Raw genomic sequence first — 47,475 nt, forward strand, 5'->3', positions numbered from 1 at the left:
TCACTACGGTGTGCGTGAATTCGGTATGACGGCTATCATGAACGGTATTGCGCTACACGGTGGTTTCGTGCCATACGGTGCAACATTCCTAATGTTCATGGAATACGCGCGTAACGCAATGCGTATGGCTGCTCTGATGAAAGTTCAGAACATCCAAGTTTACACGCACGACTCTATCGGTCTAGGCGAAGATGGTCCAACTCACCAACCGGTTGAGCAAATGGCTTCTCTACGTCTAACGCCAAACATGAGCACATGGCGTCCATGTGACCAAGTTGAGTCAGCCGTTGCTTGGAAACTGGCAATCGAGCGTAAAGATGGCCCTACATCTCTTATCTTCTCTCGTCAAAACCTTGCACAACAAGAGCGTGACGCTGAACAACTCGCCAACATCGCTAAAGGTGCTTACATCCTGAAAGAGTGTGCAGGTAAGCCAGAGCTTATCCTTATCGCAACAGGTTCTGAAGTAGAGCTAGCGGTAGAAGCAGCAGCACAGCTAACAGCAGAAGGTAAGAATGTTCGCGTTGTTTCTATGCCATCAACCGATGCTTTCGACAAACAAGATGCAGCATACCGCGAAGCAGTACTACCATCAGACGTCACAGCACGTATCGCTATCGAAGCGGGTATTGCGGACTTCTGGTACAAGTATGTTGGTTTCGGTGGCAAGATCATCGGCATGACGACATTTGGTGAATCAGCGCCAGCTGACCAACTGTTCAAGATGTTTGGTTTCACTACTGAAAACGTAGTAAACACAGCAAAAGAATTGCTAGCGTAAGCATACAGTTGCAACAAATAACAAAAACCGAGCCATTGGCTCGGTTTTTTTCTATCACGAATGCTTGTGCCTATTCAAACTCTTTACCCCAGTTGTCTAGCTGCTTGTGACCACACTCTTTACACGTTACGTATCTGTCCATGTCGTAGTAGTGTCCACCATTGATGAAGCTATGAAGGAGAAGTTTGACTTTGCCTAGTAAAGAAGGGTCATTATCGTAACGGCTTGGCTTCCTCACCAAAACTTCGCTATGAGGTGTCTCTTTTGAACATTGTTGGCAAAAGTGTTTCGCTGGGTAACCAGACATAATCATTTCCTTTGGTTGATGAAAGTTGAAGAAAAACAGCCAATAGGAATAATTTATCCATCTCCATGATATAAAATGCTGAGATATAATGCCATGTGAATATGTGGAAAAGTTCGCTCCATATCACTAACTTAATGCGCTTTTGATAGCTATCGGTTACTATTTGTGACACGAAAATCATGTAAGGCGAAGGAATCATGCTTAGAGTTGCGATCAATGGATTTGGACGTATCGGTCGTAATGTACTGCGAGCAGTATATGAAAGTGGCAAAAGCCAGCAGATTAAAGTCGTCGCTGTGAATGAGTTGGCACAACCTGATGCTATGGCACACCTACTGCAGTACGATACAAGTCATGGTCGTTTTGGCAAAAAAGTAACCAATGACCAAGAGCATATCTATATTCACCATGAAAGTGGCGAGTTTGACTCTATTCGTATCCTTCATCTAAGTGAGATTGAGCTATTACCTTGGCGTGATTTAGAGGTTGATCTGGTTTTAGACTGTACCGGTGTGTTTGGTTCTCAAGCTGACGGTCAAGAGCATTTAAAAGCAGGGGCGAAGAAAGTTCTTTTCTCTCATCCTGGTGCTAATGATCTCGACAATACCATTATTTATGGGGTGAACCACCAAACTCTCAAAGCTGACGACAAGATAGTGTCGAATGGCTCTTGTACCACAAACTGTATTGTGCCGATTATCAAAGCGCTCGATGATGCATTTGAGATAGAATCCGGAACCATCACCACCATTCATTCCTCAATGAACGATCAGCAAGTTATCGATGCTTACCACTCGGATCTGCGTCGCACGCGTGCTGCAAGTCAATCGATCATTCCAGTGGACACTAAGTTGCATAAAGGAATTGAAAGAATATTCCCGAAATTTTCTAACAAATTCGAGGCAATTTCAGTACGAGTACCGACAGTTAACGTTACTGCAATGGATTTAAGTGTCACAATTAATACAAATGTGAAAGTTAATGACGTAAATCAAACCATTGTTAACGCATCTCAGTGTACATTACAGGGCATTGTTGACTATACTGAAGCGCCGCTCGTTTCTATCGACTTTAATCATGATCCCCATAGCGCGATTGTCGATGGTACACAGACTCGAGTTAGTAACGGCCATCTAGTTAAGATGCTTGTTTGGTGTGACAACGAATGGGGCTTTGCGAATCGTATGCTGGATACTGCGCTCGCAATGCAAGCCGCTCCCCGTCATATTTGACGCTGCAACGCCAACTATCTAGGGGATAAATGTAGTTTGCGGCAAGGAGAAATATTTATTTTTACCCTTGAAATAAATATGAAGTATCTCCATATCAAAACCAGTTTGAAGAATTATTGAGCTTGGCAGGGTTGCCGGGTGACTGAAAAACTTTACTTATTTAATATTTGAGAGGACACATCATGTCTGTAATCAAGATGACTGACCTGGATCTAGCAGGTAAACGTGTATTTATCCGTGCGGACCTAAACGTACCAGTAAAAGAAGGCAAAGTGACTTCTGATGCACGTATCCTAGCATCTCTACCAACTATCAAGCACTGTCTAGAAGCAGGCGCTAAAGTTATGGTTACTTCTCACTTAGGTCGTCCAACTGAAGGTGAATACGCAGAAGAGTTCTCTCTACAACCTGTAGTTAACTACCTAAACGACGCTCTAGATTGCGAAGTTAAACTAGCAAAAGATTACCTTGATGGCCTAGAGCTAAACACTGGTGAGCTTGTTGTTCTTGAAAACGTTCGTTTTAACAAAGGCGAGAAGAAGAACGAAGAAGAGCTATCTAAGAAATACGCTGCACTTTGTGACATCTTCGTAATGGACGCATTTGGTACTGCTCACCGTGCTCAAGCTTCTACACACGGTGTAGGTATGAACGCTCCAGTAGCATGTGCTGGTCCTCTTTTAGCTGCTGAACTTGAAGCTCTAGGTAAAGCAATGGACAACCCAGAGCGTCCACTTGTTGCTATCGTTGGTGGTTCTAAAGTTTCTACTAAACTAACCGTTCTTGAATCTCTATCTAAAGTTGCTGACCAACTTGTTGTTGGTGGTGGTATTGCAAACACATTTATTGCAGCAGCTGGCTACAATGTTGGTAAGTCTCTATACGAAGCTGACCTAGTTGAAACGGCTCAAAAACTAATGAAAGAGTGTTCTATTCCAGTTGCAACTGATGTTGCATGTGCGAAAGCATTTGATGAAAACGCAGAAGCTGAAATCAAGCACGTATCTGAAGTTTCTGATGACGACATGATTTTCGACCTTGGTCCTGATTCAACAGCTGCTCTAGCTGAAATCATCGCTAACGCAAAAACGATTCTATGGAATGGTCCTGTAGGCGTATTCGAGTTCAAGAACTTCGAAGCGGGTACTAAAGGTATCTCTGAAGCAATCGCTCAGTCTGCAGGTTTCTCTGTAGCAGGTGGTGGTGACACGCTAGCAGCTATCGACAAGTTCGGTATCAAGGCTGACGTTTCTTACATCTCTACCGGCGGCGGCGCATTCCTTGAATTCGTTGAAGGTAAAGTACTACCAGCTGTAGCGATGCTTGAAGAGCGTGCTAAGTAATTAAGTGAAAGCGGGGGAGTTAATCTCCCGCTTTCTTGTTTGCTGCACATCACACTTCTTTGCTAGAATAGCGCGAGTTGTGAGCAAACGTTTGCAAGAATTTAAACTTAACAAGTTTTATTTTTAAAACGACAGATAAATAGGATTAAATCCATGTCTAAGATCTTCGATTTCGTAAAACCAGGTGTAATCTCTGGCGATGACGTACAGAAAGTTTTTGAAGTTGCAAAAGAAAACAACTTCGCTCTACCAGCAGTAAACGTTGTTGGTACTGACTCTGTAAACGCAGTACTAGAAGCGGCAGCTAAAGTGAAAGCTCCAGTTGTTGTTCAGTTCTCTAACGGCGGTGCAGCTTTCTTCGCTGGTAAAGGCGTTAAACTTGAAGGTCAAGGTGCTCAAATCCTTGGTGCTGTAGCTGGCGCGAAATACGTACACGCTGTAGCTGAAGCTTACGGTGTGCCAGTGATTCTACACACTGACCACGCTGCTAAGAAACTTCTTCCATGGATTGACGGTCTACTAGACGCTGGTGAAGAGTACTTCGCTCAAACTGGTAAGCCTCTATTCTCTTCTCACATGCTAGACCTTTCTGAAGAGTCTCTAGAAGAGAACATCGAAACATGTGCTAAGTACCTAGAGCGCATGGCTAAAATGGGTATGACAATCGAGATCGAACTTGGTTGTACTGGTGGTGAAGAAGACGGTGTTGATAACTCTCACATGGACGCTTCTGAGCTTTACACTTCACCAGAAGACGTTGCTTACGCGTACGAGAAACTAAGCGCAGTTAGCCACCGTTTCACTATCGCAGCATCTTTCGGTAACGTACACGGCGTATACAAGCCAGGTAACGTTGTTCTAACTCCAACTATCCTACGTGATTCTCAAGCATACTGTGCAGAGAAGTTCGGTATTGCACCAAACGCTCTAAACTTCGTATTCCACGGTGGTTCTGGTTCTACTGAAGCTGAGATCCAAGAATCTATCGGCTACGGTGTTATCAAAATGAACATCGATACTGATACACAGTGGGCAACTTGGGATGGCATCCGTAAGTATGAAGCTGAAAACCGTGAATACCTACAAGGTCAAATCGGTAACCCAACTGGCGAAGATGCACCAAACAAGAAGTACTACGATCCACGCGTATGGCTACGTGCAGGTCAGGCTTCAATGGTCGCTCGTCTAGAAAAAGCTTTTGCTGACCTAAACGCAGTAGACGTACTATAATTCGTCTAACAAGCTTATGTTGAAAAAGCCGCTCAATGAGCGGCTTTTTTATTTATGCATAACTTCAAAGCATAAGTAGGGTTGTCTCAATAAAAATTCTGGCGAAAGTTGATCTCTTTGCGTAACCTTGTAAAGGCTTGTCAGATTTTTCTGGTAAGCCTTTGTTTTCGCTCTCTTTGCAAAAACTTGACTTTTTACATAGTCAAAAGTGATATCGTGCCGAAAAACTGACATTGCTTCAGCAAATGTATTAGAGATGTCATTGTTGATTAATAATCTATAGCAGTTTGGTTCATAGAATCATAAATTTTTTGAGGATACATATATGGCAGGTGAATCAGCGGGGATCGAAACTCCCCTAGTTGATGGTTTAAGCCAAGCAGAAAAGTGGCTAACAAGTAATTCTGATTTATTGGTTCAGTACGGTGTGAATATCATTTCAGCGGTTCTGATCCTGTTTATCGGTAATATCATCGTTAAAGCAGTAGCGAACAGCGTTTCTAAAGTATTAGAAAAGAAAGATATGGACAAAGCGGTTGTTGAGTTTGTCCACGGTTTAGTTCGTTACCTGCTATTTGTTATTGTACTTATTGCAGCGTTAGGCCGAGTTGGTGTTCAAACCGCATCTGTCGTTGCTGTTATCGGTGCTGCCGGTCTTGCTGTTGGTCTTGCTCTACAAGGTTCACTGTCTAACTTTGCGGCAGGTGTACTTATCGTTGCATTCCGTCCATTTAAGTCTGGTGACTATGTGGAAATTGGTGGTGTTGCGGGTAGCGTAGAAGCGATTCAGATCTTCCAAACAGTGTTAAAAACGCCTGACAACAAAATGGTCGTTGTTCCTAACTCTGGCGTTATCGGTAGCCCAATTACCAACTATTCACGCCATGAGACACGTCGTGTGGATTTGGTTATCGGTGTTTCTTACAAATCAGATCTTAAACAAACTAAGCAAGTGATCCGTGATGTACTAGAGAAAGACACACGTATTCTTAAAGATCCTGATATCCAGATCGGTGTTCTGGCACTTGCTGATTCTTCAGTGAACTTTGTGGTTCGTCCATGGTGTAAAACTGCGGATTACTGGGACGTGTACTTCGATTCTACTCAGGCAATCAAGGAAGCGTTGGATGAAGCGGGTATTGAAATCCCATTCCCACAAATGGATGTTCACTTGAACAAAGTAGACGCTTAATCGAGTCATCAAAAAATCAACAGAAAGCGAGGCAGTAGCCTCGCTTTTTTATGCCTTCATAGGTTTGATGTGGTGAGTTCGAAGATGGGGTTGTTTAGTTCTGCGAGTATTTTATGCAGTGATGAGCTAGAGAAGCCAATTGTAAACTCAGGGTCTGCGGGGGTGTATAGGATCTCTTCTGTTTGATATAAGCCTGTGTCTACGATAATCGGGATCTCTTCGGGGATACCAAATGGACACACCGCACCTGGCACACAACCTAATTGTTGAGTCATCTCTTGGTCACTGCATATTGATGGACGTTTACCAAGTAGTGACTTGATTGCTTTAGTATCAAGCCTTTGATCTTTGTGAGTAAGATACAGAGCAAAACCGCTTCCTTTCAGTTTCAGAAACAGGCTTTTACTGTGCGTACCTGTCCAACCCAGTCTTTCAGCCACAATGAGGTCGGTGGCAAAGTATAGGATAGGTTCATGTTGCCATTGGCGATACTCAATCTCTAAGCCTTTAAGTAGCGAAATGTTGAACTGATAGATCTGATCCAGCTTGTTCATGGTGGCTTCCTAATTCCTTAAATAGTTAAATGCTTGAAAAGCATCACTGCAATAGTAAACATCATTAGCGCTACCCCGATATCAATTGCTTTTCTGACTTTGAGTTGCGACAAGGTTGGAGCGAGCTTTGCTGCGCCTAACGAAAGCGAGTAGAACCAGACAAAGGAAGCCAAAATCGTTCCGGCAGCAAATGCCAGCCTGTCATGACCTTCGAACTGTCCGCCGATCGAACCTAAAATAACCACAGTATCTAAATAGAGATGCGGATTAAGTACCGTAACGGCTAGGGCGCCGATTATGACTGCTTTTCTACCTCTCGATCTGATACGGCCAGGATTAACACTCTCGTCAGCAACCCCAGAAAATGCACTTCTAAGCGAAATAATACCATAGACGGTTAAGAATATAATGCCGCCAATGGTAACCATTGTGAGTAAGGTCGTATTGCTGGCAAGTAGCGCACCGCCACCGAAGATTCCCAGTGAAATAAACAGTGCATCGAGCAAGCTACATATGGTTGCTGTCGTGAGGTGGTGATGGCGCTTTATTCCTTGATTAAGAACATAAGCATTTTGAGCGCCTATCGGAATGATCATACTTGCGCCCAAGCCAAACCCTTGTAATACCAGCCAGAAATTCACCGTTTTTACTCCTTCGTTCCTATGATGGTGAGAGTGAATAAAATAGGAGAGATAGAGATATAAGTGAAATTAATGATTTTAATGAATGATAAGTTTTGCTAATTTTTATGGGTTTAGATACCTAAATATAAGGATTCACATGCGTGGCTTAGATTATAAATGGATTGAAGCTCTTGAAGCTGTGGTCAACCAAGGAAGTTTCGAACGCGCCGCGCAGCAGCTATGTATTTCTCAATCGGCTGTTTCGCAAAGGGTTAAGCAACTGGAAAAGTTTCTCGCCAAGTCGGTGCTGATTCGAGAGCAACCACCGAGGCTGACGACGGCGGGTAAAAAACTGATGGGTCTTTATCACAGAGTACAGTTGCTTGAGAGTGAGGTGCTTCCAGAGCTGACGAACCAAGAGAGTTTACGTCCTGTTCAGATCTTTATTGCCACTAACGCAGACAGCTTAGCAACTTGGTTGTTACCAGCCCTCACTCCGATCATGACGACACGCCATGTCGAGTTTGACTTAGCCGTTCATGGTGAGGATCGAACGCTGGACAAACTAAAGAAAGGCGAGGTGACAGGCGCGATTAGCTGGGAGTCTGAACCTATATCTGGCTGCTATGCCGAGTATTTAGGGCGTATGGACTATGTCTGCGTAGCTAACCCGGAGTTTGCTCAGCGCTACTTCGCCAATGGGGTGACGCGGGAGGCGTTAAAACGCGCACCTGCGGTTGCATTTGACCAATATGATGAAATGCATCAGATGTTTTTGAAGCAGCACTTCAACCTCTCTCCGGAGGTGATTACTCATCATCGAGTCGCCAGTTCAGAAGCGTTTGTCAAATTGGCACTGCTTGGTTCTGCCTACTGTTTGATACCGCGCTTACAGATTAGTCAAGAGCTGGAGCAGGGGACTCTGGTTGATCTCATGCCGGGTTTCTTACTCAGCTTTAAGATTTATTGGCACCATTGGCAGTTAGAGACCGGATTGTTGAAGGAGATCACCCAGGCGATCGTGGAGTACAGTCGCCAAGAATTGCCTAAATAGTGCTGGGTTAATTCTTTGTCAGAACAGCGTACAACGCTTGGTCAAAATGCGTTCGTTACCTATGATGTATGCAGTTAAGTCCACATGGTAATTAAGTATGAAAGCTGTTTCTTATGTTATTGCATCATTGTCCGTCGCCATGCTGAGCTTTGGTGCAGCAGCCAATTCCCCTGACTTCCCACATCTTGAAACAACCGGATATGGCGAAGTGATTGCGACGCCAGACATGGCTCAGTTTTCAGTTAAGGTTGTTGAATCAACCATGACCGCGGAACAAGCTAAGCAGTCAGTAGACAAAGTCGTGTCAGATTTCCTGAGCGCATTAGCTAAGGAAGGGGTGGAGAGCCAAAACATCACCAGCTCAAACCTCTACATTACGCCTCAATACCACTATCCTAAAAAAGGTAAACCAGAATTGGTTGGCTACCGTGCGTCGCGCAGCATTACCGTTACTGTTGATCAACTGGCGGATCTTAATCGATATCTGGATCTTGCTTTGAACTCTGGTATTAATCAGGTCGATAATATTCAGCTTCAGGTGAAGGATCAGGAGCAGTACCAGCAGAAAGCGCGCTTAGCAGCGATCAAAGATGCCAATAGCAAAGCGGAATCCCTGGCAGAAGGTTTTGGTAAGGATCTGAATGGTGTCTGGCAAATTAACTATAACATGTCTGGACAACAACCAATCCTGATGAGATCGATGGCGATGGATGCCAAAGTAGAATCGAACAGTTATCAAGACTCACGAATCGTGATTCGCGATCGCGTTGATGTTATCTACAAGCTGGATTAATAACTCACAACGCTGGATTTAGAGCAGCGTGTTTTGAATATTAAAAAAGAGGGCCGAGGCCCTCTTTTTTGTCTGTAGCGCTTCTATTATAGAACGTGTACAGAAGCAGTGTTAGTTGTGCCTGAAGCTACTAGAGCACCAGAAACCATCACAACGATATCACCTTTGTTACCTAGTCCTGATTCTAGAGCAAGCTCTTTACCCGCTACGTAGAATGCGTCAGTGCTATCGATTGAATCAACAACAACTGGAGTAACACCTTTAGTTAGAACTAGCTGAGCAGCTGTCTTAGTGTTAGTTGTTAGAGCTAGGATGTTTGCAGTTGGGAAGTACTTACGTACTGAACGTGCAGACTTACCACCTTCAGTTGCAACAACGATTAGTGGTGCAGCTAGTTTTTCAGCTGTATCTACAGCACCTTTACATACCGCTTCAGTGATACGTAGACGTGGGCTGTCTAGACGAGAACCTAGCTCAGCTTTTAGAGCTGAATCAGTGCGGTTCGCGATTTGAGCCATGATAGTTACCGCTTCAACTGGGTACTTACCTTTCGCTGTTTCACCAGAAAGCATTACTGCATCTGTGCCGTCCATAACTGCGTTAGCTACGTCGCCAGCTTCTGCACGAGTAGGACGTGGGTTGTTGATCATTGAATCAAGCATTTGAGTCGCAGTGATAACCATCTTACGAGCACGGTTACACTTCTCGATCATCATCTTCTGAGCGAAGATTACTTCTTCAGCTGGGATTTCAACACCTAGGTCACCACGAGCAACCATGATACCGTCAGAAAGCTCTAGGATCTCGTCGAAGTTATCAACACCTTCTTGGTTTTCGATCTTAGAGATGATGTGGATGTTTTCACCGCCATTTGCAGCGAGTACTTCACGGATCTCTTGAACGTCAGACGCTTTACGGATGAATGATGCAGCAACGAAATCAACGCCTTGCTCACAACCGAATTTCAGGTCGTTTTTATCTTTTTCAGATAGAGCTGGTAGGTTTACAGATACGCCTGGAAGGTTAACACCTTTGTTTTCACCTAGTGCACCGTTGTTAAGAACTTTACACTTAACTTCAGTGTCAGTCGTTGCAACAACTTCCATTTCGATTAGACCGTCGTCTACTAGGATAGTGTTGCCAACATTTAGGTCTGCTGCAAAACCAGCGTAAGTTACTGCTACTTTGTCTTTGTTACCAACAACTGAAGTGTCAGTTGTGAAAGTGAACTCTTGACCAGCTACTAGATCAACGTCGTCGCCGTTTTCTAGTTTGATAGTACGGATTTCAGGACCTTTAGTGTCTAGAAGGATAGCAAGTGGTTTGCCAGTCTCTTCCATTACTTTACGGAAGTTCGCGATACGAGTGCCGTGCTCTTCGTAGTCACCGTGAGAGAAGTTAAGACGCATAACGTTCATGCCTGCATTTACTAGTTCAGTTAGCTTCTCTACAGATTCAGTTTTAGGGCCAATCGTACATACGATTTTGGTCTTTTTCATGGAAGATTCTCTCCGGTCGATAGATTTACAATTTGAAAGTCGGTTATTGGTCTGAAGCAACTACAGGTGTTGAGGCATTTTGTGCCTGCCAACTTATCAACACGGTAGTGGTTTATGTCGGCTCCAGAACTGAAAGTCTTTCACCAAGTTTAGTCATTTTATGACCAACTGGTTGGGATTTTAGGCCGTATTTCTGTGACAACACTAGGATATATTCGTTAGGTTGCAAAAAAATAACGGTCATTTCTGTAATTTATTTTCTTTTCGGGTGCGAATTCTACCACCGAATCATTTCAATATCACTGGTTAAGAATTGTCTTAGGACAAGGTTTTTGCGCTATTTATTAATTTTTTGGATCGAAATAAATGGACTTAAATCTTTCGACTTGACTATAATCTCTTTCACTTCGAAACTTAAAGGCAAAGATTAAATGTCGAAACGAAACACGCAGCTAAGAAGGCATGCGATTTCTAACCTTGTAAATGAAAAAGGAGAAGTCAGTGTCGAAGCTCTATCCATTCAGTTTGAAACATCTGAGGTAACGATCAGAAAGGATCTGGCTTCTTTGGAAAAGAATGGGCAGCTACTTCGTCGCTATGGTGGTGCGATAGCATTACCGAAAGAAGTCGTTAGCGATGAAATGAGTGAAAATGTTTCGGTTCGAAAGAATGAGTTGGCTCAAGCCGCCGCAAAGTTGATTCGAGAGCATAACCGTATTGTCATCGATAGTGGTAGCACTACAGGGGCGTTAATCAAGCAGCTTGATGGGATGAGAGGGCTGATCGTGATGACCAACTCACTCAATGTTGCGAATGCACTTAATGAACTTGAAAGTGAGCCGACTTTGCTAATGACGGGGGGCACTTGGGATGCACATTCAGAGTCGTTTCAGGGGCAGGTGGCAGAATCTGTTCTACGATCATATGACTTTGACCAATTGTTTATTGGAGCGGATGGTGTCGATCTCGAGCGTGGTACAACTACGTTCAATGAGTTGGTTGGCCTGAGTAAAGTTATGGCTGAAGTATCGCGGGAAGTCATTGTTATGGTGGAATCAGAAAAGATTGGTCGCAAGATCCCTAACCTAGAACTGGCTTGGGATGTGATTGACATATTGATTACAAACAAAGACTTAAACCCAGAGTTTAAAGAAAAAATTGAATCTCATGGCGTGAAAGTGGTTTGCGCCTAACCAAAATACCAACTTTATAAAACTTAACTCTCCGAATATGGCCTTTGCTTGCTGCCAATCGGAACAAACACAAGGGAGTTGAACTATGTGTGGAATCGTCGGTGCGGTAGCACAGCGAGATGTTGCAGAAATCTTAGTCGAAGGCTTACGTCGCTTAGAGTACCGTGGCTACGATTCAGCGGGGGTTGCGATTGTTGATAGCAATTCTAATCTGACTCGTCTGCGCCGTTTAGGTAAAGTACAAGAACTTGCTGATGCTGTAGATGCAGCGCAAGTTATTGGTGGTACAGGGATTGCCCATACACGTTGGGCAACTCATGGCGAGCCTTCAGAGATCAATGCACACCCTCATATGTCAGGTGATATTGCCGTTGTGCACAATGGTATTATTGAAAACCATGAAGAGTTACGTGAATTATTGAAATCACGTGGTTACGTATTTGAGTCTCAAACAGATACAGAAGTTATTGCTCATCTAGTCGAATGGGAGCTACGTACCTCGCAATCGTTACTCGAAGCGTTTCAAAAAACGGCTCAGCAGCTGCATGGTGCATACGGTACCGTGGCTTTGGATCGTAAAGATCCTTCTCGTATTGTGGTTGCGCGTTCAGGCAGCCCAATCGTCATTGGTTTTGGTGTAGGCGAAAATTTCCTAGCTTCAGACCAACTGGCACTGCTTAACGTAACTCGTCGCTTTATGTACCTTGAGGAAGGTGACGTAGCTGAAATTACCCGCCGTGAGGTGACTGTGTTTGATGAGAGTGGTGAACGTGTTGAGCGTGAAATCATTGAGTCCAATGCAGAGCATGATGCGGGTGATAAAGGTCAGTATCGTCACTTTATGCAAAAAGAGATCTACGAACAGCCGACCGCTTTAATCAACACCATGGAAGGGCGTATCACTTCAGATTCGGTCGTAACGGAATCTATTGGGGTCAATGCGGCAGAGATCTTAAGCAAAGTCGAGCATATCCAAATTGTAGCCTGTGGTACGTCATACAATGCTGGTATGACTGCTCGTTACTGGTTTGAAGATATTGCTGGCGTAAGCTGCGATGTAGAAATTGCATCAGAGTTCCGTTACCGTAAGTTTGTCACTCGTCCAAACAGCTTGCTGATTACCTTGTCTCAATCTGGTGAAACGGCGGATACCCTTGCTGCTCTTCGCCTAGCAAAAGAGAAAGGTTACATGGCGGCAATGACCATTTGTAACGTAGCGGGTTCATCGCTAGTACGTGAATCAGATTTTGCGTTTATGACTCGCGCAGGGGTAGAAATTGGTGTCGCTTCAACGAAAGCGTTCACTACTCAGCTATCTGCGTTACTTATGCTAGTCACTGCTTTGGGCAAGCAACAAGGCCGTATCACTAAAGAAAAAGAGAAAGAGATCGTAGAAGCATTGCATGCGTTACCAAAACAAATCAACGCAGCGCTTTCCTTTGAAAAAGACATTGAGGAATTGGCGACCGACTTCGCTGACAAGCACCATACTCTGTTCCTTGGCCGAGGTGAGTTCTACCCAATTGCGATGGAAGCCTCTCTAAAACTAAAAGAGATCTCTTATATTCACGCGGAAGCCTACGCGGCGGGTGAATTGAAACATGGTCCTCTTGCGTTGATTGATGCGGATATGCCAGTTGTGGTTGTTGCGCCAAGCAATGAGCTGTTAGAGAAGCTTAAATCGAATATCGAAGAAGTGCGTGCGCGTGGTGGTTTGCTGTACGTCTTTGCTGATGAAGAAGCTGGCTTTGAAGCGGATGAAACGATGAAAATCATCACTATGCCCCATGTCAGCGATATTACAGCGCCTATCTACTACACGATCCCAATGCAGTTGTTGTCGTACTATGTGGCGTTAATCAAAGGTACCGATGTTGACCAACCACGTAATCTTGCCAAAGCGGTAACGGTGGAATAACCGTTTTTCGAACCACAGAAATGGTTGTGTGAGTAGAATAAAGATTCATACTATGTATTAAAGTGTCATACTAAAATGGCAGCGATCAGAGTACGCTGCCATTTCTAAAACGTTTCTGCCCAAAAGCGTGCCAACCTAAGCTCTAGGACACATTTATTTTGTCATTAATTGACCTATTTTAACTAATGATTAATTATGCAATTTCTTAACTAGTAGTTTTAGAAGGCAAGAACATATTTAGCTTTAGTGTGTAAAATACTTTTAAAGAAAGATTTATGATAAAAAATTGGAAGAATATATTTCTTCCTCTTTGTATTATATGATCGTAGATTTAAAGAGCTTATTCATGATGCTACCTATACAACTCTCGACTCAAGAGATACTATAAATATGAAATACATGTTTTCACTTTTAGTAGCGAGTTTAATCACCGCTGCCAGTATTTACCTCTTTTGGAGCTTTAAGCTTTTACCTGATAACATCACGCTAACTAACGGTTATGCCTATGCTGGTATTGCTTCAATCGCATTTGGTGGCCTGATTTTTAATGGTAATAAATCCTCTACTAGTTCATCTGACCAAACTAATAGTTTGAGAGTAACTATCATTTTCATTACTGTTGGCGTATTTAACCTTGCGATCAGTTACTTAATAACGCTTCGATAGATATACTTTGAAAAGATTGCTAAAAAAAGAATCGCAACGATTTGGGGGATGCTCGGTATATATGGTGAACTATCCAAAGAAGGTAATGCATAGTTACCCTCGATCTCAAAATAGAGAACATTAACGACGAGTAGAACTAAATTGTGTATGCAGTGGGTAACAATGGATACTCGCAAGCCAAATTTATAAAATATCCATCCTAAAACGCCACCCATAATGAATGCATGCAAAATGTCTTGATGCAACATACCAAAGCAAAGCGATGAAATAAAAATAGAGATGATTAAGCCAAACCTACTTAGGCACTGCTTTAACAGATATCCACGAAAAATCACTTCTTCTAACACAGGAACAAGAATACAAAATAACAAGGCAGACTCAATTACGCTTAGCCAGTTTATTAACCCCCCATCATTTTTAAACATGGGCTGATAACGGTTGAGCTGATTTAAGATATAGTTTGAATCAATGGTGTAACATAGAGCAGTCGAAAAATAAAACACAGCTATTGAAAGAGGAAAATATAGAGTCGCGACTGTCATCAATTTTTTAAAAGGTGGGGCAGTAGGAACACCATCATTCAAAAGTGGCCCGAATAGTGCCATAGCGAAAGTAACACGGCTTAAATGAACAATAATCACCCAGTAAGATGAAAGAACACTAACGTCAAACTGTCTAAGTATTTCAATAGAGTCATAGAGACTAAAAAACAAGTGCCCTGCGAGGGGCGAGGCACTTGCAGCTATAAAAATAATTAATATAGCAATCTTTAACATGGTACTAACGACCACCTCGTCTATCACTTGAACGTTGATCGCCAGGTGAGTTCATATCACTGCGAGAACGTGAACGTGAACGCGCAGCTCGATCGCCACTTCTATCACGGCGCTCTCGGTAACTTTCGTAATTTCTCTTAGCCTGCGCGTTAGACAGGTCACCATAATTACCTGTCAACCAGCCTCCCCAACCGCCAAGAGAGCGCGATGCTCCTGTTACCTGTGAGAGAGCGCTTTCTGATAATACTTTCATTGATAATTCCTTATCTAGTAAATGACAATAAACAAATGTAAAGCAAGTACTTGCAATAGATCATTAACACTAAGGAAAACAAAAATTCAAGTCAAATCACAAAAGATTAACAATTCTGGACAGCTGATCACTATTAATGCAGTTTATATATTTATTGATTATTTATTGATGAACTTTTCGTATTATATTAGCCATCGGACAATTTTTTTGATCTGAATTGCGTCGATTTGGAGGTATATCAAACCGTGAGAGAAGTAAAGTTTGATCATTTATTGTATGGACCAACAGCCCACATCAACACCAAGTTTTTCATTCTTATTGTTTTAGCAAGCTTAACTAACCCCAATTTCGGAAAATACTTCCCTGTATAGTTTTTCCGAAGTGGCGAAACCAAAAGCAAAACGATCAAACTTTATTGTGATCGACCAATCTTTATTGACTTCTGACAATACTCAGGCGAATTTTTAACCCAAAAGCATATGTAAGGAATGACATTTGTTCAGAAATGAAGCAGTAAGAGCTAAGCAGAATCGTCTTCCTGGCAAAGTAACGTTAACGCAGCCATTCTCTGTTTATTTCATATGTAGCTTAGTTTTTACAATATTTATACTGCTATTAATTTTCTCATTAAACACTCATTACTCACGAAAGGAGACGGTTAAAGGTTACCTGCTTCCGGAGCAAGGTGTAGTAAAAGTTTTCTCAGGAAGAAGTGGGATACTAGAAGAGTTGCTAGTCTCAGAAGGCGACTATGTCAAAGAAGGGCAAGTACTCGCTAAAATTAGAAACAGTCAAAATCTAATCTCTGGTATTGAGCTATCTGCGGCATTACAAGCTGAACTGTCGAGCCAGATAACATCGCTTAAGGAGGAGTTAAAGTTCTCTGATATTGTTTTTGATAAATCAAAACTCAGCATTGACCGAAAAATGAGGGAACTTGGCCACAGCTTAAGTGCGATACAAAAAGCGATGGTAACAAGCAAGCTGCGCCTTAAATTAAAACAAGAGCAATACGACAATAATCTTGCTTTGTATAAAAAAGGCTACCTTTCCATGGCTGCTCTTTCGTCTATACAAGAAGACTATTTGGAAGCTCAGGGTTCGGTAAACAAGTTAGAAACCGAAATGGCTTCAATTTCAGTGGACATCGCGAACTTAGAATCCCAAAGAATTTCGTTACCGGAAGAGCGAGCGCTAAAACGTACCAGTATCCAAAGACAACTCTCTGTCCTTAAAGCTGATATTGTTCGGCTAAACAATGAGTACGAATTTATTAAAAAGGCGCCTGAGTCTGGCATTGTTACGGCTATACAGCCTTCTATTGGCAGTCAAGTTGACTCAGACAGCCCTATTCTAAGTATCATCCCAAAAAACTCACCACTAATCTTAGAGCTCCTTTTACCATCCAGATCTGCTGGTTTTATTCAGGTTGGAGATCAAGTAAAAATCAGATTTGATGCCTTCCCATATCAAAAATTTGGTCTAGTAGAAGGTAAAATTAGCAATATTGATAAAGCACTTATTTTGCCCAGTGATAAGAAGCTGCCGATCAACATAACCGAAGCGATGTATCGAGTCAGAGCAAGCATCAACCAACAAGAAATCCTCGCATATGGTAAATCATTCCCTTTAAAAGTTGGGATGATAGCTGAGGCTGATGTTGTTCTTGATAACCGCTCACTTCTCGAGTGGTTACTCGACCCCGTTTATGCCATTAAAGGAAAGATATAATTTATGGATACTACGAAAAGCGGTAATGCTGCTAATCCTTTGGACTTATTGACATTTAACGGAGCCAAAAGAGTTCCTCTTATCCTTCAATCTGAGGCATCAGAATGTGGTCTTGCCTGCCTAGCGATGGTCTCATCTTTTTATGGTCAAAAGGTAAACCTTTCATCACTACGTAAACATGTGGTCGTTGGTTCTCAAGGAATGAACTTAAAACAATTAATGTCGGTTTCGGGTGCCATCAATCTATCATCAAGAGCATTGCAGTGTGATCTAGAAGAAATAAAGCTTCTGAAATTGCCGTGTATTCTCCACTGGAATCTTGATCATTTCGTTGTGTTAACGGGTGTGAGTAAAAAATGGTTATCAATAAATGATCCGGAGCGAGGAAAAAGGAAAATTTCGTTACAAGAGTTTAGTGAATGCTTCACAGGAATAGCGTTAGAGTTAACGCCAGCGAGTAAATTCAAAAAACAAGATACTAGAGTGGTGATGAAAATAAGTCAGCTCTGGAGCAAAATGACCGGACTAAAGAGCTCCCTTATCTCCCTCTTTTTTGTGTCAATCGTCATACAGGCCTCTCAGCTGATATCACCATATTATCTGCAATGGGTGATTGATAACGTACTACTTAGTAACGATAAACCCCTATTACAAGTAATGGCGCTCGGTTTTGGACTCTTAGCCCTTATTCAAGTGGTAGTTAAGTGTGTAAGAAGCTGGCTTATTATTAGGTTAAATTGCGCAATCAACATCCAGATGGGAGCGAACTTGTTTCATCATCTAGTCAGACTCCCATTAGACTATTTTGAAAAAAGGCATATAGGAGATGTCGTTTCTCGGTTTGGTTCACTAAATACAATTCGTGAGTTTCTTACGCAAGGAATCATTGAGTCATTAATTGATGGGTTAATGGCGATTGTTGTGCTCGTTATGATGTATGTGTATAGCCCAAGTCTTACTTTTCTGGTGATAGGTTTTGTTTTTTTATCGTTTGTCATTCAAATGGCTTTTTACTATCCGAACAGACGAGTTACAGAAGAGTCTATCGTCGCGGGCGCAAAGGAAGATTCTATATTTTTGGAGACCATAAGAGGCATCCAAACGATAAAGCTATTTAGTCACGAAACAGCAAGGCAAAACACATGGCTTAATCGATATGCCGAGGTCATAAATACGGATATTCGCTTGGGTAAGTTAAGCATTGCGGAAGAAAGTCTTGAAAATTCACTTAACAGCTTAGAGCTAATATTAGTCATTTATTTTGGGGCGTTGATAGTGATGGAAGAACAACTATCCGTAGGAATGTTGATAGCATTTCTGGCATATAGAAGCCAATTTACTTCCAGTATTTTTTCCCTAATTGATAAATTAATAACATTTAAGTTAATAGGTTTACATCTAGAGCGATTATCAGACATCACTTTCGAGGAAACCGAAAATGATGATGGTTCAGTCATTCTTCCTCATTCTGTCCAAGGTTATATAAAAGTGAGTAACTTATGGTTTCGATATTCTGACAATACAGACTGGATACTGAAGGATATTTCATTTGAGATTGCGCCTGGTGAGAGCGTCGCTATCGTCGGCCCTTCAGGTTGTGGCAAAACAACATTACTCAAGCTTATCCTTGGACTGTTAAAGCCAAATAGTGGCAGCATTTATATAGATAATGTAAATATCAATGAGGTGTCAGTTACAAGCTACAGAGGTATACTGGGTAGTGTAATGCAAAATGACAGTTTGTTTTCAGGAACCTTAACCGAAAACATCACAATGTTTGATGTGGATAATTTTCAAGAAGAAAAAATGGTTAGATGTTGTAAGACTGCCTGTATTTGGGACGAAATAAATCAATTACCTATGGGATTTCATACTCAGGTTGGAGATATGGGAAGCAGCTTCTCGGGCGGCCAATTGCAGCGAATTTTCTTAGCCAGGGCTCTCTATAAGGAACCAAAAGTTTTATGCCTGGATGAGTCTACAAGCCATTTAGACTCAGACAATGAGAAAACGATAAACGTAAATATAAACCAACTCAAAATAACCAAGATTGTGATAGCTCACCGTAAAGAGACGATCAGATCAGCTAACAGAGTCATAAATTTAAATCCTAATTCTATGACTCAAGCTGAAGAGTACTTTAATCAACCAACGAACAGTGATACAGGGTAGCGGTGCTAATGCCTTCTTCTTTTGATAGTTGACTCACTGACATTGAGTACGGAGGCAGTAGCTTCTTTAATATCGCTTCTTTTCTTTCTGTTGGAATACGAGACACTATTCACTCTTTACGCCCCAAACTGGTTCAATTTTAACAGTGACATCTATCCTGCCAGAGGGGGGATCTCTGCCAGTATCAAATGATCTATTTTAGCGCTGGTTATCTAGCAAAACGAATTTTAGGCGGAGATCTTGCTGAGTCTGCGCTTGCTGGGCACAAAGTGGCTGGTACTGTTATTCAACATCGTGGTGCGATTATTCCAAGCCAAGCGATGCCAATTATTTAAGGAACCTGAAATGAAAGATCTTAACCAACAACTTGCAGAAATTAAAGTCGTCCCTGTCATCGCAATCAAAGATGCTGGCAAAGCGGTTAAACTGGCACAGGTACTCATTGAGAATGGTCTTCCGTGTGCAGAAGTCACTTTCCGTACAGAAGATGCGGTATTGGCGATCAAAAACATGCGTGAAGCTTATCCAGAGATGCTAATTGGTGCGGGAACCGTGTTAACAAGTGCGCAAGTCGATGATGCGATTGATGCGGGTGTCGACTTTATTGTTAGCCCAGGTTTCAACCCAACGACGGTAAGATACTGTCAACAGCGCAACGTAATGATTGTCCCTGGCGTTAACAACCCAAGCTTGGTTGAACTGGCGATGGAAATGGGTTTACGCACCCTGAAGTTTTTCCCTGCGGAGCCTTCAGGAGGTGTCGCTATGCTTAAAGCGCTATCTGCTGTCTACCCAGTGAAATTTATGCCTACAGGTGGTGTTAGCCCAAATAATGTAAAAGACTACCTATCGATATCGTCTGTTTTAGCTTGTGGCGGTACTTGGATGGTTCCTGGTGATCTCATTGATAACGAGCAGTGGGATGATTTGGCGAAACTGGTACGTGAGGTGGCAGGTATTATTGCTTAGCACTCATCGATTAACTTTCATTTAACGCCTGCGATGACGCAGGCGTTTTTGTATCTAACGTTGCTGTTTATTACAAATCACTATTTTACGAGCTTACAAATCGATAGGAGACCGCTTTCGATGGCATGAGCTGAGATAGGAAAAGCCTAATGGGCGTTAGAATGGGCTCTCTTTACCGAGTTCATTGCAGATTGCAACAATCGCCAAAGAAAGCCCTGATTTAATAATCTGTTGCTGGCGTTGAAGCTGAAGCTGGTAAAACTCTAAATCGATATCGCCATCTGGCTCTGAAACCTCTAATTGAACCATTCCCATAGTTTGAACCAAATTGAGTTTTTTTATCGGCGCTAGGATGGTTGGATCAGTAAAATCGTAGTCGGTGGCATCGCTATTGAGCGTATTTTTGATTTTGATAATGTCTTCAATGTCGTGGTAGACGTTATCGGGAAGTACACCTAGACCATAGAGTAGTTTTAAACGTACCGACAGATTACCTAGTGGGCCGGAATCATGCAGTAAGGGACCAACAACAGATTGCACCGCAAAGTTATCTTTTTGGAAGATTCTCTGTATTAGCGCGTCAATTGACTCGTCAAATACATCTACGGCAGCAATGAAAAAGCCACGCACCGAAGGGGCGCTATTGAGTCGCTCTATTATTTCAGTTTCACTAATTTTCTCTGCCATATACTGAACTAATTACTTTGTTGTAAAGGGGAGGTTTAACTCCCCCTAGTTTATTGTCGTTATAGTGTCTCGAAGATCGCTTTGATCTTAGTGACTTCTTTACTGTGTTCTTTTAAGCCAGTGTAGAGAGCCAGCGTTTTACTAACGCCTAACTCTTTTAGGCTCTTTTGCAACTCAACGGCCTGCGGATCATCGCTGTTATGGTATTTAAGTGCAGCTGCAATTCCTTTTAAAAGCGTTTTATTTTCAGTGCCATACTCGATTGTACCCAGTAATGGCTTCACTAATCTATCGTTTGCCCCTAATTTACGAAGAGGTTGTCTTCCAACGCGATCCACTTCATCGACTAAATAAGGGTTAGCAAAGCGGCTGAGGATCTTTTCTATGTATGCGTTGTGCATGTCTGGGGCAAAACCATAACGACGAATGAGGACTTCACCACTCTCACGCATTGCTTGTTTAACATCGGCGTAAATTTTGGGATCTTCTATCGCTTCGCGGATTGTGCGATGACCTTTAAGGCAGCCTAAGTAGGCGGTGACGCAATGACCTGTATTGAGCGTAAATAATTTTCGTTCTACAAACGCCATTAGGTTATCGGTTTTCTCCATGCCTGAAATATCAGGAATTTCTCCTTTGAACTGCTGCTCATCGACGATCCATTCACTGAAACTTTCCACCGTCACTTCGAGTGGGTCGTCATTCGCTGCTTCCGCTGGTGGAACAATGCGATCGACAGCCGAGTCTACAAATCCGACTAGCTCATCAGCCTTCGAATGAAGCGATGCATCGAGATGCTTGTATACCTGGCCTTTTAAGTGAGTCGTACCTCGGATCATGTTTTCACATGCGATGATGTTGAGTGGCTTGTCGTTATTAACGGCAAAACGTTTAGTAATACCTGCCGCAATGGTTTTGGCAATGATGTCTAGTACATTTGGCCCAACCGCCGTTGTCACCAAGTCGGTTTTAACAATACGCTCAATCACCTCTTCACTCGCCGAGTTCACTGCGGTGACATGAGTTACTGTGTCAATTTTGCACTCTGTACCAACAACTTTGACTTTATATTCTTGCTTATGACTAAGTTGATCTACCAAAGGGACGTCAACGTCAGCAAAAGTGACTTCTACGTCTGCATCTGCCAGCAATTTACCAATGAAGCCACGACCAATGTTACCTGCACCAAAATGGACTGCGTTTTTCATAATACTTACCTACCAAAATCTAAAATTTGACGAAAACGAATCTAGGTTGAGGTCAACCGCATAGGGGGTGACAGCCGACCTCAGTTTGCTCAGGAGCAAAATATAAGAAGCAATTAGGCTGCTTGTTGACCGCCAAGGATGGTGAGAATTTCTTCTATGTCCTTAGTGCTTGTCAGTTTTTCAATTGCTTCAGGCTCATCGAGCGCGTTTGTGATGGTGGTAATGACTTGAATGTGTTCGTCGTTTTTGGCTGCAATGCCGATAACAAGTTTGGCGATATCTTCGTCGTCTTCTGTAAATTGGATACCTGCGGGGTATTGGCAGATAACGATGCCTGTTTTCTTCACGCGGTCTTTTGCTTCAACCGTACCGTGTGGTACTGCAATTGACTCACCAAGATAAGTGGATACAAGCGCTTCACGCTCAAACATCGCGTCAACGTATTCGGGTTCTGCGTAACCCAGTTCCACGAGTTTGTTTCCCGCAAAACGAATTGCTTCCTCTTTGCTGTTCGCTTGTAAACCTAAATGAATGTTTTTACGTTCAATCTGGAATACTGATGGCTGTTGTGGTTCATAGTTATCATCGTTAGCAGCAAGTACAGAGACTTTGATAAGTTTGTCATCGTTCGCTGCCGATTGTTTCTGTGCTGCAAGCAGCTTCATGACTAGCTGGTTGTACATTTCGCTGTCTAGAAAGTTAGTCAATGAAATGTGTTGTGCATTTGGTGCGTGTTTACGAGCTCGATCGGTCAAATCTTTGTGAGTAATCACGATATCGGCACTCTCTGTTAAGCTGTTGATAGCAAGATTGGTAACGCTGATGTTGAGACCCGCGGATTGAACTTTTTTACGCAACATACTTGCCCCCATCGCGCTGGAGCCCATACCTGCGTCACATGCCACTACGATGCTTTTTACATCGGCAAGTTCTGTATTGCCTTTGCTTTGGCTGTGTGCAGCACCATTTGATTTAGATGCCGCTTTCATATCTTTCATCTGTGATGTTGCTTTTTCTAGCGCTGCCTCATCACCGTCTTCCTCTGTTGATGTTTGTGTCTTCATTAGCACGGCTGCCACAGCAAATGATACGCCAGTTGCAGCGGCAATTGAGGCCAGTACGCCAACAATGGAAGCTTTTTGTGTCATCAGTAAAATCGCGAAGATAGAACCAGGAGAAGCCGGAGACACAATTCCTGCATTGAACATCACAAGAACGAAGACACCTGTCATACCACCTGCAATTGCTGCAAGAATTAAGCGTGGATTCATTAGAATGTACGGGAAGTAGATCTCATGAATACCGCCAAAGAAATGGATAATCGAAGCACCACCGGCTGTTTGTCGTGCGGTTCCTTTACCAAACACCATGTACGCAAGCAGAATTCCTAAACCAGGACCTGGGTTAGCTTCGATCAGGAAGAAAATAGATTGTCCTGCTTCTGAGGCTTGCTGGATCCCCAGTGGTGAGAAGATACCGTGGTTAATGGCGTTGTTAAGGAATAAGATCTTCGCGGGTTCAACAAAAATGGAGGTCAAAGGTAGAAGGTGTGCTGACACCAAGAAGTTTACGCCAGCCGCTAGGCCACCGGATAGAACTTTGACAAACGGACCAATAAATAGATAAGCAAGAATGGCGCAAATCATGCCGATGATGCCCGCTGAGAAGTTGTTTACCAACATCTCAAAACCACTTTTCACTTTACCGTCAATGTAGTTGTCGAATTTTTTGATTGCCCAGCCACCGAGTGGACCAACCATCATAGCGCCCATGAACATTGGGATGTCTGTGCCGACAATCACACCCATAGTGGTGATTGCACCGACAACAGCTCCTCGTTCTCCACCAATTAACTTACCGCCGGTATAGCCGATCAGTAATGGCAGGAGATAGGTAATCATAGGCCCAACCATGGATGCTAGTGTCTCATTTGGCAGCCAGCCTGTTGGGATAAATAGTGCGGTAATAAAGCCCCACGCGATAAACGCGCCAATGTTAGGCATTACCATATTAGACAGAAAACGACCAAAATTTTGTATCTTGATCTTCGCATCTGGTGATATCATAGGAGTTCCCCGTTTGATGTTCTGATGAATATTGTAGTAGTACGGTTCGCCAAAACCGCTTGATTGCTTAGTACCTAATCAATTTACCACACAACTTTCTTTTAGAACTGACAACGGGTTTTTTGTGATGTCTCTCTCTAAATTCGCCTATATCAAACCTTTTTTTAGTGACCTATTACCCTTTCTGACAATGTAATTTTGCTACAAATTCAAAGATACAAAATTGTCAACAATATTTTAATGTTTTATGTCTCAATAATGAAATGTCACAGCTGTGATTGAATGTGATTTAGATCTCTTAATGATTATGATTTTTTCGGGATTTGTTGCTTAATGTGATGCTTATCTCAATTGGTGTCTGTGTAAAATTCAATCAAATGGTGATCTGTGTCTAATTTTGTTGTTTTTGTAGCAAAGTAACAATTAACAAAAGCCTGAGTGTCGATATGAACTGGACTTGGTCTGTTATGAAAAGAGGGGCAGAGTAAGTCTCTGCCCGCTAGGATTATTGAGTGCTATCTAGATAGGCTTTTGATGAGATATCTGTCCACGCACGCACTTTAGCTAAGTATTGCTTTTGAGATTCGATAATTTCTTTAGCTAACACATCTTTTTCGGCTTGCTCTGCGAGTAGTTCAGATGTAGCAGCTTGCATTGCATGAAGTACTTCAGGTGGGAAATCCCTCACTTTTATATCAGGATACTCTGCACTCATAGTTGCCCAGCTATTTGCGTTCGCATCTACCGCTTGGGTATACATATCAAACGCACTGACACGAAATGCCGTTTCGAGAATGGTTTGCAGATCTTTAGGAAGCTTGTCCCAAGTCTTCTTGTTGACTAGGAATTGTGTTTCGGATCCTGGTTCATGCCACGCGGTGTAATAGTAGGGAGCAATTTTTTGAAATCCCATACGTAGATCAAACGCGGGTCCTACCCATTCAAGTGCATCGATGGTTCCACGTTCAAGTGATGTATAAAGTTCCCCCGGAGCAATGTTTGTTGGCGCAGCGCCAACTTTTGCCATGACTTCGCCGGCAAAGCCCGGAATACGAATCTTAAGCCCTTGTAAATCTTCTACTGAATTAATCTCTTTTTTAAACCAACCGCCCATTTGAATGTCGGAGTTGCCACCTGGAAACGACAATAGGTTATGTGGTGCATAGACTTTTTCCATTAACTCCATACCGCCACCACGGTAAAACCAAGCATACTGCTCGGTTGAAATCATACCGAAAGGCATCGAAGAAAAGTAAAGTGTATTAGGCACTTTTCCTTTCCAGTAATAAGAGCTCGAGTGACCTAAGTCGTATTGGCCTGATTTTACTAAGTCAAAAATGCCAAGTGGTGCTTTATGTTTGTTTGCAGAGTCGATACGAATTTGTAGTCTGCCATTAGACATTTCATCTGCCAGCTTCGCCATGTTTTTTGTGGCATCACCTAATATAGGAGTATTTGGCCCCCATGTTTCGGCGAGCGTGAGTCGGTAGACTTTCTCTGCGGCGAGACTTGAAAATGACCCTAGAGCTAATGAACTCGTCAGCACTCCAGCGAGCACTGTACGAAGTGTTATTTTAATTGGCAGCATAACGATACGACTTCCTTGTTGTTTTGTGTGTCTAGAGCTAGCTTTTCTTCTGTTGATTTTTTCGTCAATCTAATTTTTGTTCGTCGGATTGCACTTGGATTGGAGTGTATGACTACATGAAAGATAATTATTAGAATGTAGTGGTGGAGTTAGGGGCTTATATGCACCTAAATGATAGGAAGCGAGGGGTTATTTAGAGAATAATTCCGCTGACAAAAGTGCTGCATGTGTCACGCAGCACTGAGTCGTTAGATAACTATTCTGAGGTTTGATGATAACTGAGATAGTGTTGAGCTTGTTCAAGCCCCATATATCGCGCCAATGTCTTACTATCAACTTGTCTGAGATCGACAACGATTAAGCCATCCAAGGCATTGTTGAAGTCAGGATCAACGTTGAAAGAGATAAGTTTGCCGTTTAAGGCGAGGTATTGGCGCAATAAAACGGGTATTCCCTTTCCTTGATCAATACGAGCAACGACTCGAGCCAAGAGTTGAAGATCCCCCAGCGCAGTTAGCATGCTGGTATTCCAACTGTTGTCTGATTTAGGGAGTGGGTTCGATGGAGAGACATGCTCTGCCTTTGCTGCATCACAATAGTGTAATGTCATACACTCGGCGAGCAACTGTCGGGTCTGTTCACTGTAATCGTTGCTGATACTGACTGGGCCGAACAGATGCGTGTATTCAGGATGGTGAGAGACGAACGTCGCGATACCTTTCCATAGTAGCAATAGAGCGGTCATACTTTTTTGATACGGTAGATCAATCACGGATCTTCCCATCTCAATGGATTTCCCCATACTGGCTATAAATGGCATGTCGTAATGAAATAATGTACGGGAATAAAGACCTTCAGTCCCTATGTCACTTAGAATTTCGTCGACCAAACCAAGTCGATAAGCACCGACCAAGCATTGGTTTTCTCTGTCCCAAACAAATAGATGACGGTAATAGTGATCAAACTGATCAAGATCCAACGCTAGTCCTGTACCTTCACCCGCTCTTCTAAAGTTAGTTTCTCTGAGTCTGCCTATTTCATGCAGTAGCGAAGGGATATTCTCTGAGAAGGTGCAGTACACATCGAGTTCACCACTTGAAAGTAGCCGATGATCACTGGGCAGATTATCGAGATCTTCAAGTAGATCTTTTAGCGGCAAAGGCTGAGCGACGGGAAACTCGTTTTGCGATGACGATGAATCGATAGACTTAGATTGGACTAAGTGTTGAAGCAGGTATGTATTGAGACGCAAATAGTTGGTCATTTGAACATCGGTTAATCCTTTTACTTCGCGGTATTGAATCGCAGAACCGATAGCGATCTTTATAGTCTGTGTTGACTTGTTAAGCAGTTCCCTGCCCAGCATTAAGGTGCGAAGTAGGGGATGTACCTTCCCCGCCAAATAGAAGCGTTTTGAATTCTGTCCATTGATAAAAACTGGCACTGTGGTAGCGCCTGATTTGCGGATTAAACTGCTGACAGAGCGGCTCCACTCTTTGTCTTCTAAGCGCTGCGCTTTACTATCGACGAGTTGAGAAACTTCACCGGCGGGAAACAGCAGGATTAGCCCATTGTTCGCAAGATGCTGATGGGCTTGACGAAGTGCTTTTAAGTTCGCTTTCTGAGCGCTATGACCCGCAAACACATCGACACCAATAAAGAGTTCATCGAGCTCAGGAACCGTTTTTAGATATTGATTGGCGAGAATTTTTACATCTTGACGAATGGTGAGCAGCAGCTCAGCAAGTATCACCCCTTCTACGCATCCAAGGGGGTGGTTTGCAACGATCACCGTCGCGCCAGAAGCTGGAATCCCTCCTTTAGTGCCATGGCTGATATCATAATCAATACCAAGCACTTCGAGAGTGAACCTGATAAATGCTTGGGTATCACAACCTGCGGGGCGTTGGGCATAAAACCGTTCGAGTTTACTTAGTCCTGTTGCCCATTCAGCGATGGACTCGGCGAAGCGAAATGGCGTTTTTTTTGGTAGACGAAATGGGCTAGAGGTTTGCATTTTATTCTCTCTACGGCTGTATTCGTTGTGAGAATAGATAAGCGAAGTTTCAATAAGGCTGCATTTCAATGAGGAATTGGTGACAAAGCGATGACGCTCTTGTTACGTGATTTTATGTCTAGAAAAGATGAAAAACCAACTTAACATTTCAGATTTAAAATGACTGGATCGCAAATCATTTGTTTTAGTTATGACTATATAAGGAATACTGCTAGCTTTATTAAGCGGGTAAGGTGTAGCTAAAAGCTTGGTCAAAACAAGTTATGTGCAGCACCAAGTCAAGTTTACCTTCGTTTATGCTGCTCTGGGATACACTCTTGTCACCAAGAGAAAACGGGAACCGTAAGGTTCCCGTTGTTGTGATTCAATCAATTGAGCGCTTAGCTAGTGCGGTGTACCGACATATGCGCGAGAGTAATTAGTGCCTGCTTGTAAACGGATTCTTCTAACACATCCAATTGCGCGATCGCTTTGTCTGCTTCTTGATAAGCTTTTTGGCGGGTGTATTCCAAAGAGCCAGTCTCTTCCATTGCTGCGAGAATGTCGTTAAGACGCTCCATACCATTGGCTTTTTCAATCGCTTCATGAATCATGGCGGTTTGCTGCGCCGTGCCATGCTGCATTGCGTATAAAAGAGGCAATGTTGGTTTACCTTCGGCTAAGTCGTCCCCGACATTTTTGCCCATCTCTTCACCGTCAGAGGTGTAATCCATAACATCATCGATAAGCTGGAATGCAGTACCTAGATATTTCCCGTAGTTTTGCAGTGCCAGTTCAACTTCGGCGGGCGCATCGCAGAGGATAGCACCAATTTGTGTCGCGGCTTCAAAAAGACGTGCTGTTTTCGAGTAGATAACTTGCATGTAGCTTTCTTCAGTCGTGTCGGGATCATTACAGTTCATTAGTTGTAGAACTTCACCCTCAGCAATCACGTTTACCGCATCACTCATCAGCTTGAGGATCTTCAAAGATCCCAGTTCTGTCATCATCTGGAATGAGCGAGTGTAAATAAAGTCTCCAACTAACACACTCGCCGCGTTACCAAATGCAGCGTTGGCCGTTGCTTTGCCGCGTCGCATATCAGACTCATCGACCACATCGTCATGAAGTAGAGTGGCGGTGTGAATGAACTCAATAAAGGCTGCGGAAGTGGTGTGAGCCTCTCCCTGATAACCGAGTGCTCGTGCTGATAAAACAGCAAGTAATGGACGGATACGCTTGCCGCCTCCACTAACGATGTAGAAACCAAGTTGATTGATTAAAGAGACATCAGAGTTGAGTTGAGCGTGAATTGTTTCGTTCACTTTTGCCATGTCATCGGCGGTGAGTGCTTGGATAGCTTTAAAATCCATTGTAAATCCGGCTGAGGTTAGAACTAGTAAGGTATTCTTATCTACTTTAATCGTTGAATAATACACTAAAAAACGTTGATTAATACATGGTTAACGGGCATCATTTGGGCACTTTTCATTGGCGATTAGCTTTTCGCCAATTTTTTCAAAATATGGCTTGTCATAGGTGCGACCTTTCTGTAGAATCTGCGCCCTATTGATGATTAGTTTAGCGCACACCCTTAATGCTCAAAAAATAGCATACGGCTGTGCGGAAAAAGCGGAGTAAGATATGTACGCTGTTTTCCAATCTGGTGGTAAACAACACCGTGTAAGCGAAGGTCAAACTCTTCGTTTAGAGAAATTAGACGTTGAAACTGGTGCAACAGTTGAATTTGATAAAGTTCTTCTTGTAGCTAACGGTGAAGACATTAAAGTTGGTGCTCCTCTAGTAGAGGGTGGTAAAATTGTTGCTGAAGTAGTACAACACGGTCGTGGCGATAAAGTTAAAATCGTTAAGTTCCGTCGTCGTAAGCACTCTCGTAAGCAACAGGGTCACCGTCAGTGGTTCACGGAAGTGAAAATCACTGGTATCAACGCTTAATCGATTAGGAGAGTTTAACAATGGCACACAAAAAAGCTGGTGGTTCTACTCGTAACGGCCGCGATTCAGAAAGCAAACGTCTAGGTGTTAAGCGTTTCGGTGGTGAGTCTGTTCTTGCAGGTAACATCATCGTTCGTCAACGTGGTACTAAGTTCCACGCTGGCACTAACGTTGGTATCGGTAAAGACCACACTCTTTTCGCTCTTACTGAAGGTAAAGTGAAATTTGAAGTGAAAGGTCCAAAAAACCGTAAATTCGTTAGCATCGAAGCTGAGTAATTAAACTCCTGTTTAATTATTAGCTTTAAAGCTGAATTCAAAAGCCCTGCCGATTCGGCGGGGTTTTTTATTTATGGTAGTAGGAATAGATACTAAGGCACTTTGAAAAAAGTCCCTCATTATATATTCCTAAGTGGCAGGACGATCGAAGATCAAGGTGATCGATCTGAAAATGGAATCTGCTAGAATTTATATCATTCACTTCGGTGTCCATGATTGAAGTTTGAGATGATATTTGCAACGCAGCTATGACACATAGCATAAGGGCGGAGTAAGAGATGAAATTCGTTGATGAAGCGGTAGTAAAAGTTCAAGCCGGTGATGGCGGTAACGGTGTAGTGAGTTTCTGGCGTGAGAAATTCGTTACGAAAGGTGGTCCTGATGGCGGTGACGGTGGCGATGGTGGCGATGTCTACATCCAAGCCGATGAAAACCTGAATACTCTGATTGATTATCGCTTCCAGCGCTTCTATGAAGCGGAACGTGGTGAGAATGGTCGCGGTGGTAACTGTACCGGTAAGCGTGGTAAAGACAAAGTTCTACGAGTACCAGTCGGCACACGTGCGGTTGATATCCACACAAATGAGATCGTTGCTGAAGTCGCTGAGCATGGCAAAAAAGTCATGGTTGCAAAAGGCGGCTGGCATGGTTTAGGTAACACGCGTTTTAAGTCTTCTGTGAACCGTGCGCCACGCCAAAAGACATTAGGTACTAAAGGTGAAATCCGTGAGATTCGTTTAGAGCTATTGTTGCTTGCTGATGTTGGTATGCTAGGTTTGCCTAATGCAGGTAAGTCTACCTTTATTCGTGCGGTCTCGGCTGCAAAACCGAAAGTGGCAGACTACCCATTTACGACACTAATTCCAAGTCTTGGTGTGGTTAGTGTGGTTGCAGAAAAGAGCTTTGTTGTTGCTGATATCCCTGGATTGATCGAAGGTGCAGCGGATGGAGCAGGCCTAGGTATTCGTTTCTTGAAGCACCTAGAACGCTGTCGTGTGTTACTACACATGATCGATATCATGCCAATTGATCAAAGTGATCCGGTTGAGAATGCATTAACGATCATTGATGAGCTAGAGCAATACAGTGAGAAGTTGGCTGCGAAGCCACGTTGGTTGATCTTCAACAAGGTTGATTTAATGCCTGAAGAAGAAGCCAACGAAGTGATCCAAAATATTCTGGATGCCCTAGGTTGGGAAGATGATTATTACAAGATCTCAGCAGTGAACAAACAAGGCACGAAAGAGTTGTGCTACAAGCTTGCTGACTTTATGGAAAATCTACCTCGTGAAGAACAAGAACTTTCTGAGGAAGAAAAAGTCGACTTTATGTGGGATGACTACCATAAGGATGCGATGGCTGGTAAAGATGTTATCACAGAAGATGAAGACGACTGGGATGACTGGGACGATGAAGAAGATGACGGTCACGTTGTCTACGTTCGCGATTAACCGTGCATAATATTCAAAGCCGCAATATCAATTGCGGCTTTTTTGTGTCTAAATCAAATCTTCGAAGCGTATTTCAACGCAAAATATACAAGTTCAAACTCTGCCATACGGCGAGCGGTTTGGATAACTGTGCAGGAAAAATCGCTCGGCTCAGGATAGAGAGTGTCGTTATTGATTTGGTGACAAACCTTATCATGGCTCTGAGTGGTTTTGATCAGCTTGAATGACTAGGTAATCATTCACGTTGGTATAAAGGAGTAGAAAAAAATCATGGCATCAAAACAGCGAGCGGTTTCTCGTTTAGTTGCCCAAGCAGGGCAAATGTTGTTAGCACACGGTGCAGAAAGTACTCTCGTTGGTGACCTAATGCGTCGCTTTGGTCTTGCCGCTGGAATGGATGAGGTGGAAGTCTCTCTTTCTGCCAGCTCTCTAGTGGTTACTACGGTTTATCAAGAACACTGTATAACAACGGCGCGACGATGTCCGGATCGTGGCATTAACATGTGGGCCATTACGCAGGTACAGCGTATTTGTATCATGCTGGAGCGGGGAATCATCGATTATCCTCTTGCCCAGCAGAAACTTGATAAGGTCAGCCCAGAGCGATACAACCGCTGGCTTGTGGTCTTTATGATTGGTTTATCTTGTGCGGCATTCAGCCGTTTAGCTGGAGGTGATTGGCTGGTTTTTACCATGACTTTTATCGCTTCCGCTGTTGGTATGGTCGTTCGCCAAGAGATCGGTCACCGCCATTTTAACCCTTTAATGAATTTTGCGGCGACGGCCTTTGTCACAACCGTTGTTTCAGCTCAAGCCGTGATTTACCAGTTAGGGAATTCACCGTCATTGGTGATGGCTTCGTCTGTCTTAATGCTTGTTCCAGGATTCCCTCTAATCAACTCGGTCGCTGACATGCTAAAGGGTTACGTTAACATGGGGATTGCTCGTTTTGTTATGGCAAGTTTACTCACTTTAGCGACCAGTTTAGGCATCGTAGCTGCAATGAGTTTAGTTGGGGTTTGGGGGTGGGTCGCATGATCTCTGTTGATCTTCTTGTTGGTCTCATCAATGATATGTTATTTGCTGCAATTCCGGCGGTGGGATTCGCGTTAGTATTCAATGTCCCACAGAAAGCACTGGTCTACTGCGCACTTGGTGGAGCTATCGGTCATGGCTCGCGTTATTTGATGATGCATTTTGGTATTCCGATCGAGTGGGCGACGTTCTTTGCTGCCATGCTGGTGAGTATGGTTGGTATCCATTGGTCTGCTCGATTTTTAGCTCATCCCAAAGTCTTCACTGTGGCAGCATTAATTCCTATGGTGCCTGGTGTTTTTGCTTTTAAAGCTATGATTGCATTAGTTGAGCTCAACCACCGTGGTTATTCTCCCGAATTAGTTGCCATGTTGATGGAAAACTTTCTCAAGGCAATGTTTATAATTGCAGGATTAGCGGTTGGCTTAGCTATGCCAGGGTTGTTATTCTACCGCCGCAAACCAATCGTTTAGGGATACAGGAGAGTAGTAGAATGATCATTAGCATGATTGCCGCGATGGCACATGATCGCATCATAGGTAAAGATAACCAGATGCCTTGGCACCTTCCGGCTGATTTTGCTTGGTTTAAGCGTTGTACTATGGGTAAACCAGTCATTATGGGACGGAAGACCTATGAGTCTATTGGACGCCCGCTTCCTGGAAGAGAGAATATCGTGATCAGTCGCGATGCCTCACTGGTTATCGAAGGTGTTACAACCGTGACCTCAATCGATGAGGCTCTGTCCGTTGCTGGTGATGTAGCAGAAGTGATGATCATTGGGGGAGGAACCATTTACCAAGCCTGCTTGCCAAAAGCGCAAAAGCTATATGTGACGCATATTGATGCGCAAGTTGATGGTGATACTCAATTCCCAGCTTGGAGTGATGATTTTCAAGAAGTCCATTCTGAAGCTTATCAGGCGGACGAGAACAACGCTTATGACATGCGTTTTGTGGTTTTAGAAAGATAGTGATGAGAGCGGGCGCGTCCAGCGAGAACGCTTCGCTCCGAGATCGGGCTTCGCCCTGCGAGAATTTAGAACGGACTTCGTCCTTCGAGAGGGGGGGGGATGAGTGAGTCTAAAGTTGCAGGCCGTGCTGGCTTCTATTTAATTGCCTGAGTTTAAAAGAACAGGTTTGACACATGGCGTCAAACCTTAAAAATTTACTCGCTACTCGCTACTCGCTACTCGCTACTCGCTACTCGCTACTCGCTACTCGCTACTCGCTACTCGCTACTCGCTAACGCTTCTTGCGTAAAGAAACGCTTATCTTCCCAACGTAACATGGTCAGTTTCCCACCCCAGACACAGCCAGTATCCAAGCCTATCACCTCTTTACCTTCGTAGCCTTCCAATGCTGCCCAGTGACCAAACAGTACGGTTTTATCTAACTTGATTCTTTGTTTCAGTTTAAACCAAGGCACCAGACTGTGAGTCTTGACGTCTTTGGGCGGGAGTTTGCACTCCATGTCTAATCTTCCTTGCGCATCGCAAAAGCGCATGCGGGTGAATGCGTTGATGATATAGCGGTAACGCTCAATGCCTTGTAGTGTATTGGACCAGAGATCAGGTTGGTTAGCGTACATATTCTCTATTAACCAAGGCCACTCGTCACTGTGTAGGATGGCTTCCACTTCTCTGGAAGCGACACGCGCTTGATCTAATGTCCACTGGGGAGATATTCCTGCGTGGCACATGACAAATTCATCATGTTCCGCAAAGAGAGGTTGATGGCGTAGCCAATTGAGCAACTCATGCTTATCTTCCGCGGCAAAGATCGCTGCGGTTTTGTCTTTCTTTTTGACTTTGAATAGCCCAAGTGAAACGGCAAGGAGATGGAGGTCGTGATTTCCTAGTACCACCTTAGCACAGGGGCCTAGCGAGCGAACAAAATGCAATACCTCAAGTGACTTTGGACCTCGGGCGACAAGATCGCCCGCAAGCCAGAGTGAGTCATGCTTGCGATCAAATTTGACTTTATCAAGTAACAGTAAGAGTTCGTCTAAGCAACCTTGAAGATCGCCGACAATGTATGTCGCCACAGTGATGTCCTAATTTAAAATATTTGGGATAGCGAGTCTGAAAGGTTCGATTTCGGTAACGAATTCTTGTCCAGTGGCATCGTGCATAATGTATTGGCCTTGCATTACACCAACAGGGGTCTCGATAACGGTGCCACTATTATAGGTGTATTCATCATTGGCCGCGATGACAGGTTGTTGACCTACAACACCTTCACCTTCTACGGTCATCTGTTTGCCATTAGCGTCGGTAATTAGCCAGCGTCTAGCGATGAGTTGTACTGATTGCTGACTGAGATTTTTGATGGTGATGATATAAGCAAAAACGTAACGTTTTGCATCCGGATGGGATTGGTCGGTAATGTATTTGGTATGAACTTGGACTTTTATACACGGGGTAGCTTCCATGTGAACTCCTATGTAAAGTCAAAAAGGTGATAAACCATGGGTCTACCACCTTTTTATATTAGCTGAAATTATTTGTGGTTAGCATCTAACCAGTTTGCCATTCCAACGAATTGTTCTAGCGTTAGGTTCTCGGGGCGCATTCCTGGGTTAATGCCTAGTTGCTCTAGTTCCTCAGCGCTTAATAAGCCTTTGTAGCAGTTACGCACGGTTTTACGGCGCTGATTGAAGCCTTCACGGCAAACGCGATCTAACCATTTTAGACTGCTTGCTGGGTGAGGAAGGTTTTCATAAGGCACCAAACGAACTACCGCTGAATCGACTTTAGGTGGTGGAACAAACGCCGTAGGGGGTACTTCGAGTACTGGTACGACTTTACAGAAGTACTGTGCCATGACGGTAAGACGACCGTAAGCTTTCGTGCCAGGGCCTGCGGCTAGGCGGTTTACCACCTCTTTTTGAAGCATAAAGTGCATGTCTTGGATGTCTTTATGGAATTCAAAAAGATGGAACATCAGCGGAGTTGAGATGTTGTATGGCAGGTTACCAAAAATACGTAACTTGTTGTTTGGCTTCACTAACTGCGCAAAATCAAAGCGCATCGCATCGCCTTCGTGAATCGTCAGTTTGTCGCCCAAGTCAGGGTGATTGCGCAGACGTTCAGCAAGATCGCGGTCAAGCTCGATAACCGTAAACTTGTCTACTTCTTTACCAACAGGTTCAGTGATAGCCCCAAGACCTGGGCCGATTTCTACTAGGTTCTGACCAGGTTTTGGGTTGATCGCAGAGACTATTCCATCAATGATGTATGGATCGTTAAGGAAGTTTTGACCAAAGCGTTTTCTTGCTTTGTGCCCTAAGTGGACATCGTTTCTCATAGTATTCTCAAGTTAATTCGATTTCTTATCGACTAGCTCTATTGCATGAGCTAAAGCCGTTCGGAAGCTTCCTGTATCCGCATTGCCTGTCCCTGCTAGGTCAAGAGCGGTGCCGTGATCAACGGAGGTCCTAATAAATGGCAGGCCTAAAGTGATATTCACTGAGCGGCCAAAGCCTTTGTATTTTAATACAGGAAGTACCTGATCATGGTACATCCCAAGCACGGCATCAGCATCTTCAAGATATTTCTCATTGAAGATAGTATCGGCAGGTAAAGGACCAATTAGGTTGATTCCTTTCGTCTGACGCAGTCTGTCTAACGTGGGAGTGATGGTTTCTATTTCCTCTCTTCCGAGGCAGCCATCTTCTCCTGCATGTGGATTAAGTCCACACACATAGATTTTAGGTGACGTTATTGCAAATTTCTCAACGAGATCCTTGTTCAGAATATCTATGATGAGTTCTAGCCTTTCCTCTGTCACCGCTTTAGATACATAAGCCAGTGGGATATGCGTTGTCACCAAAGCGACACGTAAACCTTCCGTTGCAAGCATCATTACGACTAGTGGTGTGTTTGACTTCTCAGCAAAGAATTCAGTATGACCACTAAAGGCGACGCCTGCGCGGTTAATGACCCCCTTATGCACAGGGCCGGTGACAATAGCATCAAATTCACCATTCATACAGCCTAAAGCGGCTCTTTCTAGTGTTTTTAACACGTAGTGGCCATTGGCTTCATCCAACTTCCCAGCAACGGCTGGGTTGGTTAAAGGTATGTGGTCAACCACCAATGAGCCTGCTTGCTGAGGGACAATCGGCGATTCAGACTGGTAGTCAATCAGCTCGACATCAATATTCAACTGCTTAGCTCGTTCTGCCAGCATAAATTTGTCTGCGCAAACCACGATTTGGTGAGCCCAACTCTCTTTCGACTGAGCCAATACCAAATCAGGGCCGATACCCGCAGGTTCACCAGCGGTAACTATGATGCGTTTAACGCTCATCTTGAGTCTCATCTTTAATGATTTCAACGTAGGCACTGGCGCGCATTTCCTGAAGCCAAGCGCTCGCTTCTTCGTTGAACTTACGGTTAAACAAGATGCGGTAAGCTTTGTTCTTTAATGCTGAATCCGTACGATCTACTTCGCGACGATCAAGGACTTCTACAATGTGCCACCCGTGAACCGTTTTAAAGGGTTGGCTGATTTGACCAACAGGCAGAGTATCAATCTGATGTTTGAACTCAGGTACATAGAGTTCTGAAGTTTGATAGCCTAGTTCACCATCTTGGGCGGCTGAACCTGGATCTTGGCTATATTGCTGTGCCATTTCACCAAATGTTGCCTTACCTGAAGTAATACGTTGAGTGATCTCTTTTAGCTCTTTCTGGACGCCTTCATCGCTTAAGATGACCGTTGGCTTAATCAGAATATGGCGAGCATTAACTTCAGTCACAGCGACCGTTTCTAAGCCTTTGATGTCTTCAATTTTGAGGATATGGAAGCCAACGCCGCTACGGAAGGGGCCGATAATACTGCCTTTATTCTGTAAATTGATTTGGTCAGCAAAAATAGTCGGCATCTCTTCTTTACGCATCCACCCCCAGTCACCACCCTGTAGTGCTTTAGGGCCTTTAGAGTAGGTGTAAGCCATGGTGCTAAAGTCGGCCCCGTTTTTCAGTTGCTCCGCTAACTGCTTGGCTTGCTTCTCGATGGCGGCTTTATCGTCACCATCATTAACGCGCAGTTGGATATGCCCAATTTTGTATTGAACCGTTGCATTCGTTTCTTTGGCCAAGATATTGGCTAGGTTATCCACTTCTGCGGGTAAAATGTTAATGCGGCGGCGGACAAGAGCATTACGCGCTTCACTTGCGGCGATTTCTTTGCGGATTTGTTCACGAAACTCAGCATAACTCAGACCTTCTTCTGCAATAGAGACACTAAGTTGTTCGATTGTTTGCTGATTATTTTTGGCAATTTCTGCGATTGCTTCATTCAAGCGGCTATCATCAATACGCACACCGATACGTTGCGCTTCTTGCTGCTGAATGGTGTCGACAATCAGTTTTTCAGTGACTTGCTTTCTTAGTATCTGCTCAGAGGGTAAAGCCTGACCGCTTTTTTTTGCATTTGCCTTTAGCGTTTTTAGTGATGTTTCAATGTCACTTTGTAGCACAACACCGCTATTCACAATGACAGCGATGTTATCTAGTGCAACGGGCTGTGCATAAACAGTATTTACTGTACTGCTTGCAAACATAGCCAATAACGCGTGTTTCCAAAATTTCATTCAAGAACCTATAAAATATATCGAGCCTGCGGGGTTAGACAGCAGGCTCTCGAATTAGTTGTTTAAGAAAAATGGGCGACCGTAACCTAGAGAGTTACCAGCACTGTCTAGATCCGCTAAACCAGAACCTGCCCCAATCTTAGTCCCAAAGCCTATGATGCCGAAGTTCAGACTAAAGTTGTTTTCGTAGGTTGGGTTAGCATTGGGGTAACTTGAGAAGCTAGGATCCCAACTTTGCAGCTGCTTGCTGTAGGTAAAGCCGATGTACCAACAATCTGATGTGTAGTTCAAGCGCGCTAGCCACTCTAACGCTTCTTCGGTCGTTAAGTCATAGAAGTATTGTGCACTGGTATTCCAGTTGCGATTAATCTGATATCCAGCGAGTAAGCCTACTTGAGATATGCCATCAACGGTTATATCTTTTACATTGATATTTCCTTTACCTTCATCAGCACATTCACCCACTGTACAATCTAGATACTTTTTGGATACATAACGATAGTTGCTTTGGAGGTAACCGCCATTGAAACGGTATTCTAGTGTACTGTTACCTAACTGAACTTCGCTTGTGTCAATATCGTATTGAACCCCACCGTGATAGAACAAATAGTCATCATAGTTGAAGTCGACTTCAACCGCCCAAGCAGAATAATTGGATTTAGATGTAGTATCTGGTTTGTCTGTTTCACCAGTGCTTTTTCTGACGTTTTTGTCGATGTAGAAAATTTGACCAAATGAGATATTGAGTCTTTCTTTATATCCGTCATCAAAGAAGCGAGTCGAAGCACCATAACTAAATTGGTTTGCTTCCGCAATTTTGTCTACGCCGCTATATTTGCGGCTGCGGAATAGCCCATAGTAGTCGGTTTGCAATAGAGTTGTGTCGTAGTCACCAATATTGTTTTGATCTTTTTCAGGCACGTACACATATTGAATTTGCGGTTCAAGTGTTTGGGTGTAATTGTCAAACACTGCCGTATCACGCTCCAATACAACGGCTGCGTGAGAGCGAAACTCAGGAATCACACGTGATACATTCTCTTCAAGGCCGTAATAAGGGTTATCAATCGAATTCCCTGAAGTGTCAGTTGTTTTTTGCGAAGCCGTGTCAACGCCATCCAAGTCCTGTTGATAGTAGGTACCAAGAAGTCTCGCTTCTGTTGTCCAAGTTCCCCAAGTCGTACCAATTGGCACCGTCAACCCAGGTTCTACGTGAACGCGAGTCGCCGATGGTTTACCTTGTGCATCGGTATCAAAACGAGAGATATGGCTGGTCATATCAAAGTCTAAATAGCGCATCAATTCTGGTGCGTAATAGTTAAACTGTAATTGAGGTAATAAGCGATAAGGCAAGTTATTGCCAGTTGTTAGCACTTGGAAGTCTCGAGCTAACAATGACGCATCCCAGCTATCAGAGCGGTAAGTGGCCTCCATTTCTTGGATAAGCTGACCATCTTCTTTATTACCTATGCTTGAATCGATATCGGTGAAATAACGGATATCACTCACTTTGGAGTAGTCAGCAGTAAACTTCCAGTTCTCTTGGTAAATACCACTGTGTTCTAACTGGAAGCCCCAGCGATCGCCGTACTCAGGATACTTTTTATCATCTGGGAGGTATTCAGATTTCAGCGTGCTGTAGCCAAAATCAGACAAGAAACGAAATTCACTGTTTAACTGAGTGCCACGTTCCTGCATATACTTGAGCGTGGTTTCCAAATCGTAGTTTGGCGCTAAGTTCCAATAGATTGGAACTTCCATTTCAAAGCCATCACTCGAACCATACGAAACGGTTGGATAGAGGAAACCCGTTTTACGCGTATCACCAATAGGTACAGTGAGAAATGGCAGATAAAATACAGGTACGTTGACAATCTCGAAGCGTGGATTGTAGAAAGTGGCTTCTTCTTCATCTTGGTCAATATCAATGCTTGAAGCACGCATGCGCCACGAACTATCACCTTCTGGACATGAAGTGATGGTGCCGTCTTCAATTTCATAGACAGCTTTACCAGTCTTAGCTACATAGACGGCTTCACCTCGGCCAGGCTCACATAAGAACTGATAGTTGGTATTTTCTAAAGTGACATAATCAGTGTTGAGGTTGTTGGTCGCTTTATCAGAAATAGTTTTGACTTCACCATCGCTGAAAGTCACATTACCTTCAGCGACGACGATGTTTTCTTTCTGGTGCAAAGTCACGTTGTCAGCCTGCATGCGCTTTTTGCCTTGAACAACGACCACATTACCCCGATAGGTTGCTTTATCACCATTTATGGCTTCTAAACTATCGGCTTCAACATTGACCGGCTGTTGATTTGGGTTATCTGGCTCAGGTTCGTGGATCAAACATTGATCTATAGCGGGCAGTTCCTGCACACTATCGTCTAACATAGTTTCTGCTTGAGTCTGAGGCACTACAAAAGCAGCACTGATTGAAGCGGCTAACAAGGTGCGTGGAAAACGTAACATCGAGTTTTACTATCCTGTTGAACTTGATATATCCGGTGAATAGGTGACCGAATGTAGAATAAAACGGTCCTTATAATAAAGTAATTTACAGCTTACGGCACTATCAGACCGCTTCGTGAAGAAAAAATTCAGAGATTGAGAGCACATAATGCATATTTTCGGCAAAATTCTCGGCACATTTTTCGGTTTCCTATTTGGGGGAGCCTTTGGTGCTGTATTTGGTTTATTTTTAGGGCACCAATTCGATAAAGCACGACGTTTACGTATGGCGGGCTTTAATAGCGGCTTTGGCAGTGGTCCGAGTCAAGCCGAACGGCAAGAAGAGTTTTTTAAAGCGGCATTTGCGGTGATGGGGCATGTTGCCAAAGCAAAAGGGCAAGTTACGCGCGAAGAGATTCAACTTGCTACAACCATGATGGATCGCATGAATCTGCATGGTTCACAGCGCAAAGCTGCCCAAGATGCATTTCGAGAAGGCAAAGAGAGTGACTTCCCACTGGAGACCGTTTTAGAACGCGTGCGGATCTCTGCTGGTGGTCGTTTCGATCTAATGCAGTTCTTTCTCGAACTGCAGATCTCAGCTGCATTTGCCGATGGAGATGTTCACCCTAGTGAGCGTAACGTCTTACATAAGATAGCCCGTGGCCTTGGCTTTTCATCTGATCAGCTAGAACAGCGATTACGTATGCAAGAGGCGGCATTCCGTTTTCAGCAAGGCGGTTTTGGTGGCCAATCCGGTGGCAGCTATTCTAATCAGTCAGGCGGTAGTTGGCAGCAGGCTTCAACAGCAGACCAGTTGAGTGACGCGTATAAACTTTTGGGCGTTGATAGTAGCGCAGATGCTAAGAGTGTCAAACGTGCTTATCGTAAACTGATGAACGAACACCATCCTGATAAGTTGATGGCAAAAGGCCTACCACCTGAGATGATGAATGTTGCTAAAGAGAAGGCACAAGAGATCCAGAATGCTTATGATGTCATTAAGAAAGCCAAAGGTTTCTGAATTCGTTGAGTTTTGATTAATCACAAAAGCAAAAGGCCTGAGAAGCGACGTCCAATGATGCCCTCAACGATCTGACGCCATGGGAATATTTAATAAAGAATGAACAAGCCGACACCTCGAATTATGGGCGCAACTAATTAGAGGAGGTTTACACTCTATTGGCGTTCGGCCGCAGCACATTTTTCCTTGATGAGTACGATGGTTGTTGTAGTAGTCCATCCATTCGTCCAGATCTTTCTGTAACTCTTCCATTGAACCATACAGTTTCTTTCTGAATGTTACTTGGTTGAACTCATTCAATATGGTCTTGTGGAAGCGTTCGCAGATACCATTTGTCTGTGGCGACATCGCTTTAGTTTTCGTGTGGTCGATATCATTGATGGCAAGGTAGAGTTGGTAATCGTGCTGTTCAACACGGCCACAGTATTCAGTACCACGGTCAGTCAGGATTCGCAGCATTGGCAGCTCATGAGCCTCGAAGAACGGTAGAACCTTGTCATTCAACATGTCCGCTGCAGTGATTGGTGTTTTTGTCGTGTAGAGCTTAGCGAAGGCGACTTTGCTGTAGGTATCAACGAACGTCTGCTGATAGATGCGTCCAACACCTTTAAGGTTACCAACATAAAACGTGTCTTGAGAGCCGAGATAGCCTGGGTGCGCGGTTTCTATCTCACCACAAGCCTCGTCATCATGTTTCTTGCGCTCAAGGGCTGCAACTTGCTCGTCCGTTAGAATGATACCGTTTTCAGCGACCTGTCTTTCTAAGGCAATAAGGCGTTTTTTTGAAGTTTTCTAAGTCATTACGAAGCCAGATTGAACGAACGCCACTAGGAGAGATAAACACACCAAGTTTACGCAGTTCATTGCTTGTTCTGACTTGACCATGTGCAGGGAAGTCGATGGCATACTTGAGAACTGCTTGTTCAGTTTCGCCATCAACTCGGTTCTTCAAGTTTGGTGTTCTTCTGCTTTGATTAATCAGAGCATCAATGCCACCAGTTTCAACTAACTCTTGATAACGATAGAAAGTGTCTCTTGATACACCCATGACCTTGCAGGCTTTTGATACATTGCCGAGTTCTTCTGCAAGATTGAGTAGACCAGCTTTGTGTTTGATGATTGGGTTGCTAGTATGAAGCATGAGAGTTACCTCTTATTGTCTTTGATTACGGATTCAGCACCTTTAATCAAAGTGGGTAACTCTCTTCTTTTCAAATTGAAGTGTCAGATCTAGTCGGAACTAATACAGCTAAACCTCTTAAAAAATACGTCCACTTTCGATCAAAGCGCAAACTTACAAAGCAAACAATAAAAATCACTACCATAATCCCCTGTATGACGTATTCGATCACATTGTCTTATAGTAGTTGAACGAGGACGGCGAGGAGTCATGACCCTTTATTCGCTGTTAATGAACCAACTTTAGTATTAACTGAATACTTATCACTACATATAAACCATTAAAGATTAATGTTTATTACGCCACGTTAGATGATGTAGTGACTTGTGGCGTTTTCTCAAAAAACTCGTCATGTAGGGCAACAATCGCTTGTTGGTATTCGCTATCACTCACCACAAACTGCACGTTTACGTTTCTCATGGATGAGTGAAGCGCAATGGGGGTAACATCACTGTTCATTAGTGACAATACACCTTTGGCTAAGGTTTTATTCGTATCAATTTGCGAGCCGATTACAGAAATCAATGCCACCATTCGCCCTGTAATCGATGCCTTTGGATAACGCTTTTCAGCTTTATACAACACTTTATTCAGGCTTTCTGTGCTACCGCCAAGATAGTAAGTTATGGAGTTAGCGTTCATCTCTTTACCGATCAAACTTACACGAGCATCAGAAATAATCTCCATTAGCTCATAACTTACATTATCCACTTTACCAACGATCGCTTGATCAAACAGGTGCAACGCAAAAACTTTCTGTTTACCTGCAATGATTTCAATCCGATCAGTGTCAGGACGGTAATCAGAAGAAATGAGTGTCCCTTTATGCTCTGGCTCAAAAGTGTTCTTGATTTGGAGTTCAATACCACTTTCGCGTAAACCCGCTGCCGCATTGGGATGAATCGCTTCCATGCCCAAGTTAGCCAATTGGTCTGCGACATCGTAATTTGTCGAACCTATAGGGTGAACGTTTTCAGGGCCTACCACCCTCGGATCAGCAGAACTTAAGTGGTACTCTTTGTGAATAATCGCCAAATCCGCTTTGGTTTTCGCCGCAATACGACTAAAAGTCATTTCACTATAGCCACGATCGTAAGTGTGCATTAAACCCTCTTTGCAGTACGCGTAGCCAGTAACGATGGGCAGCTCTCTACTAACATCAATATCGGTTAAAGCATCACTGATCGATTGATCGAGGCTTCTTGGTTCTTGATTATCCCACCCTGATAAATCGACAAACTTAGCATTAATATCCATATTTTTAAGTTTCAGTGCCGTATTGTAGGCGCTATGAGCTTCTCCAATTGAAGAGAGAAATTCTCGAATTTGAGGGAGATAATGACGCAATGAGAATTGTCCATACTGGCACGTCTCAAGAATATTGGAAATGCAGTTTTTCGCTTCCGCAATGCGAGAGCGAATGAACTTGTCCGCACGCATTCGATTCATTGGGTCGGCAAAGATATGCTCGTTGGTCAGCAACATTCGGCTTTCAACACAGGCTAACGCGTCTTGCCACGAATCATCACGCTTAGCGATAAGCTGATACACCCCCGGTTTGCTGGTTTTCTTACATTCAAGCAGCGCGTCCGTCATACCACTGTAGGCGGACACGACAAAGATGCGGTTATATGGATTTTGAGGACGTAAAAGAATGTTATCAAGCACAGCATCAAACGCTGTCATTGATGTTCCGCCGATTTTTTCTACGGTAAAAGTCATGAGAGGGCCTTAATGATTGATCATTTTAAAGAGGGGAAATGGGGTGAAGACTCACCCCAATTGAGGAAAATTAATCGACCAATGGGTAAACCCCATTTTCGTCGTGAACTTCAGCGCCGGTGATCGGCGGATTGAATACACAAGCCATCACCATTTCTTTGTTTTTGTACGCGCGAAGATAATGTTCGTCGTGCTTATCAAGAATGTAAAGCGTGCCTGGTTTGATCGGGTAAGTCTTCCCACCGAGCACTTCAATCTCTCCTTCCCCACTCATGCAAAATACCGACTCTAAATGGTTTTGATAATGAATGTGGGTCTCTGTATCTTGATAAATTGTGGTGATATGGAACGAAAAGCCCATATCGTCATCTTTTAATAACATGCGAACACTTTCCCAGTTGTCCGATACCACGCGTCTTTCACTATTGCGACACTCGTCGAGTGTTCTAACGATCATTGTTCTTTCCTTGTTACGATGCTTGTTTGAAGTGTTTCGCTGCAATGGTTTCTACCGCACCTGCAAAAATATCTAAACCTTGAGTTAACTCTGACTCGCTAATCGTCAATGGGCAGAAGAATTTGACCACTTCGTCATTAGGACCGGCTGTCTCGATGACCATACCGTTGTCAAAACAGGCTTTTGCAATGTCTCCAGAAAGTTGACCATTTTGACATTCAACACCGATCATCATGCCGCGTCCTTTACGTTGAACAAACATTTCCGGGAAACGTTTTATGCTGCGTTGAATGACTTTATCGATCTGTTCTGAGCATCGTTTAATATGAATTTCAAAATCACGATTTGACCAATACGTCTCAAGTGCTTTCGTCGCCGTTACAAATGCGTGGTTATTGCCACGGAATGTGCCGTTATGTTCGCCTGGCTTCCATTGGTCGAGTTCTGGCTTTAATAAAACAATGGCCATTGGCAGACCATAACCACTAATCGATTTTGACAAGGTAACGATGTCTGGTTTAATGCCAGATGGCTCGAAGCTGAAGAAAGTTCCAGTTCGACCACAACCTGCTTGGATGTCATCGACAATGAGCAGAATATCATTTTCCTTACAAATTTTAGCCAATCGCTGCAGCCATTCGTTGGACGCAACGTTTAAGCCCCCTTCCCCCTGCACGGTTTCAATTAACACCGCCGCAGGTTTGTCCATACCAGCAGAATTATCATTGAGCATGGTTTCAAACAATGCGAGGCCATCGACTCCTGCATAACCTTCAAAAGGAATACGCGTCACATTATTCAACGTTGACCCAGCCCCCTGACGGTGGTGCTGGTTACCTGTTGCGGCCAATGCCCCGGCAGTACAACCGTGAAAACCGTTGGTAAATGCAACGATTGTCCTTCTACCTTTTACTTTCTTTGCCAGTTTTAGTGCCGCTTCAACCGCGTTTGTTCCGGTTGGGCCTGTAAATTGAACCTTATAATCGAATGATCGTGGTTTCAGAATAAAGCGATCCAACGCTTCTAAAAATGACGCCTTAGCCTCTGAATGCATATCCAAGCCATGAGTTATGCCATCCATTTCGATGTACTCAAGCAGAGACTGTTTAAGGACTGGGTTATTGTGACCGTAATTTAGAGATCCCGCTCCAGCAAGGAAATCTAGGTATCGCTCGCCTTGTTCTGTTTCCAGCCAACTCCCTTTTGCTTTACGAAATACGACTGGAAAACTATTCGAGTATGAACGTACGTTGGATTCCTGTTTTTTGAAAATATCCATGATGAGACCGTTTATTTGATTCCTAATGAGTGAAGATTATTTGAGGGGTATGCGATACAGGTACTCTGTATCATGCTTGCCTTTGAAGTGCTCTTTTTCATCCAGAAAAGTGGTCACTTCACCAAAATTACCATTTTGCGCATCAAGCTTTTTGAACAATGCCCATGACGCGTCATTTTCTTCTGTGATCGTCGTTTCGATGGCGTTAATCTTCGCCAATTCATCTCGCTTTAGAAGGCTTTCAAGCATAGTAAATGCTAAACCTTTTCCACGTGCCCAAGGCGAGACGGCAACCTGCCAGACAAAGAGAACATCAGGCTCGTTTGGTTTTTGATAACCAGAAATAAAGCCTGCTACGTTGCCTTTGTGTTCCACCAAAATACAGGTTTTGCTGAAATGCGTAGTCTGGAGAAAGTTGCAGTAAGAAGAGTTCATGTCTAGTGGTGGACAGTCTGCGATCAAACTGTAAATGTCATCACCATCCGTTGCTTGTGGTTCACGAAAAATCCATTTTTGACTTGGGTCTTCTCCAATTTCTGGATACATCACCCAAGGTGCTGACGTGATCATGTGTAGATACATATCCTTCGTGCTCTAATTAATTCCTTTATATTATGAGCATTATTTTGGGGGTAAAATCAAATAAGCCACCAATTAATCCTGATTGATGTGATATTGATCGCGGTATAAGATGTATGTGGTGAAAGAAAATAGTTTGAGGTCTAATGTATTTATAGCGCAGTGCAAAACATTTCGTAAATGAGTACAGAGATGACACAACTAAAGTGGGACTGACGGAACAAACAATCAAAAAAAACGGCATGCCTAAGCATGCCGTTTTTCATATCAATATAGCGTGTTTAAGCTTTCGCTTTCTTCATTGATTTCGATGATGGACGAGGCTCATCCATCAAGCCTTTTATCAATGATACCGTTGCTACAAGCAATACAATCGTAAATGGTAGACCGGTTGTCACCGCCATTGCCTGAGCAGCCGCTAACCCACCACCTAGCATCAGAGCGATAGCAACCAAATCTTCAAACGTACACCAGAATACACGTTGCGGTGTTGGTGCATCCACTTTACCACCAGCAGCGATGGTATCGATAACCAACGAACCAGAGTCAAAGCAAAAAAGCAAAAAAGGACATATATGGTCACCTCGCTGTTCGCAAGGCCTGATTGAAATTAATGTCGGTCTTTTCTTTA

43 protein-coding genes and 3 pseudogenes are annotated in these 47,475 nt (G+C 43.5%); 21 read left to right on the forward strand and 25 right to left on the reverse strand.

Features of this window, described 5'->3' with window-relative positions:
- A partial coding sequence (locus tag DA100_RS02340) for a transketolase family protein (RefSeq protein ID WP_276608329.1) occupies positions 1–781 on the forward strand: 781 nt, incomplete at its 5' end.
- Positions 782–851: 70 nt separating this feature from the next.
- Here DA100_RS02340 and DA100_RS02345 read toward each other — a convergent pair.
- Positions 852–1,088 (reverse strand): hypothetical protein, encoded by a 237-nt coding sequence (locus DA100_RS02345; protein WP_138970696.1) that lies wholly within the window; start codon positions 1,086–1,088, stop codon positions 852–854.
- A gap of 197 nt (positions 1,089–1,285) precedes the next feature.
- Between DA100_RS02345 and epd the strand changes: the two genes are divergently transcribed.
- From epd to mscS, 4 genes are all read left to right on the forward strand, one after another.
- Entirely contained in the window at positions 1,286–2,320 is a 1,035-nt protein-coding gene (gene epd, locus DA100_RS02350; protein WP_138970697.1) for an erythrose-4-phosphate dehydrogenase, read from the forward strand.
- A gap of 182 nt (positions 2,321–2,502) precedes the next feature.
- A complete protein-coding gene (locus DA100_RS02355; RefSeq protein WP_138970698.1) occupies positions 2,503–3,663 on the forward strand; it encodes a phosphoglycerate kinase in 1,161 nt (386 codons plus the stop codon).
- Between the two features lie 153 nt (positions 3,664–3,816).
- A complete protein-coding gene (gene fbaA, locus DA100_RS02360) occupies positions 3,817–4,893 on the forward strand; it encodes a class II fructose-bisphosphate aldolase (protein ID WP_138970699.1) in 1,077 nt (358 codons plus the stop codon).
- A gap of 325 nt (positions 4,894–5,218) precedes the next feature.
- The gene (gene mscS, locus DA100_RS02365) at positions 5,219–6,085 is read left to right on the forward strand and encodes a small-conductance mechanosensitive channel MscS (RefSeq protein WP_138970700.1); all 867 of its coding nucleotides are present in this window, start codon (positions 5,219–5,221) and stop codon (positions 6,083–6,085) included.
- 56 nt (positions 6,086–6,141) lie between these two features.
- Here mscS and DA100_RS02370 read toward each other — a convergent pair whose 3' ends face one another.
- Positions 6,142–6,639 (reverse strand): YbaK/EbsC family protein, encoded by a 498-nt coding sequence (locus DA100_RS02370; protein ID WP_138970701.1) that lies wholly within the window; start codon positions 6,637–6,639, stop codon positions 6,142–6,144.
- 17 nt (positions 6,640–6,656) lie between these two features.
- On the reverse strand, positions 6,657–7,280 hold the full coding sequence (locus DA100_RS02375) for a LysE/ArgO family amino acid transporter (RefSeq protein WP_138970702.1): 624 nt from the start codon (positions 7,278–7,280) through the stop codon (positions 6,657–6,659).
- A gap of 139 nt (positions 7,281–7,419) precedes the next feature.
- On the opposite strand from DA100_RS02375, the gene DA100_RS02380 reads away from it, so the two are divergent.
- A complete protein-coding gene (locus DA100_RS02380) occupies positions 7,420–8,316 on the forward strand; it encodes a LysR family transcriptional regulator ArgP (protein ID WP_006879852.1) in 897 nt (298 codons plus the stop codon).
- A gap of 97 nt (positions 8,317–8,413) precedes the next feature.
- On the forward strand, positions 8,414–9,109 hold the full coding sequence (locus DA100_RS02385; protein WP_138970703.1) for an oxidative stress defense protein: 696 nt from the start codon (positions 8,414–8,416) through the stop codon (positions 9,107–9,109).
- An 86-nt stretch (positions 9,110–9,195) separates the two neighbouring features.
- Here the strand turns inward: DA100_RS02385 and pykF are convergent, their stop codons facing one another.
- Entirely contained in the window at positions 9,196–10,608 is a 1,413-nt protein-coding gene (gene pykF, locus DA100_RS02390) for a pyruvate kinase PykF (RefSeq protein ID WP_138970704.1), read from the reverse strand.
- A gap of 431 nt (positions 10,609–11,039) precedes the next feature.
- Here pykF and DA100_RS02395 point away from each other — a divergent pair, with 431 nt between their 5' ends.
- The 3 genes from DA100_RS02395 to DA100_RS02405 all read left to right on the forward strand — a co-directional run bounded on the left by DA100_RS02395 (position 11,040) and on the right by DA100_RS02405 (position 14,385).
- Complete coding sequence (locus tag DA100_RS02395) at positions 11,040–11,801, forward strand: DeoR/GlpR family DNA-binding transcription regulator (protein ID WP_138970705.1); 762 nt, start codon at positions 11,040–11,042, stop codon at positions 11,799–11,801.
- Positions 11,802–11,886: 85 nt separating this feature from the next.
- Entirely contained in the window at positions 11,887–13,719 is a 1,833-nt protein-coding gene (gene glmS, locus DA100_RS02400) for a glutamine--fructose-6-phosphate transaminase (isomerizing) (RefSeq protein ID WP_138970706.1), read from the forward strand.
- A 390-nt stretch (positions 13,720–14,109) separates the two neighbouring features.
- A complete protein-coding gene (locus DA100_RS02405) occupies positions 14,110–14,385 on the forward strand; it encodes a hypothetical protein (protein WP_138970707.1) in 276 nt (91 codons plus the stop codon).
- Here the strand turns inward: DA100_RS02405 and DA100_RS02410 are convergent.
- Positions 14,364–15,161, reverse strand: a complete 798-nt coding sequence (locus DA100_RS02410) for a CPBP family intramembrane glutamic endopeptidase (protein ID WP_138970708.1) — start codon at positions 15,159–15,161, stop codon at positions 14,364–14,366. The genes DA100_RS02405 and DA100_RS02410 overlap by 22 nt on opposite strands.
- 4 nt (positions 15,162–15,165) lie before the next feature.
- A complete protein-coding gene (locus DA100_RS02415; protein ID WP_138970709.1) occupies positions 15,166–15,414 on the reverse strand; it encodes a hypothetical protein in 249 nt (82 codons plus the stop codon).
- Positions 15,415–15,909: 495 nt separating this feature from the next.
- Between DA100_RS02415 and DA100_RS02420 the strand changes: the two genes are divergently transcribed.
- The 4 genes and pseudogenes from DA100_RS02420 to DA100_RS02435 all read left to right on the forward strand — a co-directional run bounded on the left by DA100_RS02420 (position 15,910) and on the right by DA100_RS02435 (position 20,286).
- Positions 15,910–17,145, forward strand: a complete 1,236-nt coding sequence (locus tag DA100_RS02420; protein WP_138970710.1) for an HlyD family efflux transporter periplasmic adaptor subunit — start codon at positions 15,910–15,912, stop codon at positions 17,143–17,145.
- A 3-nt stretch (positions 17,146–17,148) separates the two neighbouring features.
- Positions 17,149–19,317 carry a peptidase domain-containing ABC transporter gene (locus tag DA100_RS02425; RefSeq protein WP_138970711.1) on the forward strand — a complete coding sequence of 723 codons (2,169 nt, stop codon included), beginning with the start codon at positions 17,149–17,151 and terminating at the stop codon, positions 19,315–19,317.
- Positions 19,318–19,514: 197 nt separating this feature from the next.
- A pseudogene (locus DA100_RS02430) lies at positions 19,515–19,652 on the forward strand (sugar kinase); the annotation flags it as partial.
- Positions 19,653–19,662: 10 nt separating this feature from the next.
- Positions 19,663–20,286 (forward strand): bifunctional 4-hydroxy-2-oxoglutarate aldolase/2-dehydro-3-deoxy-phosphogluconate aldolase, encoded by a 624-nt coding sequence (locus tag DA100_RS02435; protein WP_138970712.1) that lies wholly within the window; start codon positions 19,663–19,665, stop codon positions 20,284–20,286.
- Between the two features lie 156 nt (positions 20,287–20,442).
- Here DA100_RS02435 and DA100_RS02440 read toward each other — a convergent pair whose 3' ends face one another.
- From DA100_RS02440 to ispB, 6 genes are all read right to left on the reverse strand, one after another.
- Positions 20,443–20,973 (reverse strand): MltR family transcriptional regulator, encoded by a 531-nt coding sequence (locus tag DA100_RS02440; RefSeq protein ID WP_138970713.1) that lies wholly within the window; start codon positions 20,971–20,973, stop codon positions 20,443–20,445.
- A gap of 59 nt (positions 20,974–21,032) precedes the next feature.
- Complete coding sequence (locus DA100_RS02445) at positions 21,033–22,181, reverse strand: mannitol-1-phosphate 5-dehydrogenase (protein WP_138970714.1); 1,149 nt, start codon at positions 22,179–22,181, stop codon at positions 21,033–21,035.
- 113 nt (positions 22,182–22,294) lie between these two features.
- Positions 22,295–24,247 carry a PTS mannitol transporter subunit IICBA gene (locus DA100_RS02450; RefSeq protein WP_138970715.1) on the reverse strand — a complete coding sequence of 651 codons (1,953 nt, stop codon included), beginning with the start codon at positions 24,245–24,247 and terminating at the stop codon, positions 22,295–22,297.
- 505 nt (positions 24,248–24,752) lie between these two features.
- Positions 24,753–25,835 carry a TRAP transporter substrate-binding protein gene (locus DA100_RS02455; protein ID WP_138970716.1) on the reverse strand — a complete coding sequence of 361 codons (1,083 nt, stop codon included), beginning with the start codon at positions 25,833–25,835 and terminating at the stop codon, positions 24,753–24,755.
- Positions 25,836–26,091: 256 nt separating this feature from the next.
- On the reverse strand, positions 26,092–27,852 hold the full coding sequence (locus DA100_RS02460; protein ID WP_138970717.1) for a lysophospholipid acyltransferase family protein: 1,761 nt from the start codon (positions 27,850–27,852) through the stop codon (positions 26,092–26,094).
- A gap of 380 nt (positions 27,853–28,232) precedes the next feature.
- Positions 28,233–29,204, reverse strand: a complete 972-nt coding sequence (ispB, locus tag DA100_RS02465; protein ID WP_138970718.1) for an octaprenyl diphosphate synthase — start codon at positions 29,202–29,204, stop codon at positions 28,233–28,235.
- 271 nt (positions 29,205–29,475) lie between these two features.
- Here ispB and rplU point away from each other — a divergent pair, with 271 nt between their 5' ends.
- From rplU to folA, 6 genes are all read left to right on the forward strand, one after another.
- A complete protein-coding gene (gene rplU / locus DA100_RS02470; protein WP_005383096.1) occupies positions 29,476–29,787 on the forward strand; it encodes a 50S ribosomal protein L21 in 312 nt (103 codons plus the stop codon).
- Between the two features lie 20 nt (positions 29,788–29,807).
- Complete coding sequence (gene rpmA / locus DA100_RS02475) at positions 29,808–30,065, forward strand: 50S ribosomal protein L27 (protein ID WP_004409945.1); 258 nt, start codon at positions 29,808–29,810, stop codon at positions 30,063–30,065.
- 278 nt (positions 30,066–30,343) lie between these two features.
- The gene (cgtA, locus tag DA100_RS02480; RefSeq protein ID WP_138970719.1) at positions 30,344–31,516 is read left to right on the forward strand and encodes an Obg family GTPase CgtA; all 1,173 of its coding nucleotides are present in this window, start codon (positions 30,344–30,346) and stop codon (positions 31,514–31,516) included.
- Positions 31,517–31,786: 270 nt separating this feature from the next.
- A complete protein-coding gene (locus DA100_RS02485; protein ID WP_138970720.1) occupies positions 31,787–32,554 on the forward strand; it encodes a threonine/serine exporter ThrE family protein in 768 nt (255 codons plus the stop codon).
- A complete protein-coding gene (locus DA100_RS02490) occupies positions 32,551–33,024 on the forward strand; it encodes a threonine/serine exporter family protein (RefSeq protein WP_138970721.1) in 474 nt (157 codons plus the stop codon). Before DA100_RS02485 ends, DA100_RS02490 begins: the two co-directional genes overlap by 4 nt.
- A 20-nt stretch (positions 33,025–33,044) precedes the next feature.
- Positions 33,045–33,524 (forward strand): type 3 dihydrofolate reductase, encoded by a 480-nt coding sequence (folA, locus tag DA100_RS02495; RefSeq protein ID WP_138970722.1) that lies wholly within the window; start codon positions 33,045–33,047, stop codon positions 33,522–33,524.
- 257 nt (positions 33,525–33,781) lie between these two features.
- Here the strand turns inward: folA and apaH are convergent, their stop codons facing one another.
- The 6 genes from apaH to lptD form a co-directional block, all read right to left on the reverse strand.
- Positions 33,782–34,597, reverse strand: a complete 816-nt coding sequence (gene apaH, locus DA100_RS02500) for a bis(5'-nucleosyl)-tetraphosphatase (symmetrical) ApaH (RefSeq protein WP_138970723.1) — start codon at positions 34,595–34,597, stop codon at positions 33,782–33,784.
- A 9-nt stretch (positions 34,598–34,606) separates the two neighbouring features.
- Complete coding sequence (gene apaG, locus DA100_RS02505; protein ID WP_138970724.1) at positions 34,607–34,984, reverse strand: Co2+/Mg2+ efflux protein ApaG; 378 nt, start codon at positions 34,982–34,984, stop codon at positions 34,607–34,609.
- A gap of 68 nt (positions 34,985–35,052) precedes the next feature.
- Positions 35,053–35,859: a 16S rRNA (adenine(1518)-N(6)/adenine(1519)-N(6))-dimethyltransferase RsmA gene (gene rsmA, locus DA100_RS02510; RefSeq protein WP_138970725.1), complete on the reverse strand. Its 807-nt coding sequence runs from the start codon at positions 35,857–35,859 to the stop codon at positions 35,053–35,055.
- 12 nt (positions 35,860–35,871) lie between these two features.
- Positions 35,872–36,864, reverse strand: a complete 993-nt coding sequence (gene pdxA / locus DA100_RS02515) for a 4-hydroxythreonine-4-phosphate dehydrogenase PdxA (RefSeq protein WP_138970726.1) — start codon at positions 36,862–36,864, stop codon at positions 35,872–35,874.
- Positions 36,854–38,152 (reverse strand): peptidylprolyl isomerase SurA, encoded by a 1,299-nt coding sequence (gene surA, locus DA100_RS02520; protein WP_138970727.1) that lies wholly within the window; start codon positions 38,150–38,152, stop codon positions 36,854–36,856. Before surA ends, pdxA begins: the two co-directional genes overlap by 11 nt.
- Before the next feature lie 54 nt (positions 38,153–38,206).
- Positions 38,207–40,624: an LPS assembly protein LptD gene (gene lptD / locus DA100_RS02525; protein ID WP_138970728.1), complete on the reverse strand. Its 2,418-nt coding sequence runs from the start codon at positions 40,622–40,624 to the stop codon at positions 38,207–38,209.
- 148 nt (positions 40,625–40,772) lie between these two features.
- Between lptD and djlA the strand changes: the two genes are divergently transcribed.
- On the forward strand, positions 40,773–41,627 hold the full coding sequence (gene djlA, locus DA100_RS02530) for a co-chaperone DjlA (protein ID WP_138970729.1): 855 nt from the start codon (positions 40,773–40,775) through the stop codon (positions 41,625–41,627).
- A gap of 63 nt (positions 41,628–41,690) precedes the next feature.
- On the opposite strand, the pseudogene DA100_RS02535 reads toward djlA, so the two are convergent.
- From DA100_RS02535 to DA100_RS02565, 7 genes and pseudogenes are all read right to left on the reverse strand, one after another.
- Positions 41,691–42,768 (reverse strand): annotated as a pseudogene (locus DA100_RS02535) (IS481 family transposase).
- Between the two features lie 100 nt (positions 42,769–42,868).
- A pseudogene (locus DA100_RS21220) lies at positions 42,869–43,015 on the reverse strand (two pore domain potassium channel family protein); the annotation flags it as partial.
- Positions 43,016–43,104: 89 nt separating this feature from the next.
- Positions 43,105–44,529: an aspartate kinase gene (locus DA100_RS02545; protein WP_138970730.1), complete on the reverse strand. Its 1,425-nt coding sequence runs from the start codon at positions 44,527–44,529 to the stop codon at positions 43,105–43,107.
- A gap of 70 nt (positions 44,530–44,599) precedes the next feature.
- Positions 44,600–44,986 carry an ectoine synthase gene (locus DA100_RS02550; RefSeq protein ID WP_138970731.1) on the reverse strand — a complete coding sequence of 129 codons (387 nt, stop codon included), beginning with the start codon at positions 44,984–44,986 and terminating at the stop codon, positions 44,600–44,602.
- 13 nt (positions 44,987–44,999) lie between these two features.
- A complete protein-coding gene (gene ectB, locus DA100_RS02555) occupies positions 45,000–46,265 on the reverse strand; it encodes a diaminobutyrate--2-oxoglutarate transaminase (protein ID WP_138970732.1) in 1,266 nt (421 codons plus the stop codon).
- A 36-nt stretch (positions 46,266–46,301) separates the two neighbouring features.
- Positions 46,302–46,835, reverse strand: a complete 534-nt coding sequence (ectA, locus tag DA100_RS02560) for a diaminobutyrate acetyltransferase (protein WP_171052118.1) — start codon at positions 46,833–46,835, stop codon at positions 46,302–46,304.
- 290 nt (positions 46,836–47,125) lie between these two features.
- Positions 47,126–47,475: BCCT family transporter (locus DA100_RS02565; protein ID WP_240800867.1), on the reverse strand; the 350-nt coding region annotated here is incomplete at its 5' end.

The sequence above is a fragment of the Vibrio sp. Hep-1b-8 genome, assembly GCF_006124995.1.
In the GTDB taxonomy this organism is placed as follows: Bacteria; Pseudomonadota; Gammaproteobacteria; order Enterobacterales; family Vibrionaceae; genus Vibrio.

Bases quoted from the DNA above. Each gene is read 5' to 3' on its own strand.
- DA100_RS02345 (WP_138970696.1), bottom strand. From the start codon at position 1,088: ATGTCTGGTTACCCAGCGAAACACTTTTGCCAACAATGTTCAAAAGAG.
- epd (WP_138970697.1), top strand. From the start codon at position 1,286: ATGCTTAGAGTTGCGATCAATGGATTTGGACGTATCGGTCGTAATGTA.
- DA100_RS02355 (WP_138970698.1), top strand. From the start codon at position 2,503: ATGTCTGTAATCAAGATGACTGACCTGGATCTAGCAGGTAAACGTGTA.
- fbaA (WP_138970699.1), top strand. From the start codon at position 3,817: ATGTCTAAGATCTTCGATTTCGTAAAACCAGGTGTAATCTCTGGCGAT.
- mscS (WP_138970700.1), top strand. From the start codon at position 5,219: ATGGCAGGTGAATCAGCGGGGATCGAAACTCCCCTAGTTGATGGTTTA.
- DA100_RS02370 (WP_138970701.1), bottom strand. From the start codon at position 6,639: ATGAACAAGCTGGATCAGATCTATCAGTTCAACATTTCGCTACTTAAA.
- DA100_RS02380 (WP_006879852.1), top strand. From the start codon at position 7,420: ATGCGTGGCTTAGATTATAAATGGATTGAAGCTCTTGAAGCTGTGGTC.
- DA100_RS02385 (WP_138970703.1), top strand. From the start codon at position 8,414: ATGAAAGCTGTTTCTTATGTTATTGCATCATTGTCCGTCGCCATGCTG.
- pykF (WP_138970704.1), bottom strand. From the start codon at position 10,608: ATGAAAAAGACCAAAATCGTATGTACGATTGGCCCTAAAACTGAATCT.
- DA100_RS02395 (WP_138970705.1), top strand. From the start codon at position 11,040: ATGTCGAAACGAAACACGCAGCTAAGAAGGCATGCGATTTCTAACCTT.
- glmS (WP_138970706.1), top strand. From the start codon at position 11,887: ATGTGTGGAATCGTCGGTGCGGTAGCACAGCGAGATGTTGCAGAAATC.
- DA100_RS02405 (WP_138970707.1), top strand. From the start codon at position 14,110: ATGAAATACATGTTTTCACTTTTAGTAGCGAGTTTAATCACCGCTGCC.
- DA100_RS02410 (WP_138970708.1), bottom strand. From the start codon at position 15,161: ATGTTAAAGATTGCTATATTAATTATTTTTATAGCTGCAAGTGCCTCG.
- DA100_RS02415 (WP_138970709.1), bottom strand. From the start codon at position 15,414: ATGAAAGTATTATCAGAAAGCGCTCTCTCACAGGTAACAGGAGCATCG.
- DA100_RS02425 (WP_138970711.1), top strand. From the start codon at position 17,149: ATGGATACTACGAAAAGCGGTAATGCTGCTAATCCTTTGGACTTATTG.
- DA100_RS02435 (WP_138970712.1), top strand. From the start codon at position 19,663: ATGAAAGATCTTAACCAACAACTTGCAGAAATTAAAGTCGTCCCTGTC.
- DA100_RS02440 (WP_138970713.1), bottom strand. From the start codon at position 20,973: ATGGCAGAGAAAATTAGTGAAACTGAAATAATAGAGCGACTCAATAGC.
- DA100_RS02445 (WP_138970714.1), bottom strand. From the start codon at position 22,181: ATGAAAAACGCAGTCCATTTTGGTGCAGGTAACATTGGTCGTGGCTTC.
- DA100_RS02450 (WP_138970715.1), bottom strand. From the start codon at position 24,247: ATGATATCACCAGATGCGAAGATCAAGATACAAAATTTTGGTCGTTTT.
- DA100_RS02455 (WP_138970716.1), bottom strand. From the start codon at position 25,835: ATGCTGCCAATTAAAATAACACTTCGTACAGTGCTCGCTGGAGTGCTG.
- DA100_RS02460 (WP_138970717.1), bottom strand. From the start codon at position 27,852: ATGCAAACCTCTAGCCCATTTCGTCTACCAAAAAAAACGCCATTTCGC.
- ispB (WP_138970718.1), bottom strand. From the start codon at position 29,204: ATGGATTTTAAAGCTATCCAAGCACTCACCGCCGATGACATGGCAAAA.
- rplU (WP_005383096.1), top strand. From the start codon at position 29,476: ATGTACGCTGTTTTCCAATCTGGTGGTAAACAACACCGTGTAAGCGAA.
- rpmA (WP_004409945.1), top strand. From the start codon at position 29,808: ATGGCACACAAAAAAGCTGGTGGTTCTACTCGTAACGGCCGCGATTCA.
- cgtA (WP_138970719.1), top strand. From the start codon at position 30,344: ATGAAATTCGTTGATGAAGCGGTAGTAAAAGTTCAAGCCGGTGATGGC.
- DA100_RS02485 (WP_138970720.1), top strand. From the start codon at position 31,787: ATGGCATCAAAACAGCGAGCGGTTTCTCGTTTAGTTGCCCAAGCAGGG.
- DA100_RS02490 (WP_138970721.1), top strand. From the start codon at position 32,551: ATGATCTCTGTTGATCTTCTTGTTGGTCTCATCAATGATATGTTATTT.
- folA (WP_138970722.1), top strand. From the start codon at position 33,045: ATGATCATTAGCATGATTGCCGCGATGGCACATGATCGCATCATAGGT.
- apaG (WP_138970724.1), bottom strand. From the start codon at position 34,984: ATGGAAGCTACCCCGTGTATAAAAGTCCAAGTTCATACCAAATACATT.
- rsmA (WP_138970725.1), bottom strand. From the start codon at position 35,859: ATGAGAAACGATGTCCACTTAGGGCACAAAGCAAGAAAACGCTTTGGT.
- pdxA (WP_138970726.1), bottom strand. From the start codon at position 36,864: ATGAGCGTTAAACGCATCATAGTTACCGCTGGTGAACCTGCGGGTATC.
- surA (WP_138970727.1), bottom strand. From the start codon at position 38,152: ATGAAATTTTGGAAACACGCGTTATTGGCTATGTTTGCAAGCAGTACA.
- lptD (WP_138970728.1), bottom strand. From the start codon at position 40,624: ATGTTACGTTTTCCACGCACCTTGTTAGCCGCTTCAATCAGTGCTGCT.
- djlA (WP_138970729.1), top strand. From the start codon at position 40,773: ATGCATATTTTCGGCAAAATTCTCGGCACATTTTTCGGTTTCCTATTT.
- DA100_RS02545 (WP_138970730.1), bottom strand. From the start codon at position 44,529: ATGACTTTTACCGTAGAAAAAATCGGCGGAACATCAATGACAGCGTTT.
- DA100_RS02550 (WP_138970731.1), bottom strand. From the start codon at position 44,986: ATGATCGTTAGAACACTCGACGAGTGTCGCAATAGTGAAAGACGCGTG.
- ectB (WP_138970732.1), bottom strand. From the start codon at position 46,265: ATGGATATTTTCAAAAAACAGGAATCCAACGTACGTTCATACTCGAAT.
- ectA (WP_171052118.1), bottom strand. From the start codon at position 46,835: ATGATCACGTCAGCACCTTGGGTGATGTATCCAGAAATTGGAGAAGAC.